Annotated in this window: 52 protein-coding genes and 2 pseudogenes; 31 read left to right on the forward strand and 23 right to left on the reverse strand. The window is 71.6% G+C overall.

From position 1 onward, the window contains the following. Positions 1 to 132: 132 nt before the first annotated feature. On the reverse strand, positions 133 to 894 hold the full coding sequence (locus ACIBVP_RS40215) for an FkbM family methyltransferase (protein ID WP_396111796.1): 762 nt from the start codon (positions 892 to 894) through the stop codon (positions 133 to 135). Positions 895 to 1078: 184 nt separating this feature from the next. On the opposite strand from ACIBVP_RS40215, the gene ACIBVP_RS40220 reads away from it, so the two are divergent. Further along, positions 1079 to 1354 carry a hypothetical protein gene (locus ACIBVP_RS40220; protein ID WP_396111797.1) on the forward strand — a complete coding sequence of 92 codons (276 nt, stop codon included), beginning with the start codon at positions 1079 to 1081 and terminating at the stop codon, positions 1352 to 1354. A gap of 10 nt (positions 1355 to 1364) precedes the next feature. Further along, positions 1365 to 2342 carry an aldo/keto reductase gene (locus ACIBVP_RS40225; protein ID WP_396111798.1) on the forward strand — a complete coding sequence of 326 codons (978 nt, stop codon included), beginning with the start codon at positions 1365 to 1367 and terminating at the stop codon, positions 2340 to 2342. A 91-nt stretch (positions 2343 to 2433) separates the two neighbouring features. Here the strand turns inward: ACIBVP_RS40225 and ACIBVP_RS40230 are convergent, their stop codons facing one another. Next, entirely contained in the window at positions 2434 to 3225 is a 792-nt protein-coding gene (locus ACIBVP_RS40230; RefSeq protein WP_396111908.1) for an NAD(P)H-binding protein, read from the reverse strand. A 50-nt stretch (positions 3226 to 3275) separates the two neighbouring features. Here ACIBVP_RS40230 and ACIBVP_RS40235 point away from each other — a divergent pair, with 50 nt between their 5' ends. Next, on the forward strand, positions 3276 to 3818 hold the full coding sequence (locus ACIBVP_RS40235; RefSeq protein ID WP_396111799.1) for a TetR/AcrR family transcriptional regulator: 543 nt from the start codon (positions 3276 to 3278) through the stop codon (positions 3816 to 3818). On the opposite strand, the gene ACIBVP_RS40240 is transcribed toward ACIBVP_RS40235, so the two are convergent. The 3 genes from ACIBVP_RS40240 to ACIBVP_RS40250 form a co-directional block, all read right to left on the reverse strand. Beyond that, positions 3802 to 5538, reverse strand: a complete 1737-nt coding sequence (locus tag ACIBVP_RS40240; RefSeq protein WP_396111800.1) for a chitinase — start codon at positions 5536 to 5538, stop codon at positions 3802 to 3804. The genes ACIBVP_RS40235 and ACIBVP_RS40240 overlap by 17 nt on opposite strands. Continuing rightward, a complete protein-coding gene (locus ACIBVP_RS40245; protein ID WP_396111801.1) occupies positions 5535 to 7109 on the reverse strand; it encodes a chitinase in 1575 nt (524 codons plus the stop codon). The genes ACIBVP_RS40240 and ACIBVP_RS40245 overlap by 4 nt, the downstream gene beginning before the upstream one ends. Before the next feature lie 603 nt (positions 7110 to 7712). After that, the gene (locus ACIBVP_RS40250; RefSeq protein ID WP_396111802.1) at positions 7713 to 8324 is read right to left on the reverse strand and encodes a DUF4291 domain-containing protein; all 612 of its coding nucleotides are present in this window, start codon (positions 8322 to 8324) and stop codon (positions 7713 to 7715) included. Positions 8325 to 8344: 20 nt separating this feature from the next. On the opposite strand from ACIBVP_RS40250, the gene ACIBVP_RS40255 reads away from it, so the two are divergent. Beyond that, positions 8345 to 9751, forward strand: coding sequence for a pyridoxal phosphate-dependent decarboxylase family protein (locus ACIBVP_RS40255; protein ID WP_396111803.1), 1407 nt, complete (start codon positions 8345 to 8347; stop codon positions 9749 to 9751). A 3-nt stretch (positions 9752 to 9754) separates the two neighbouring features. Here the strand turns inward: ACIBVP_RS40255 and ACIBVP_RS40260 are convergent, their stop codons facing one another. Further along, a complete protein-coding gene (locus ACIBVP_RS40260) occupies positions 9755 to 10441 on the reverse strand; it encodes an SDR family NAD(P)-dependent oxidoreductase (RefSeq protein WP_396111804.1) in 687 nt (228 codons plus the stop codon). A 115-nt stretch (positions 10442 to 10556) separates the two neighbouring features. Between ACIBVP_RS40260 and ACIBVP_RS40265 the strand changes: the two genes are divergently transcribed. Then, the gene (locus tag ACIBVP_RS40265; protein ID WP_396111805.1) at positions 10557 to 11378 is read left to right on the forward strand and encodes a helix-turn-helix transcriptional regulator; all 822 of its coding nucleotides are present in this window, start codon (positions 10557 to 10559) and stop codon (positions 11376 to 11378) included. Between the two features lie 23 nt (positions 11379 to 11401). On the opposite strand, the gene ACIBVP_RS40270 is transcribed toward ACIBVP_RS40265, so the two are convergent. Beyond that, positions 11402 to 11782 (reverse strand): helix-turn-helix domain-containing protein, encoded by a 381-nt coding sequence (locus ACIBVP_RS40270; RefSeq protein WP_396111806.1) that lies wholly within the window; start codon positions 11780 to 11782, stop codon positions 11402 to 11404. Positions 11783 to 11888: 106 nt separating this feature from the next. On the opposite strand from ACIBVP_RS40270, the gene ACIBVP_RS40275 reads away from it, so the two are divergent. From ACIBVP_RS40275 to ACIBVP_RS40290, 4 genes and pseudogenes are all read left to right on the forward strand, one after another. After that, on the forward strand, positions 11889 to 13211 hold the full coding sequence (locus tag ACIBVP_RS40275) for an MFS transporter (protein ID WP_396111807.1): 1323 nt from the start codon (positions 11889 to 11891) through the stop codon (positions 13209 to 13211). After that, complete coding sequence (locus ACIBVP_RS40280) at positions 13208 to 13966, forward strand: LamB/YcsF family protein (protein WP_396111808.1); 759 nt, start codon at positions 13208 to 13210, stop codon at positions 13964 to 13966. Before ACIBVP_RS40275 ends, ACIBVP_RS40280 begins: the two co-directional genes overlap by 4 nt. Continuing rightward, positions 13963 to 14559: pseudogene (gene pxpB / locus ACIBVP_RS40285) on the forward strand (5-oxoprolinase subunit PxpB); the annotation flags it as partial. The gene ACIBVP_RS40280 and the pseudogene pxpB, both read left to right, overlap by 4 nt. A 114-nt stretch (positions 14560 to 14673) precedes the next feature. Continuing rightward, a pseudogene (locus ACIBVP_RS40290) lies at positions 14674 to 15504 on the forward strand (biotin-dependent carboxyltransferase family protein); the annotation flags it as partial. Here ACIBVP_RS40290 and ACIBVP_RS40295 read toward each other — a convergent pair. Next, the gene (locus ACIBVP_RS40295; protein ID WP_396111809.1) at positions 15449 to 16120 is read right to left on the reverse strand and encodes a GntR family transcriptional regulator; all 672 of its coding nucleotides are present in this window, start codon (positions 16118 to 16120) and stop codon (positions 15449 to 15451) included. The pseudogene ACIBVP_RS40290 and the gene ACIBVP_RS40295 sit on opposite strands and share 56 nt — an antisense overlap. 217 nt (positions 16121 to 16337) lie before the next feature. Here ACIBVP_RS40295 and ACIBVP_RS40300 point away from each other — a divergent pair, with 217 nt between their 5' ends. Beyond that, positions 16338 to 19733, forward strand: coding sequence for a phosphodiester glycosidase family protein (locus tag ACIBVP_RS40300; protein ID WP_396111810.1), 3396 nt, complete (start codon positions 16338 to 16340; stop codon positions 19731 to 19733). A gap of 73 nt (positions 19734 to 19806) precedes the next feature. Here ACIBVP_RS40300 and ACIBVP_RS40305 read toward each other — a convergent pair whose 3' ends face one another. After that, entirely contained in the window at positions 19807 to 20208 is a 402-nt protein-coding gene (locus ACIBVP_RS40305) for an EF-hand domain-containing protein (protein WP_396111811.1), read from the reverse strand. A 251-nt stretch (positions 20209 to 20459) separates the two neighbouring features. Here ACIBVP_RS40305 and ACIBVP_RS40310 point away from each other — a divergent pair, with 251 nt between their 5' ends. The 4 genes from ACIBVP_RS40310 (at position 20460) to ACIBVP_RS40325 (ending at position 24072) form a co-directional block, all read left to right on the forward strand. Then, positions 20460 to 21032, forward strand: coding sequence for a snapalysin family zinc-dependent metalloprotease (locus ACIBVP_RS40310; RefSeq protein ID WP_396111812.1), 573 nt, complete (start codon positions 20460 to 20462; stop codon positions 21030 to 21032). 80 nt (positions 21033 to 21112) lie between these two features. After that, positions 21113 to 21556, forward strand: coding sequence for a hypothetical protein (locus ACIBVP_RS40315; protein ID WP_396111813.1), 444 nt, complete (start codon positions 21113 to 21115; stop codon positions 21554 to 21556). Positions 21557 to 21775: 219 nt separating this feature from the next. Then, the gene (locus ACIBVP_RS40320; RefSeq protein WP_396111815.1) at positions 21776 to 22867 is read left to right on the forward strand and encodes a TOMM precursor leader peptide-binding protein; all 1092 of its coding nucleotides are present in this window, start codon (positions 21776 to 21778) and stop codon (positions 22865 to 22867) included. Further along, positions 22864 to 24072: a hypothetical protein gene (locus ACIBVP_RS40325; RefSeq protein ID WP_396111816.1), complete on the forward strand. Its 1209-nt coding sequence runs from the start codon at positions 22864 to 22866 to the stop codon at positions 24070 to 24072. Before ACIBVP_RS40320 ends, ACIBVP_RS40325 begins: the two co-directional genes overlap by 4 nt. Here ACIBVP_RS40325 and ACIBVP_RS40330 read toward each other — a convergent pair. Further along, the gene (locus ACIBVP_RS40330) at positions 24005 to 24622 is read right to left on the reverse strand and encodes a TetR/AcrR family transcriptional regulator C-terminal ligand-binding domain-containing protein (protein WP_396111817.1); all 618 of its coding nucleotides are present in this window, start codon (positions 24620 to 24622) and stop codon (positions 24005 to 24007) included. The genes ACIBVP_RS40325 and ACIBVP_RS40330 overlap by 68 nt on opposite strands. Before the next feature lie 67 nt (positions 24623 to 24689). Here ACIBVP_RS40330 and ACIBVP_RS40335 point away from each other — a divergent pair, with 67 nt between their 5' ends. Further along, on the forward strand, positions 24690 to 25727 hold the full coding sequence (locus ACIBVP_RS40335) for an aldo/keto reductase (RefSeq protein ID WP_396111818.1): 1038 nt from the start codon (positions 24690 to 24692) through the stop codon (positions 25725 to 25727). A gap of 4 nt (positions 25728 to 25731) precedes the next feature. Here the strand turns inward: ACIBVP_RS40335 and ACIBVP_RS40340 are convergent, their stop codons facing one another. Continuing rightward, entirely contained in the window at positions 25732 to 26109 is a 378-nt protein-coding gene (locus ACIBVP_RS40340) for a VOC family protein (protein WP_396111819.1), read from the reverse strand. 89 nt (positions 26110 to 26198) lie between these two features. On the opposite strand from ACIBVP_RS40340, the gene ACIBVP_RS40345 reads away from it, so the two are divergent. The 8 genes from ACIBVP_RS40345 (at position 26199) to ACIBVP_RS40380 (ending at position 37111) form a co-directional block, all read left to right on the forward strand. Beyond that, positions 26199 to 27521 carry an SWIM zinc finger family protein gene (locus ACIBVP_RS40345; RefSeq protein WP_396111820.1) on the forward strand — a complete coding sequence of 441 codons (1323 nt, stop codon included), beginning with the start codon at positions 26199 to 26201 and terminating at the stop codon, positions 27519 to 27521. Next, entirely contained in the window at positions 27518 to 28918 is a 1401-nt protein-coding gene (locus tag ACIBVP_RS40350) for a DUF5691 domain-containing protein (RefSeq protein ID WP_396111821.1), read from the forward strand. The genes ACIBVP_RS40345 and ACIBVP_RS40350 overlap by 4 nt, the downstream gene beginning before the upstream one ends. Then, complete coding sequence (locus ACIBVP_RS40355) at positions 28915 to 29994, forward strand: AAA family ATPase (protein ID WP_396111822.1); 1080 nt, start codon at positions 28915 to 28917, stop codon at positions 29992 to 29994. Before ACIBVP_RS40350 ends, ACIBVP_RS40355 begins: the two co-directional genes overlap by 4 nt. Beyond that, entirely contained in the window at positions 29994 to 32195 is a 2202-nt protein-coding gene (locus ACIBVP_RS40360) for a DUF5682 family protein (protein WP_396111823.1), read from the forward strand. Before ACIBVP_RS40355 ends, ACIBVP_RS40360 begins: the two co-directional genes overlap by 1 nt. Before the next feature lie 73 nt (positions 32196 to 32268). Next, the gene (locus tag ACIBVP_RS40365) at positions 32269 to 33423 is read left to right on the forward strand and encodes a VWA domain-containing protein (protein ID WP_396111824.1); all 1155 of its coding nucleotides are present in this window, start codon (positions 32269 to 32271) and stop codon (positions 33421 to 33423) included. Positions 33424 to 33462: 39 nt separating this feature from the next. Beyond that, entirely contained in the window at positions 33463 to 33858 is a 396-nt protein-coding gene (locus ACIBVP_RS40370; protein ID WP_396111825.1) for a VOC family protein, read from the forward strand. 146 nt (positions 33859 to 34004) lie between these two features. Then, positions 34005 to 34961 carry an alpha/beta fold hydrolase gene (locus tag ACIBVP_RS40375; protein WP_396111826.1) on the forward strand — a complete coding sequence of 319 codons (957 nt, stop codon included), beginning with the start codon at positions 34005 to 34007 and terminating at the stop codon, positions 34959 to 34961. Between the two features lie 17 nt (positions 34962 to 34978). Continuing rightward, entirely contained in the window at positions 34979 to 37111 is a 2133-nt protein-coding gene (locus ACIBVP_RS40380) for a hypothetical protein (protein WP_396111827.1), read from the forward strand. Here ACIBVP_RS40380 and ACIBVP_RS40385 read toward each other — a convergent pair. The 4 genes from ACIBVP_RS40385 to ACIBVP_RS40400 all read right to left on the reverse strand — a co-directional run bounded on the left by ACIBVP_RS40385 (position 37099) and on the right by ACIBVP_RS40400 (position 40802). Next, positions 37099 to 38175: an MFS transporter gene (locus ACIBVP_RS40385; protein ID WP_396111828.1), complete on the reverse strand. Its 1077-nt coding sequence runs from the start codon at positions 38173 to 38175 to the stop codon at positions 37099 to 37101. The two genes, ACIBVP_RS40380 and ACIBVP_RS40385, sit on opposite strands and share 13 nt — an antisense overlap. A gap of 50 nt (positions 38176 to 38225) precedes the next feature. After that, on the reverse strand, positions 38226 to 39305 hold the full coding sequence (locus ACIBVP_RS40390) for a glutamate--cysteine ligase (protein ID WP_396111829.1): 1080 nt from the start codon (positions 39303 to 39305) through the stop codon (positions 38226 to 38228). A 123-nt stretch (positions 39306 to 39428) separates the two neighbouring features. After that, positions 39429 to 39983, reverse strand: a complete 555-nt coding sequence (locus ACIBVP_RS40395) for an LPXTG cell wall anchor domain-containing protein (RefSeq protein WP_396111830.1) — start codon at positions 39981 to 39983, stop codon at positions 39429 to 39431. 384 nt (positions 39984 to 40367) lie between these two features. After that, complete coding sequence (locus ACIBVP_RS40400) at positions 40368 to 40802, reverse strand: MarR family winged helix-turn-helix transcriptional regulator (RefSeq protein WP_396111831.1); 435 nt, start codon at positions 40800 to 40802, stop codon at positions 40368 to 40370. 49 nt (positions 40803 to 40851) lie between these two features. On the opposite strand from ACIBVP_RS40400, the gene ACIBVP_RS40405 reads away from it, so the two are divergent. Then, positions 40852 to 41175, forward strand: coding sequence for a hypothetical protein (locus ACIBVP_RS40405; protein ID WP_396111832.1), 324 nt, complete (start codon positions 40852 to 40854; stop codon positions 41173 to 41175). A gap of 110 nt (positions 41176 to 41285) precedes the next feature. Next, a complete protein-coding gene (locus tag ACIBVP_RS40410; RefSeq protein WP_396111834.1) occupies positions 41286 to 42224 on the forward strand; it encodes an esterase/lipase family protein in 939 nt (312 codons plus the stop codon). On the opposite strand, the gene ACIBVP_RS40415 is transcribed toward ACIBVP_RS40410, so the two are convergent. Further along, entirely contained in the window at positions 42221 to 43183 is a 963-nt protein-coding gene (locus tag ACIBVP_RS40415; protein ID WP_396111909.1) for a D-2-hydroxyacid dehydrogenase family protein, read from the reverse strand. The genes ACIBVP_RS40410 and ACIBVP_RS40415 overlap by 4 nt on opposite strands. Positions 43184 to 43266: 83 nt before the next feature. Here ACIBVP_RS40415 and ACIBVP_RS40420 point away from each other — a divergent pair, with 83 nt between their 5' ends. Continuing rightward, positions 43267 to 43851, forward strand: a complete 585-nt coding sequence (locus tag ACIBVP_RS40420; RefSeq protein ID WP_396111835.1) for a cysteine hydrolase family protein — start codon at positions 43267 to 43269, stop codon at positions 43849 to 43851. Next, a complete protein-coding gene (locus ACIBVP_RS40425) occupies positions 43848 to 44744 on the forward strand; it encodes a GlxA family transcriptional regulator (RefSeq protein ID WP_396111837.1) in 897 nt (298 codons plus the stop codon). Before ACIBVP_RS40420 ends, ACIBVP_RS40425 begins: the two co-directional genes overlap by 4 nt. Before the next feature lie 119 nt (positions 44745 to 44863). On the opposite strand, the gene ACIBVP_RS40430 is transcribed toward ACIBVP_RS40425, so the two are convergent. Then, positions 44864 to 45853: an aldo/keto reductase gene (locus tag ACIBVP_RS40430; RefSeq protein WP_396111838.1), complete on the reverse strand. Its 990-nt coding sequence runs from the start codon at positions 45851 to 45853 to the stop codon at positions 44864 to 44866. A 71-nt stretch (positions 45854 to 45924) separates the two neighbouring features. On the opposite strand from ACIBVP_RS40430, the gene ACIBVP_RS40435 reads away from it, so the two are divergent. From ACIBVP_RS40435 to ACIBVP_RS40445, 3 genes are all read left to right on the forward strand, one after another. Beyond that, entirely contained in the window at positions 45925 to 46458 is a 534-nt protein-coding gene (locus ACIBVP_RS40435) for a GNAT family N-acetyltransferase (RefSeq protein ID WP_396111839.1), read from the forward strand. A 75-nt stretch (positions 46459 to 46533) separates the two neighbouring features. Beyond that, on the forward strand, positions 46534 to 47469 hold the full coding sequence (locus ACIBVP_RS40440; protein WP_396111840.1) for a DUF6745 domain-containing protein: 936 nt from the start codon (positions 46534 to 46536) through the stop codon (positions 47467 to 47469). Between the two features lie 12 nt (positions 47470 to 47481). Then, on the forward strand, positions 47482 to 47910 hold the full coding sequence (locus ACIBVP_RS40445; protein ID WP_396111841.1) for a hypothetical protein: 429 nt from the start codon (positions 47482 to 47484) through the stop codon (positions 47908 to 47910). 52 nt (positions 47911 to 47962) lie between these two features. On the opposite strand, the gene ACIBVP_RS40450 is transcribed toward ACIBVP_RS40445, so the two are convergent. From ACIBVP_RS40450 to ACIBVP_RS40460, 3 genes are all read right to left on the reverse strand, one after another. Then, the gene (locus ACIBVP_RS40450; protein WP_396111843.1) at positions 47963 to 49123 is read right to left on the reverse strand and encodes an erythromycin esterase family protein; all 1161 of its coding nucleotides are present in this window, start codon (positions 49121 to 49123) and stop codon (positions 47963 to 47965) included. A gap of 79 nt (positions 49124 to 49202) precedes the next feature. Then, entirely contained in the window at positions 49203 to 49766 is a 564-nt protein-coding gene (locus ACIBVP_RS40455; RefSeq protein WP_396111844.1) for a hypothetical protein, read from the reverse strand. 45 nt (positions 49767 to 49811) lie between these two features. Beyond that, positions 49812 to 50453 carry a TetR/AcrR family transcriptional regulator gene (locus ACIBVP_RS40460; RefSeq protein WP_396111845.1) on the reverse strand — a complete coding sequence of 214 codons (642 nt, stop codon included), beginning with the start codon at positions 50451 to 50453 and terminating at the stop codon, positions 49812 to 49814. A gap of 17 nt (positions 50454 to 50470) precedes the next feature. Between ACIBVP_RS40460 and ACIBVP_RS40465 the strand changes: the two genes are divergently transcribed. Next, on the forward strand, positions 50471 to 51208 hold the full coding sequence (locus tag ACIBVP_RS40465) for an SDR family NAD(P)-dependent oxidoreductase (protein ID WP_396111846.1): 738 nt from the start codon (positions 50471 to 50473) through the stop codon (positions 51206 to 51208). Between the two features lie 6 nt (positions 51209 to 51214). Here ACIBVP_RS40465 and ACIBVP_RS40470 read toward each other — a convergent pair whose 3' ends face one another. The 3 genes from ACIBVP_RS40470 to ACIBVP_RS40480 form a co-directional block, all read right to left on the reverse strand. Then, positions 51215 to 52393 (reverse strand): MFS transporter, encoded by a 1179-nt coding sequence (locus ACIBVP_RS40470; RefSeq protein WP_396111847.1) that lies wholly within the window; start codon positions 52391 to 52393, stop codon positions 51215 to 51217. 94 nt (positions 52394 to 52487) lie between these two features. Beyond that, complete coding sequence (locus ACIBVP_RS40475) at positions 52488 to 54956, reverse strand: FtsX-like permease family protein (RefSeq protein ID WP_396111848.1); 2469 nt, start codon at positions 54954 to 54956, stop codon at positions 52488 to 52490. Beyond that, positions 54956 to 55693, reverse strand: a complete 738-nt coding sequence (locus ACIBVP_RS40480; protein ID WP_396111911.1) for an ABC transporter ATP-binding protein — start codon at positions 55691 to 55693, stop codon at positions 54956 to 54958. The genes ACIBVP_RS40475 and ACIBVP_RS40480 overlap by 1 nt, the downstream gene beginning before the upstream one ends. Positions 55694 to 55713 lie beyond the last annotated feature (20 nt).

Consider the following 55713-nt stretch of genomic DNA (forward strand, 5'->3'; position numbering starts at 1 on the left):
GGCGTATCCGGGGGGGGCGTTTTTTGGGGGGGGGGCTGCCCGCCCCCGGGGCGCCCCGGGGTTCGCCCCCCCCGGGGGGGGGGGGGGGCCGGGGGGGGGGGGGGCGCCCCCCCCCCCCCCCGCGGACGGCGGTCATCTCCTGAGCATATGGCCGACGCGCTTGCGGGCGGCGCGGGTCACGTTGTTCGCCAGCAGGAGCCCTGGCCCGGCCACGCGGCTGACCGCGGTCGTCACCGCGAACTCGTAGGTCGGGGTGCCGTTGAAGACCTTGCCGGTCGGCGTGTACCCGAACGGGCGCAGCACGCCCGCGATGCCGCGCAGCAGCTCGCGGTCGAACGCCTCGACGTAGACCGTCGGCCGGTCGGTGGCGAGGATCCGTTTCGCGCCGAGGAGCACGCGCTCCTCCATGCCCTCGACATCGATCTTGATGACGGCGACCGGGTCGGTGACCAGGTCGTCCAACGTGGTGACCGGGAACGTCTCGTCCCTGGCCGCCTGCTCGCCGACCGGGTCGAACCCGATCTGGTGCTCGGCGGAGAGGTGGTTGGTCGCCGTGCCCGGCTCGTCGGCGAGACCGACACGGTGCACGGTCACCCGTTCGCCGAGGTCGTTGGCCGCGACGATGTTCTCGATCTGGTCGGCGAACCGGGGCAGCGGCTCCACCGCGTGCACGTGGGTTGCCGGGCAGAACATCGCGAACCACGTCGTGTGCGTGCCGAGATGCGCACCGGCGTCAACGTAGACGCCACGGTTGTCACGACGGCGGATGTGTCTCAGGAACGGTTCTTCGTACCAGCCGTCGTGCTCGAAGGGCCGGTAGGTGTACGGGGTTTCTGTTGCGTCGACGACCTCGGGGACCTTTATCTCCTGGCCGTACCTTCGGACAGTGAGCATCGACGGACCGTAACACAACGATGCTTGATGCGTAACGGCTGGATAACTATCGGAGTGGGAACTCGACACCGCGCCCGGATTCCGGTCGTGGACCGAAGATCCTCCGCTCCGACCCGTCGATGCTGTGTCCACTGTGTACACGCGGGTAAGCTGGGGAACATCAGTTCTCCGTGTCGAGGGACTCGTGATCGACCTGGAGACGGCCGAGAGCCGCGCACTCGACGCGGCCGAGGACCTGTTCTACCGCCGCGGCGTGCACGCGGTCGCCGAGGAGGCACGCACGCACAAAGAGGGTTTCCGCCGGATCCTGCGTGAGCTGTCGGCGGCCGCGGGCCACGGCGACGACGTCGCGGAGCAGTCGCTGCTGCTGGCGGAGGGCGCGATCGTGACCGCGGCGATCACCGGCAACGCCGACACGGCACACCAGGCACGCGCCGCCGCGGCGAAGCTGCTCAACTAGTGTTCCGATCATGGAGTACAGGCGACTCGGCCGGTCCGGACTTGACGTGTCCACAGTGGTCCTCGGGTGCATGAGCTTCGGTGCCCCCCACCGCGGCACCCACGAGTGGACCCTCGATCTCGACGCGTCCCGGCCGTTCTTCCGCGCCGCGATCGAGGCGGGCATCACGACCTTCGACACGGCCAACGTCTATTCCGCCGGTTCCAGCGAGGAGATCACCGGCACGCTGCTGACCGAGTTCGCGAAGCGCGACGAGGTCGTCATCGCGACGAAGGTCAACGGCCGCATGGGTCCCGGCCCGAAGGGTGCGGGCCTGTCGCGCGGCGCGATCCTCACGCAGATCGACGAGAGCCTGCGACGCCTCGGCACCGACTACGTGGACCTGTACCAGATCCACCGCTTCGACCCGAACGTCCCGGTCGAGGAGACCATGGAGGCGCTCGACGACGTGGTGCGGTCGGGCAAGGCGCGCTACATCGGCGCGTCGTCGATGTGGACGTGGCAGTTCGCGCAGCTGCAGCACGCGGCGGATCGGGGCGGCTGGACCAGGTTCGTGTCCATGCAGGACCAGTACAACCTGGTGATGCGCGAGGAGGAGCGCGAGATGCTCCCGTACTGCGCGGACCAGGGCGTCGGCGTGCTGCCGTGGAGCCCGCTCGCCCGCGGCCGCCTGACCCGCGACTGGGACGCGACGACGACCCGTTCGGAGAACGACAACTTCGGCGGCACGTTGTACCGCCAGGCGGACGAGGCGGACCGGCGCGTGGCGGCGGCCGTCGCGAAGGTCGCGGAGGAACGCGGGGTGTCGCGCGCGCAGGTGGCGCTCGCGTGGCTGCTGCACCAGCCCGCGGTCACGGCGCCGATCGTCGGCGTGACGAAGCCGCACCACCTGGAGGACGCGGTGGCGGCGGTGGACCTGCGGCTGTCGGACGAGGAACTGGCCCGGCTGGAGGCGGACTACGTACCGCACCGCCCGGAGGGGTTCTGATGCACGTGGACTCGGTGATCGTGAACGTCTCGGGTGTCGGCGTCACGGCCGGTGCGGTCTCGGTACGGGGTCGTGCCGGCGCGGTGAGCCGTCAGCGGAAGCTGTCCACGTTGTCCGTCGCCCACCGCGCGAACGTCCTCGGCGCCCGGCCCGTCACCTCGGCCACCGTCGGGAACACCTGCGACTCGTCCAGCTTGCCGTCGGAGAAGAAGCTGAAGAACGCGTCCACGTACTCCTGCGGCATCTGCGCGCTCATCTCCGCCCGCGCCTCGTCGTCCGGCTGAGCCTCGTAGCGGACCGCACGACCCAGCGCGTCGCCCAGCAACCGGACACGGTCCGCGGGCCGCAGTGGCTCCGGGCCGGTCACCCGGTACTCGCGACCTTCGTGGCCCGGCTCGGTCAGCGCCACCGCGGCGACCGCGGCGATGTCCGCCGGGTCGACGGCCGCCACCGCCACGTCCGGCCACGGCGCGCGCACCACGCCCGCCCGCACCTGACCAGCCCACTGCAGCGCGTTCGACATGAACGTCCTCGGCCGCAGTATCGTCCACGCCAGGCCCGACTCCCGTAGCGCGTCCTCCGTGTCGATCATGTAGCGCGCCACCGCGTTCGAGCGGTCGCCGGTCTCCGCGGAGCCGCCGGACATCAGCACCACGTGCCGCACACCCGCGTCCCGCGCCTCGGTGAAGATCTCCGGCGGGTAGCCGCTGAGCATGAACACCGCCGACACCCCCGCCAGCGCCGGGCGCAGCGACGGCGGGTCGTTCAGGTCGCCCCGGAACTCTCCCGACCGGCTCAGCCCCCGCACCGGCGCACCCCTCGTGGCCAGTTCGCGGACCAGCGCCCCGCCCACATTGCCCGTCGCGCCCGCCACCAGGATCATGTCCACCCCTCAAGTTTGTTAGGGATCGTTCCCTAACGTAGGCTAGCACGATGCGACGATCGGCAGCCGAGACCCGGGAGCACGTTCTTTCGGTCGCCCACGAGCTGTTCTACTGGCACAGCATCAAGGGGACCGGCGTCGACACCGTCGCCGCCGAGGCGGGTGTCGCGCCCACCACCCTCTACCGGCTCTTCGCCTCCAAGGACGACCTCGTCGCCGCCTACGTCGAACGCGCGAGCGGGCACTACAAGCAGTGGTTCACCGACGCCACCGCCGACGGCACCCCCGACGACCGCGTCCGGTCGCTCTTCGACGCGCTCATCGAGCAGGTCCAACCCGAGCAGTGCCGCGGCTGCCCCTTCCTCATGGCGATCGCCGAGCTGCCCGACGCCTCCGCCAGGGCGCACGCCATCGCCGTCGAGACCAAGGCGTGGGTGCGCGCGCGAATGCACGAGCTGGCCGGCGACGTGCTCGCCGACCAGCTCGTGCTGATCATGGAAGGGGTCTACGCGTCGGTGCAGGCCCTCGGTGTCGACGGGCCCGCGCGCCAGGCACGCGCACTCGTCGAGAACCTCCTCACGGCAGCCCGTTGAGGAACGGCTCGTGGCTGTTCTGGAACTCCCACCCGTAGTAGCGGTCCCAGTTGATCGACCACGTCATCAGCCCGCGAATGGCCGGTGACGCGCCGCCGCGCAACGTGTAGCCACCACAACTCTGGTTGCGTGCCAGGCAGTTCAGCGCCGTGTGCACCGCGGCGGGTGCGGTGTACCCGTTGCCCGCGCTGACGGCGGCAGGGAGACCGAACGCGATCTGGTCCTCCCGGAGGCCCGGGAACGTGTGTCCCGTACGCGCGACCGGGAACCCGGCCTTGATCATGTCGGTCATCGCGATGTGGAAGTCCGCGCCACCCATGTTGTGGTACTGGTTGTCCAGCCCCATGACCGGGCCCGAGTTGTAGTCCTGCACGTGCAACACGGTGAGCGCGTCCCGCATCGCGTGGATCACCGGCAGGTACGAGCCCGTCCGGTTGTCACCGCCGCCCGCACCGCCGTAGAACTGGTAACCCACCTGCACGAAGAACGTCTCCGGTGCCATCGTCAGCACGAAATCGCTGCCGTAGCGGGCTTTCAGCGACTTCAGCGCGGCGATCAGGTTCACGATCACCGGCGTCGTCGGGTTCCGGAAGTCCGTGTCGCCGGCGTTGAGGTACAGCGAGTGGCCCTCGAAGTCGACGTCCAGACCGTCCAGTCCGTACCGGTCGATGATCGCCGACACCGACCGGACGAACGTGTCGCGCGCGGCGGTCGTCGTCAGCTGCACCTGGCCGTTCTGGCCGCCGATCGACAGGAGCACCTTCTTGCCCTGCGCCTGCTTGGCCCGGATCGCGGCGGTGAACTCCGCCTCCGTCTCGACGTTCGGGCACTCCGCCACCGGGCACAGCGCGAACCGGATGTCGCCGCTCGTCACCGACGTCGGCTCGCCGAACGCCAGGTTGATGACGTCCCACGCGGCGGGCACGTCCGCCATCCGCACGTACCCCGAGCCGTTGGCGAAGCTCGCGTGCAGGTAGCCGATCAGCGCGTGGCGCGGCAGGTCCGCCTGCTGGCAGCCGGTCGTCGTCGCCGACACCGGAGCGCTGCGGGCCGACTCCCCGACCGCGTTGTACGCGGCGACGGTGTAGGTGTGCGTCTCGCAGGCGGCGAGGCCGGAGATGGTCGCCGACGTGCCGGATGTCGTGGCACGCAAGGAGGTTCCCTCGTAGACGCGGTAGCCGGTCGCGCCGCTCACCGCGGGCCAGGACAGGGTGATCGACGACGCGGTCGCCGTGGCCGTGGGGTTCCCCGGCGTGGCTGGCGTGCCCGGGTCGCTGCCGCCCGGACCGTCGAGCACCACGTCGTCCGCGTAGTAGGTGCCCGCGCCGTACCAGCCGTGCAGGTACAGCTCGGCGGACGTCTGGTTCGCGCCGCTGGTGAACGTCAGCGACAGCTGCTGGTACGCCGTCGGCGCGGCCCAGGTGGACGGTCCGCCCGTCACGCCGAGGTAGACCGGGTTGCCGCGCACCCACGCCGACACCGAGTAGGTGGTGCTCGGCTTGACCGTCACCGTCTGTGTGCAGCGGCCGTAGTCCGTCGCGGAGAGCGCGTAGCTCCCCGAGTGGACCGGTGTGGTCACCACCGAGCCACCCGAGCACGACCAGCCCGACAGCGAGCCGGACTCGAAACCGGCGTTGGTCAACAGGTTCGCCGCACTCGCGGGCTGCGCGCCGACGACGATCAACAGGAGGGCGGCGGCCGCCGCCGTCAACCGCCTCATGGCAGCGTGTCCAGGTGCGGGGCGACGGTGCGCGCGAAGTTGTTGCCGTTGGCCACGTCCCAGTTGATCGACCACGTCATCGCGCCGCGGATCTCCGGGTACGTGCGCGGTGGCCGGAACGAGCCGCAGTTCGTGCCGCGGGCCAGGCAGTCGAGCGCGTTGGTCACCACCGACGGCGCGACGACGCCGCCACCGGCCGCGCCCGGCCCGGCGGGCAGGCCGACCGCCACCTGGTCGGGCCGCAACCCGTTCTCCAGCTGGATGCAGGCGAGCGCGGTGATGAAGTTGACGGTGCCCTGCGAGTAGGCCTGCGACTGGTCACAGCCCAGCATCGAGCCCGAGTTGTAGAACTGCGTGTGGACGACCGTGAGAATGTCCTTGATGGACAGTGCGAGCGCGAAGTACGAGCCGCCCGTGGACTGCATGTCGATCGTCTGCGGCGCCATCGTGATGATCAGGCTCGACCCGACCGCACTGCGCAGACTTCGCAGCGCCTGCGCCATGTACGTCGGGTTCAGCCCGTTCTCCAGGTCGATGTCGACGCCGTCGAAGCCGTACTCGGTCATGATCGACCGGACGCTGTTGGCGAAGTTCGTGGCCGACGCGGAGTCGCCGACGCTCACCCGGCCCGCCTCACCGCCGACCGACAGGATGACCTTCTTGCCGCGGGACTTCAGCGTCGCCACGTCGGCCTTGAACTGGTCGTTCGTGTAGCCGCCGAGGGCCGTCGACAGCCCGGGGTCGACGCCGAACGTGACCGCGCCCGGTGTACTCGTGGCCTCCGCGAAGGCGACCGCGACCAGGTCGTACTCGTTCGGCACGGCGGAGAGGCGCAGCTCGGTGGCCGGGTTGACGAAGTTGTGCCAGTAGCCGGTGAGGAAGTGGCGTGGCAGGTCAGCCGACTGACAACCGGTCGTGGTGCCGGTGACCGGCGCGCTGCGGGCGGACTCGCCGACGGAGTTGTACGCGGCGACCGTGTAGGTGCGCGAGGTGCAGGCGGGGATGCCGCTGAACGTGGCGGACGTGCCGGTGACCGTGGTACGCAGGGCTGTGCCGTCGTAGACGCGGTAGCCCGTGGCGCCGGAGACCGCGCTCCAGCCGAGCGTGATGGCCGAGGCGGTGGCGCCGGTGACCCGCACGTTGCCCGGCACCGCGGGCACGCCGGGTTGCGGGTCGGTACCACCGGTACAGCTCGCACCGTTGACGCGACAGTTCTGCGGCGTGCCGGACCCACTGGCGAGGAACCCGAACGTCACCGACGCGCCGGGCGCGAGCGTGCCGTTGTACTCGCGGTTGGTGAACGTGTGGTGGTTGCCGCTCGAGGTGAGCAGCGCGTCCCAGTAGCTGCCGAGGGTGGTTCCGGCGGGAAGGTCGAACTCCACACGCCAGCCCGAGATCGAGGCCGTACCGGCATTGGTGATCGTGTACTTGCCCTCCCAACCGGAACCCCAGTCGGAGGTCTTGGTGAAGGTCGCGGTCTCCCCGGCGGCGAGCGCGGGAGACGCGGCGGTGATGGTCCCGGCGAGCCCGAGCACAAGGGCGGCGAGAACCGTGGACAGGCGGCGTCGCATGACAACCTCCGAACACGCGGCGAGCAGGGGGTAACCGCGAAGTACTATTTGTCTAGACCAATACCCCCAAAGTTGTCCAGACCTATCACCCCAAGTAACCACCCCGCGAGTCGCGCGCAGGAACACATCGAGTTGGCAGTCTCGTGCAGATCGCAACCGGACACGACCTGCACGAACCACACAACTCAGGGTGCACAAGCGCGCGACTCGCGAGGTTTCTACACCGCGAGTCGCGCGCGCGGACATACTGAGTTGGCGGGTTCGTGCCGACCTTGAACGCAGCGCGGGCAGCCCGACGTGCACGAAACGCCCAACTCAGGGTGTACGAGGGCGCGACTCGCGAGTTCTCACACCTCGCGAGTCGCGCGCCAGAACACCGCGAGTCGCGCGTAGGAACACATCGAGTTGGCAGTTTTGTGCAGATCTTGGTCGGGCGCGGTGTGCACGAAACGCACAACTCGGGGTGTGTGAGCGCGCGACTCGCGAGGTTTTGACATCGCGAGTCGCGCGCTCGGACGCACTGAGTTGTGCCGTTCTTGCCTGGGGTGGGGTGGCGGGATGTGCACGAAACGTCTGACTCGGGGTGTACGAGGGCGCGACTCGCTATGTGTGGGGGCGCGACTCGCGGGGGTTGGTGGCGTTGATGTGGGTGGCGATGGGGGCTGGGAGGGGGTACTTCGCTTCTTGTGGGAGTTGGGTGCGGGCGGTGGTTTCGTTGCCGGCGCGGAGGTGGGTGTGGATTTCCTGGGCCAGTGGGGTGACGTCGGTCAGTGAGACCAGCCATTCGTCCACGTACTGGTGCACCGCGCTGCCGGACAGGCCTACCTGTATTGAGCGGTACGGCAGTGCGCCCAGGTGGAGTGAGCGCTCGGGGTCCCACTGCACGCGGACGGGGCTCGCCTTCAGCTGCCGGGACCACTCCTCGCGCGAGGTGTGGCGGTCGGGGTCGTGGTGGGAGAGGCACGCCTGCGCGAGGGCCTGTTCGAAGCCCGCGCGGGTGATCTCCACGGCCAGGACGGTCTCCTGGCCCGGCTTGGTCGCCCAGCCGCAGCGGTACATCATCCACAGGAACGACGGCTTGATCCACGTCATCCGCTCGCGCTTGAACGGCGGCACGAACCGTCCGGCGGCCAGCGACGGCCGCGCGATCTCGGGTGGGTACGCCTGGTAGACGGTGATCGTGTCCGGCGTGTACGAAGCTCTGATCTGACGCATTTGCGCCCACAATGACACACATGGACCCCGTGCACGACCGAGATATGGCCGCCGACGTGCTGGCCGACGTCGCCGAGGCGGCGCCCGGCTACCTGTCCGCCCTCGACACCCGCCCGGTCCGCGACGCCACGAGCCACGCGCTGCTCGACGGGCTCGACGGGCCGCTGCCCGAGGACGGCCACGGCTCCGCCGACGCGGTCGCCGAGCTGCTGCGCATCGGCACGGCCGCGGCCACCCACTCGTCGGGCCCGCGGTTCTTCCACTTCGTCGTCGGCGGCTCGACCCCGGCGGCGATGGCGGGCGACTGGGTGACCTCGCTGCTGGACCAGCTCAGTGGCATGTGGACCGCGTCCGCGTTCGCCACCACCGCGGAGGCCGTCGCGCTGCGCTGGCTGAAGGACCTCTTCGGGCTGCCACCGCAGTGGGGCGGCGTGCTGACGCCGAGCGCCACGTTCGCCAACCTCACCGGACTGGCCTGCGCCCGCCAGTGGTGGGGCGAGCGGCACGGAATCGACGTGGCCGCTGACGGCATCGCCGGACTGCCGCGGATGCCCGTCATCGCGAGCGGCTACGTGCACCCGAGCGTCCGGAAAGCGTTGCAGATACTGGGTTTCGGCCGTGACACCGGCCAAATCCTCGCCCGCGACGAGGCGGGCCGGGCGGACCTGGACGGCATGCGCCGTGCCCTGGAGGAAACCGGCCCGGCCGTGCTCGTGGCCTGTGCGGGCGAGGTCAACGCGGGCGACTTCGACCCGGTCGACGCCATGGCCGACCTCGCGGCGGAGCACGGCGCATGGCTGCACGTCGACGGCGCGTTCGGCCTGTTCGCCGCGCTCTCCCCGCGCACGGCGCACCTCGTCGACGGCGTGACCCGCGCCGACTCGGTGGCCGCGGACGGGCACAAGTGGCTGAACGTCCCGTACGAGAGCGGTTTCGCGTTCGTGCGGGAGCCGCGGTGGCTCGGCACGACCTTCGGTTCGTGGCACGCGCCGTACCTGGCCCCGGCGGACGAGACGGCGGTGGACTACAACTGCCTGGGCCCGGAGTCGTCGCGCCGCGCCCGTGCGCTGCCGATCTGGGCGTCGTTGCGCGCGTACGGACGGAACGGCCACCGCGCGATGGTGGAGCGCCACCTCGACCTGGCGGAGCGGCTGGAGTTCCTCGTCGACCAGTCCCCCGACCTCGAACTGCTCGCACCCGCACAGCTGTGCGTGGTCTGTTTCCGTTACACCGCACCGGATCGCGACCTCGACGCACTCAACGCCGCGCTGGGCAGGGCGATCCTCGACGACGGCCGCGTGTACGTCGGCACGACCGTCTACAAGGGAATGACCGCGCTGCGCCCGGCGATCGTCAACTGGCGCACGACGGAGGAGGACATCGACCTGCTCGTCACCGTGGTCCGCGAACTCGGCGCCCGGCTCTGACCCTCACCAGGGCAGCGTCCCGTTCTCGTCCTGGAGGGTGCCGGTCGGGCCGTCCGCGTCGAGCGTCGCCAGGCGCACGACGACCCGGGCGCTCTCTTCCGGCGACCTCCCGATGCCGAAGGACGCGGTCATGTCGGTGGCCGTGGTGCCGGGTTCGAGTGCGTTGAACCTGATGTCCGGGTGCGCCTTGGCGTACTGCACGGTCAGCATGGTGGCCGCCGCCTTGGACGCGGCGTAGAGCGCGATCGGCAGGTGGTACTCCGGCCGGTCGGGGTTGTTCACCGCCCAGAACGACCCGGCGCTGCTCGACACGGTGACCACGGTGGGGTTCGCGGACCTGCGCAGCAGGGGCAGGGCCGCCTCCGTGACGCGCACGATGCCCACCGCGTTGGTGTCGAAGACCCGCAGCGCTGTGGGACCGTCTGGCACTCCGGTCTCGAGGACGCCCGCGTTGTGCACCAGGACGTCGAGCGTGCCCTCGGCCGCGTCGATCGTCGCCAGCGCGCTGCGCACCGACGCGTCGTCGGTCACGTCGAGCCGCACGAACCGGGCGCCGAGCGCCGCCGCGGCCTTCTCGCCGCGCTCGACGTCCCGCGCGCCGACATAGACGACGTGCCCCAGCGCCAGGAGTTGTCTGGCGGTCTCGAAACCGATGCCTTTGTTGGCGCCGGTGACCAGTGCGACGGTCATGGGTCTCCCCTCGAAATATGTTGCTCGCGTGGACTGTTGGCGACGGTATGCGCGGTGACTCGCCTCAGACAGAGCCCTCTCCAGCCCGGGGTGTGACAGGACCCCCGCTGGCGTCATGAACGCCCTCGGCGCGTTCCTGCGTGCGCGGCGCGAGCTGGTGACGCCCGCGCAGGCGGGCATCCTCGACGTCGGCGTGCGGCGGGTGCCCGGGTTGCGGCGCGAGGAGGTCGCCATGCTCGCGGGCATCAGCGCCGACTACTACCTGCGGCTGGAGCGGGGCCGCGACCGCAACCCGTCCACGCAGGTCCTCGCGTCGATCGCACGCGTGCTCCACCTCGACGACGACCACGTCGCGCACCTGCGGACGCTCGTCGCGGAGGCACCCCGGCAGCGCCGTCCCCGCGCGGAGACACCACCGCCCGGCGCGCTCAAGCTCCTGGACTCGCTCGTCCAGCCCGCCTTCATCGAAGGGCGGTACTTCGACATCGTCGCGTCGAACAGTCTTGCGAGAGCGCTCTCCCCCGGCCTCGCCGCCGGCGGCAACCAGCTGAGGGACATGTTCCTGGACCCGGCCGAGCAGGCCCTGCACCCGGACTGGCAGGACATGACGGAATGCCTGGTCGCGAACCTGCGGCAGGCCGCGGGCGGCGACGTCGACGACCCGCGCTTCGTCGAGCTGACGAGCGAGCTGTCGCAGGCGAGTCCCCGTTTCCGCGAACTCTGGGCCCGCCACGAGGTGCGTGGGCAGCGCGGCGGACCGGTGCGGCTCAACCACCCGCAGGTCGGGGCACTGACCCTCAACCGGGAACGGCTGGGCATCAGCGGCGCCGACGATCTGATGCTCGTCGTGTACCACCCGGAGGCCGGGTCCAGCGACGCGGACAAACTGGCGCTCCTGGCTTCCGCCGACCTGCCCACTGCCGATTCTGACCACTAAGTCGAGTGGCGGACGCGCGAAGGCTAAGCGCGGATCCGGCGGGACACCGCCACTGCGAGGTCGGACACCAGGCGGCGCAGGCGGTCCGCGGTGGCCTCGCACGCCACCGGTCCGCGGGTGCGCAGCGTCAGCCCCGCGAGCTGACGACCGTCGCCGGCCACGATCGGGGCGCTGAACTGGTCGCCGCCGAAGCGTTGCCAGCGGGCGTTCAGGTGGTAGCGGTCCTCGTCGTGGCACACGATGTGCAGGTCCGACAGCGTGGTGAGCAGCCGGTGCACGGTCGTCTTGGGCTGGCCGCTGATCTCGACGAGCCGCGCGAGCCGTAGGCCGTCGGGGGCGCCGGACAGCAGTTCGAGCAGGTGGAAGGCGTTGCGGACCGCCTGGTTGGACGTCGCAGTAGTCATGTGCCGCACCCCGTTCCGTTCCAGGTTGAAAACGTAGTATTGCAGGATCGTGGGACAATTTTCTACCCTCGGTGTGACCTGGATCCCTGCCGAACGGATGTGGACCATGACCGCACACCCGGGTGTCGACAAGCGGGCACTACGCCGGGCCTACACCGCGAGCCTGTCCGGAACCGCGCTGGAGTACTACGACTTCGCCGCCTACTCGGTCGCCGCCGCGACCCTGTTCGGCGACCTGTTCTTCCCCTCCGGCGACGACCTCGCCGGCACCATGGCCGCGTTCTCCACCTACGCCATCGGCTACCTCGCCCGCCCGCTCGGCGGCATCGTCTTCGGCCGGCTCGGCGACGTCATCGGCCGCAAGAAGGTCCTCGTCCACACGCTGCTCCTGGCCGGCGTCGCCACGTTCCTCATCGGTCTGCTGCCCACGTACGCGTCGATCGGCGGCGCCGCCGCGATCCTGCTCGTCGTGCTCCGGTTCGCGCAGGGTGTCGCGGTCGGCGGCGAGTGGGGCGGCGCGGTCCTGCTGTCCAGCGAGTACGGCGACCCGAAACGGCGTGGCCTCTGGGCGTCGGCCGCGCAGATCGGTCCACCCGCGGGCACCCTGCTCGCCAACGGCGTGATCGCGCTGCTCGGGTGGGTGCTCTCCGAGGCCGCGTACGAGTCGTGGGGCTGGCGCGTCGCGTTCCTGCTGTCCGCGGTGCTCGTCGCGTTCGGCCTATGGATCCGGCTTCGGCTGGAGGAGACGCCGGTGTTCAAGGTGATCGCCGAGCGGGAGGAACGGCCGAAGGCCCCGGTGTCGGAGGTCGTGAAGAACGAGCGGCGTGCGCTGGTCGCCGGGATCCTGGTGCGGGTGGCCCCGGACGTCACGTACTCGCTGTTCACCGTGTTCGTGCTGACCTACATGGTCAACGAGCTGGGCATGTCGAAGGCGCAGGGCTCCGCCGCGGTCATGATCGGCTCAGCTGTCCAGCTGGGACTGATGCCCGCGTTCGGCGCACTGTCCGACCGCATGAACCGGCGGAAGCTGTACCTGTACGGCACGATCGCGGCGGGTGTCTGGCCGTTCGTGTTCTTCCCGATGGTCGAGGGCGGCTCGTTCCTGCTGCTCGCGTTCGGCATCGTGGTCGCGCTGGTCATCCACGCCGCGCTGTACGGACCGCAGGCCGCGCTGATCACCGAGCAGTTCTCGCCGCGCCTGCGGTACACGGGCAGCTCGCTCGCCTACACCCTCGCGGGGGTCATCGGCGGCGCACCGGCCCCGCTGATCCTCGCCGCCCTGCTGAACTGGCTGGGCTCGTGGTGGATCCTGGGGGTGTACCTCCTGCTCGCGGCCGCGCTGACCGTGGTTGGCTTGTGGCTGTCCCGCGACCCGGCCGACGACGAGGACGTCGCGGCGCCCGTGCCCGAGGAGAAAGTGCTGTCGTGACCGTCATCGACCTGAACGTCGACATCGCCGAGGGTTTCGGCGCGTGGCGGATCGCCGACGACGACGCGCTGCTGGCCGTGGTGTCCAGCGCGAACGTCGCGTGCGGTTTCCACGCCGGGGACCCCGGCACGATCCGGCGCGCGTGCGTCACCGCGGTGGCGCACAGCGTGTCGATCGGCGCCCAGGTCGGTTACCGGGACCTGGCGGGGTTCGGCAGGCGGTTCATGGACGTGCCGCCCGCCGAGCTGGTCGACGACCTGCTGTACCAGATGGCCGCGCTGCAGGGCATGGCCGCGGTCGCGGGTGGACGGTTGGCGTACGTGAAGCCGCACGGCGCGCTGTACAACGCGATCGCCACACACGAGGAGCAGGCGGCGGCCGTGGTCGAGGCGGTGACGACGTTCGACGCGTCGCTCGCCGTGCTCGGCATGCCGGGCTCGCGGTGGCTCGCGCTCGCGGCGGAGGCCGGGCTCGAAACGGTCGCGGAGGCGTTCGCGGACCGCGCGTACACCCCGGACGGCCGGCTGGTGTCCCGGCGCGAACCCGGTGCGGTGCTGCACGATCCGGCGGTGGTGGCCGAGCGGGCGGTGCGGTTCGCGACCGAGGCCACGGTGGTGGCGATCGACGGTTCCGTGCTGGCGATGCCCGCGCGGTCGATCTGTGTCCACAGTGACACGCCGGGCGCGGTCGAGCTGGTGACCGCCGTGCGTGCCGCGATGTCCGAGACCGGGGTGCGGGTGGAGAGCTTTCGGTGAACCTACGCCGGTGCGGTGAGTCGGCGCTGCTGATCGAGACGGACGAGGTGCTCGGCTGGTACACCGCGCTCACCGACCGGCCCCTGCCGGGGGTGGTGGACCTGGTACCGGCGGCGCGGACGCTGCTGGTGCGCTACGAGTCCGATGTGGACTTCGAGCTGATGGTGTCGCGGCTGTCGGACGTCACCCCCGCGTCGGCGGCGGTGGCGGCGGGCGAACCGGTGACGATCCCGGTGCGCTACGACGGCGAGGACCTGGCCGACGTGGCGGCCACGACCGGGCTGTCCGAGGACGAGGTCGTCACCATCCACAGTGGAGCCGACTACACGGTGGCGTTCACGGGTTTCGCACCCGGGTTCGGCTACCTGACCGGTCTCGACGACCGGTTGCGCCTGCCGAGGCGGGAGTCGCCGCGCACACGCGTGCCCGCGGGGGCGGTGGCGGTCGCGGGTGAGTACACGGGGGTGTACCCGCGGCCGTCACCGGGCGGCTGGCACCTGCTCGGCCACACGACCGCACCGCTGTGGGCCCCGTCGCGGACGCCGCCCGCGTTGCTGCGCCCGGGGACGCGGGTGCGGTTCGAGGCGGTGTCGTCCCTGCCGCCACCTGCCGATGATCCACCACCCGCTTCCGTTGCGGCTGACGGGATCGAGGTGCTCCACTGTGGACCGTTGGGCACCGTGCAGGACACGGGCCGGACCGGGTACGCCTCGCTGGGCGTCGGCACGTCGGGCGCGGCGGACGCGGCGTCGGCGGCGCTGGCGAACCGGCTCGTGGGCAACGTCCCGGAGGCGGCGGTGCTGGAGCTGTCGTTCGGCGCGACGTTGGCGTTCCGGCGGCCCGCGCGGGTGACGGTAACGGGCGCGCTGTGCGAGGTGTCGTGCGACGGCCGCGGCGAGGGCATGAACGCGCCGTTCTACGTCCATGCCGGTCAGCGGCTCGTCGTCGGCCCGGCGGCGGTGGGACTGCGGACGTACGTGGCGGTGCGGGGCGGCTTCGCGGTCGAACCGACGCTGGGGTCGCGGTCGACGGACGTGCTGTCCGGCCTGGGCCCGCCACCGCTGGACACGGGAACGGTGCTCCCGGTCGGTGACGCGTACGGCGGGCCGCCGCCCGCGGTGGACGTGGCCCCGGTCCCGGCGCCGTCGGCCGACGAGCTGGTGGTCCGGCTCGTGCCGGGCCCGCGTGACGACTGGTTCACGTCCGACGCGCTGACCACGCTGTGCACGGCGCCGTACACGGTGACGGCGGACAGCAACCGGGTCGGCGTGCGCCTGGACGGCCCGGCGCTGGCGCGGTCGCGGGACGGTGAGCTGCCGAGCGAGGGCATGGTGACCGGGTCGGTCCAGGTTCCCTCGGGTGGCAAACCGATCGTGTTCCTGGCCGATCACCCGGTGACGGGCGGTTACCCCGTGATCGGGGTCGTGCTCGCGGCGGACCTGCCGGTGCTGGCGCAGGCGCGCCCGGGTCAGGTGGTGCGGTTCAGGCGCTGCGGTACGCCTCGACGATCTGGTGCTCGGAGTCCTCGAGGTACTTGAGGAGCAGCCGTTCCGCACGGGCCCCGTCCCCGGCCTCGATGGCCGCGAGGATCTCCTTGTTGCGTTCGAGGTACGGCTCGTGGAAGCGGCGCGGGTCGGACATGGCGTGGAAGACGAGCCGGAGCTCGGCGAGGGTGTTGCGCATCAGCTCGTCGACGCGGGGACTGTCGGCGAGCGCGGCGACGGCCTGGTGGAACAGCATGTTGGCGGTGCCGAGAGCGCGCCAGTCCTGTTCCTTCATGGCGGCGTCCCCCGCCCGCACGGCCGCGACCATGTCGTCCACCTGCGGTGGCCGCCCCCGCAGCCCCCGCACGGCGGTGCACTCGACCAGCTTCCGGACCCGGTACACGTCGGTCACGTCGGCGACGGACAGCTTGCGGACGAAGACCCCGCGGTTCAGCTCGTGAGCGAGGAGCCGTTCGTGGGTGAGCAGGCGGAACGCCTCCCGCAGCGAGTTGCGGGACACCTTGAAGGACTTGACGATCGCATCCTCGACGAGCCGCTCGCCGGGCTGGTAGACGCCCTTGATGATCCGCTCACGCAGAGCGGCGGCGAGCAGCTCCACGGTGCTGGGCCGATCGATCAACCGACGATCGGTGTCCAGCTCGACATCCACGACACGCTCCCGAAGTCCCTGACCAGCACTGTCCGCGAGTGTATCCGATCGCCCTACAATCCCCCGGCCCCGACCGCGAACCGGGGCGCACCAACGCCGCGCCGAGCACGCTGCGTACCCGGTCGACCCCACGCGCCCCAGCCCCGGCCATCCGGAATTTTCTTTCCGGTCACCTTCAGGTCTGGTAAATCTTCGACCTCGGCGGCACACTCGGTCCGTGTCGAGAAGACTCCTCTCCCTTGCCGCCGCCGCGGTTTCGGTGGTGGCGCTCGCGGTACCCGCCACCGCCGACTCCGCCACCAGCGACGCCGCCGCCCATCCCGGCGACGACTTCCTCACCTCCGCGCGCCAGGCGCGCGCCGTCCCCGCCGAACGGATCGAGACCGCCTCCCGGACCCGCCCCGTCGCCCCCGGGGTCACCCTCCGTTCGTTCGACCGCTACGGCCCCGACGCCTACACCGGCACCCCGACCTGGCTGCAGGGCGACAGCCTCACCGTCGACCTCACCAAGGGCACAGGCGTCGACTACCTCTTCCCCGGGCAGGTCGCCAAGGGCGCGCCGCTCTCCACCATCGCCAACGAGTCCGGCGCGGTCGCCGCCGTCAACGGGGACTTCTTCGACATCAACAACTCCAACGCGGCGCTGGGTGTCGGCATCAAGGACGGCGAGCTGATCCAGTCGCCGGACTCGTCGCCCACCTGGCGGCGGTCGTCGGCGATCTTCACCGAGGACGGCATCGGCGACATCGGTGAGGTCTTCTTCCAGGGCACCATCACCACGCCCGACGGGAACCTGAACCTCGACGGCGTCAACAAGCCGACCCTGCAGGCGAACGGCATCGAGGCCTTCACCCCGATCTGGGGCACCTACTGCCGCTGCCGCGCCACCCAGGGCGCCACCGCGGTCGCCGAGGTCGAGGTCAGGGACAACACCGTCGTCGCCGTCCGGGACGCCGCGGGCGAGGGCGCGATCCCCGCCGACGCGATGATCCTCGTCGGCCGTGACGCCGGGGCCGCCGCGCTGAAGGCGCTGGAGCCCGGCGACCGGGTCACCATCGACTACCAGGCCCGCACCGCCGACGACCAGAAGATCCACGCCGCCATCAACGGCCGTCAGCTGCTCGTCGTCGACGGGGTCGCGCAGAAGGCCAGCCAGGGCAACAACACCCCGGCCGCGCCGCGCACCGCGCTCGGCTTCTCCAAGGACGGCAGGAAGATGTTCCTCCTGTCCGCCGACGGCCGCCAGGCCGCCTTCTCCGAGGGGCTGGGGCTCGACGAGCTGGCGAACATGATGGTCGAGTTGGGCGCGTGGAGCGCGGTCAACCTCGACGGCGGCGGCTCCACCACGATCGTCGCCCGTGAGCCCGGCAGCGACACCGCCCAGCTGGAGAACCGGCCGTCCGACGGCGCGGAACGCAACGTGCCCAACGGGCTCGGCCTGTTCGCTCCGAAGGGTTCCGGCCGCCTCACGGCGTTCTGGGTCGAGACCGCGCTCGACCCGACCCGCGCGTCCGGCGCCAGCACCGTCGCACCGAGCCACCCCGAGCGGGTCCTGTCCGGCCTCACCCGCACGCTGACCGCCGCGGGCTACGACGAGACCTACGGCCCCGCCGAGGGCGACCCGCGCTGGCGCACCGACAACGGTTCCGTCCGGGACGGCGTGTTCACCAGTCGCAAGCCGGGACCGGCACGAGTGGTCGCCCAGGACCGGGCCGCACGCGGCGAGACGACGCTCACGGTCATCGGGCCCGTCGCGCGCACCGCGCCGACCGAGGAGCAGATCGCGCTGTCGGACCCGGCCGAGACGGCCACGTTCGGCGTCCTCGGCTACGACGCCGACGGCACCAGCGCGCCCGTCGAGCCGAGGGACGTCACCCTCGACTACGACCGGAACCTGCTCGACATCGCGCCGAACGCGGACGGCCAGTACACCGTCAAGGCCAAGCAGCCCACCGGTTCCGGCCTCGTCACGATCGACGTGCGGGGCAAGAAGTCGGTCCTGCCGGTCACCGTCGGCCTCACCGAGGTGTCCGTCGCCGACTTCACCGACACCGCGGGCTGGCGGTTCTTCGGCGAGCGCGCCACCGGCGCCGTCGCACCCGCGCCCGGCCACGACGGCCAGGGCCTGCGCCTCACCTACGACTTCACCCAGAGCACCAGCACCCGCACCGGCGGCGCCGTGGCACCGTCCGGTCTGGTGATCCCCGGGCAGCCCAAGGCGCTGCGGCTGTGGGTGAACTCGACCGGCAAGGGCGAGTGGGCGAGCATGCAGGTGTGGGACGGCAACGGCACGCTGCTGCCCGCGTTCCGCGCGGGGTACCTCACCTTCAACGGCTGGCGGCAGATCGAGTTCCAGGTGCCCGCCGGCACGACGTACCCGTTGACGCTGCGGCGGTTCTACGCGGCCGAGACCAGCGCGGCCCGCGGCTACCAGGGTGACCTGGTGATCGACGGGCTGACCGCGCTCGTGCCGCCGACGCTGGACGTGCCGCCGCAGCCGGTCGTCGAGGACCCGCTGATCCACGAGACCGCGGGCGGTGACTGGCGGTTCGCCGTGATGTCCGACGCGCAGTTCGTGGCCCGCGACCCGGACAGCGACATCGTCCGCAACGCGCGCCGCACGCTGCGGGAGATCAGGGCCGCGCAGCCGGACTTCCTGATCATCAACGGTGACCTGGTCGACGAGGCGTCGGCGGCGGACTTCGCGCTGGCCAAGAGGATCCTCGACGAGGAACTCGGTGGCACGCTCCCCTACCGGTACGTGCCTGGCAACCACGAACGCGGCGGCGGCAGCCTCGACAACTTCCGCGCGGTGTTCGGCGACACGCAGCAGGTGTTCGACCACAAGGGCACGCGGTTCATCACCATGGACACGTCCGGCATCAACCTGCGCGTGTCCGACTGGACGCAGCTCGGCCGCCTGCGCACCGAGCTGGACAAGGCCGCGAAGGACCGCGGCGTGAAGTCGGTGGTGCTCGTCCAGCACGTGCCGCCGCGCGACCCGACCCCGGCCCGCGCGAGCGAGCTGTCCGACCGCAAGGAGGCCGCGACCATCGAGGCGTGGCTGTCGGGGTTCCAGGACCGGACCGGCAAGGGCACCGCGTTCATCGGCGCCCACGTCGGCACGTTCCACGCGAGCCGCGTCGACGGCGTGCCGTACTTCATCAACGGCAACTCCGGCAAGAACCCGTCGACGCTGCCGTCGGAAGGCGGGTTCACGGGCTGGTCGATGTGGGGTGTGGACGACCGGGGCGAGCCCGGTGAGTGGCTCGCCGCCGAGGTCCGCCCGCACGTCGACACGCTGTCGGTGGCGGCGCCGGGCACACTGCCGGTCGGCACGTCGGCGGTGGTGACCGCGAGCGTCGCGCAGGCGAACCGGACGGTCCCGGTCGCCTACCCCGTGTCCGCGCGGTGGTCCGCGTCGCCGAACGTCCACATCGGACGGGAGCGGGACGCGAAGCCGTACCACACGGCGAACTTCGACCCGGCGACCGGTGAGCTGACCGCGTTGCGACGGTCGACGATCACGATCGCGGTGACCGTCAACGGCGTCACGACGCGGCACACGCTGGAGCTGGCCACGGAGACCGCGGCGGCAGCGGGCGACCGCTGACGTCCGAACGCACCGGAGGACCCCTTCGGCACGCCGCGCGCGTGCCGAAGGGGTCCTTCGGTGTGCGGACGGGTCAGACCGACTGCAGGGGCAGCTCGAAGCGGCCGAACACCCACGTGCCGGGCGCGGTCGGGTTGTCGCCCGCCCAGAACTCCGTCCACAGCACGACGAACTCGCCGACCGTCAGGTACCCGTCGCCGTCGCCGTCGAGCAGTGCGAACACCTCGTCCGTGTCGGTCGGCCGCCCGGTCCACGTCTCGATCAGCTGCCGGTACTCGGCGGCGGAGATCCGCCCGTCGCCGTTCGCGTCGATCGCCTCGAACATCGCGGTCGCGGTGGCGGCGACCGGTGCGATGTCGGCGGCCAGGTCGTCGACGACGCCCAGCACCTCGTCGATGGTTATGCGGCCGTCGGTGTCCACGTCCATCGCCCCGAACACCACCGCGGTCTTGCGCCGCTGCAATTCACTGGCCATGGGAAAACCATGACCCTCCCGGGACACCGCGGACAATTCACCGAGCGAGTGACGACAGCACACTTTCCGTCTGCGTTTCGCGGCATTCGGGTGTTCGATCCCACCAGCCGGGGTGAACCGTGTCAACAGGTGAACTTCCTGGCAATTTCCCAGGTCGCGATCCCTACGAAAGTCGGTACAGCGATCATGAATGCGCTTTCTAGCGTTCTTGGCAGACCCCTGCTGAGAACGCTCACTGGCGAGGTGCTTTCATGATCAGGAAGACCTTCCTTTCCGTTGCCGTCGGTGCCGCGCTCGTCGTCGCGCCGCTGACCGCGACCCAGGCCACCGCCGCCCCCGTCACCGCACAGGACGTGAAGCCCGCCGCGGCGACCGTCTACTACGACGTGTCGGGCGCCCCGACGTACGCGTCACAGATCCGCGCGGGCGCGGCCAACTGGAACGCGTCCGTGTCCAACGTGAAGCTGGTCGAGAACTCCTCGGCCGCGACGCTGGACTTCTACGAGGGCAACGACCCGTCCGGCTCGTACGCGTACACCGACGGCCACGGCAACGGCTACATCTTCCTCGACTACACGCAGATGGGGCAGTACTACCAGGTCCGTGTGACCGCGCACGAGACCGGCCACGTGCTCGGCCTGCCCGACCACTACTCGGGGCCCTGCTCGGAGCTGATGTCCGGCGGCGGCCCCGGCACCTCGTGCACGAACGCCTACCCGAACGGCACCGAGGCCGCCCAGGTGGAGCGGCTGTGGGCGAACGGCAAGCGGGCCCGCGGTGAGATGCGCAAGATCGAGGAGAAGGTTCCGGCCGGCGCGTTCTGACCCAGCAGGCGCGTCGAACGGCTCCCCGGGGGCGGTGACCAGGTCACCGCCCCCGGTTCACGGAGGAGGACACTGGAGGCGTGACGACCTGGCGTGACACCACCTCCGAGCACGTGCAGTCCGACCTGGACCGCCTGCTCAACACGGTCCTGCCGTTCGCGGACGAGATGCTGCGGCGGCACGGCGAGTTCTACCCGTACGGCGCGGCCATCACCCGCGAGGGCGAGGAGCAGGTGTTCGCGGCCGACCCGGGCGAGGCCGAGAACCCGAACCCGTCCGAGGTGCTGACGAGCCTGGTCCAGGGCATGTCCGAGGAAGTGAACGACCTGCGCGCCGCGGCCCTGGTCAGCGACGTGACCAGCGGCAAGACCGACGCGATCATGGTCCACCTCGAGCACGCCGACAGCATGGCGATCACCGTGGTGCTCCCCTACCGCCTGGCGGAGCAGGACGACGAGGTCGAGTACGACGACATGGCCGCCACCCCGGCGGAGGCCCTCATCTGGCGCCGCTCGCTCTGTTAGCGATCTGTTAGCGGCCCACTGTTTGCTCCCTCCTGAGCCCCACAACGGGGACTCTCGACAGAGGGAGGAACCATGGCCAAGGTCAAGGTCAAGATCCGCAAGCTGGAGAAGATCGAGACGACCGGTGAGCGGGACAGCTTCGGCTGATCGGGGCTGACCGCGCCGGTCGTCCTGGCCGGCGCGGTTCCCCCGTCGTCACCACCAGCCGAGGGATCACCCATGCGCCGACCACGTGTGAAGAACGTCCACGCCCCCATCAGCCTGCCCGGCGGCCGGATCACGATCGGGTTGAAGCAGTACGGGGTGGCCGCGGAGATCGAGGACGACGACGCGGGCACCGTCGCGCGGCTGCTCACCCTGATGGACGGCACCCGCGAGGTCGACGACATCGTCGCGGACCTGGCCACGACGCACCCGGACATCGACCCGGACAGCGTGCGGGAGGCGGTCGACGACCTCGTCGACGCGGGGTACGTGGAGGACGCGGCCGCGCCGCTGCCCGCGAACCTCACCGAACGGGAAGCCGTCCGCTACACCTCGCCCCGGCACTTCTTCGCCTGGATCGACGACGTGCCGAGGGAGTCGCCGTACACGGTGCAGTCCCGGCTGAAGGCCGCCTCGGTCACGGTGCTCGGTCTCGGCGGCACCGGCAGCGCGGTCGCGTCCGGCCTGGTGGCGAGCGGGGTCGGGCGGGTGCACTGCGTCGACTTCGACGTCGTCGAGGAGCCGAACCTGGCCCGGCAGCTGCTGTACACCGAGCAGGACGTCGGCGCGCCGAAGGTGAAGCGGGCCGTCGACCGGCTGCGCGCGATGAACTCGCTGGTCGACGTCACCGGCGAGGATCTGCGGGTGGGCTCGGCCGACGACGTCGCCGCGCTGATGGACGGCCGGGACGCGTTCGTGCTGTGCGCGGACGAGCCACGGCCCGACATCACGTTGTGGGTCGACAAGGCGGCGCACCGCACAGGCACGCCGTGGTTCATGGCGCTCTACACCGGCCCGATGTCCGTCGTCGGCGGGTTCGTGCCGGGCGAGACCGGGTGCTGGGCGTGCCTGCGCCGTCAGCACGACGAGCAGGAGCACGTCCGGGACGGCCGCAAGCTGTTCCCCGAGACCAGGCAGAACGCGGTGGTCGCCGGCACGGCGAGCGTGAGCGGACACCTGTGCGCGCTGGAGGTCACCTACCACCTGGGCGGCCTGCCCACCCAGGTCAGGGGCCGGGTGCTGCACTGGAACTTCGCCCGCTGGGACCACCAGTACTTCATCGACGTGCCGCGCTACCCCGGCTGTCCGCGCTGCGGCACACCGTGATCGAGCGGGACACCGTCCTGCGGCTGCACGACCTGGCGTTCCGGGACGGCGACGACTCCGACGACGTGGTCCTGGGCCGGGCCGTGCTCGGCGAGTTCGTGGAGCTGCCGAGGGTTGGTGCGGACGCGGTCCGGTTGCTGGGCGACGGCCTGCCGGTCGCCGAGGTGGAGACGCGGATCGCGCGCGAGCAGGACGTCGAGCTGGACGTGGCGGAACTCGCGGAAGCGCTGGTGGACCTGGGGTTCGTGGCGGCCGTCGACGGCGAGGCGCTGCCGGACCCGGCCGACGAGCGGCCCGGCTCGCACCTGCCGTGGCTGCGGGCCGAGCACGTGCGGTGGCTGTTCGGCCGCACGGCCACCGTCGTGTGGTTCGCGGTGGTCGCCGCGGCGCTGGTCACGCTGTGGCGCGACCCGGGGCTGGTCCCGACTGCGAGCGACTTCTACTGGACGCCCTACGTCGGGCTCGCCGTGCTCGTCGGCACCGCCATGTTCTCGGCGAACCTGAGCATTCACGAGCTGATGCACCTGGCGGCGGCGCGGTCGTACGGGGCGCCGGCGCGCATCGGGTTCTCCACCCGGCTGCACTACCTGGTCGTCCAGACGGACGTGACCGCGGTGTGGGCGGTGGCACGGAAACACCGCTACCGGGTCTACCTGGCGGGACTGCGGTGGGACGGGTTCATGGTCTGCCTGTGCACGCTGCTGAGGGCGTACGCCGGGCTTCCCGCCCTCGCGAACGGGCTGCTCGGCGCGCTGGCGCTGGCGGTGCTGATGAGCATGATCGTCCAGCTCCAGGTGTACATCCGGAACGACCTCTACTACGTGCTCATGGAGTGGCTGCGCGCCAGGAACCTGTACCAGGACGGGCTCGCGTACGTGCGGTACCTGTGGCGCAGGCGCCGCGGCCCCGACCCGCTCGCCGACCTGCCGGCCCGGGAACGTCGCTGTGTCCGGCTCTACGCCGTGGCGATGGCGGTCGGCTGCACTGTCGCGTTGTCGTCGTTCGCGTTGTTCGGCCTGCCGATCCTGGTCCAGGGCATCGCGGGCGCGTTCGCCGGACTGGACGACGGGCCGGTCCGCGCACTGGACAGCGCGCTGGTGATCCTCGTCGAGGGTGGCCTGCAGGTGGTCTTCCTGGTCACGTTCTTCCGGGTGCACCGGCACTGGTTCCGGTGGCGGCGAACACCCCGGCCCGCGCGGCCGTGACCGCGGCCTCCGCCGCCCGGTCGGCGACGGTCTCGTCGAGGTCGCCCGTGCCGGTCAGGAGCCGGTAGTACAGCGGCGCCGACACGGCACGGACGACGTCCTCGGCGTCCGTGCCGTCGGGCACCTCGCCCCTGGCGATCGCCTGCGTGACGCACGGCGCCCACTCCGCGATGCGGGTCGCGTAGAACTCGCCCAGCGCGGTGGCCGTGGCGTCGTCGCAGGTCGCGGCGGCGATGACGGCCTTGAACAGCGGGCCCTGACGCGGGTCGGTCAGCGTGGTCAGCACGAGCCGGGCGTTGGCGCGCAGGTCGCCGAGCAGCGTGCCGGTCTCCGTGCGCGGCACCGACTCGACCGCCATCTGGCCGAGCAGGTCGGTCACCACGGCCGTGACCGTGCCCCAGCGCCGGTAGACGGTCGTCTTGCCGACGTCCGCGCGCCGCGCCAGGTCGGCGAGGTCGAGGTGCGCGAACCCCTGTTCGGCCAGCACGTCCCCGGCCGCCCGCAGCACCGCCGCACGTACCCGCGCAGTCCGCCCACCTGGTCGTTCCATGCCCTAATGGTACCGCAGTTCCGTTAGTGCTACCTTAAAGGAACTACGGTTCCCTTAAGGAGTGATCATGGAGTACAGGCGGCTGGGTGCGTCCGGCCTGAAGGTCCCCGCGCTGTCATTCGGCGCCGGCACGTTCGGCGGCCGAGGCGAGCTGTTCGGCAACTGGGGCACCACGGACGTCGCGGACGCGCGGCGGCTGGTGGACATCTGCCTCGACGCGGGCGTCACGCTGTTCGACACGGCCGACGTCTACTCCGACGGCGCGTCGGAGGAGGTGCTGGGCGCGGCGCTGAAAGGCAGGCGCGACCGGGCGTTGATCTCGACGAAGACGAGCCTGCCGATGCCGGGCGACGACGGTGGCTCGTCCCGTTCGCGGCTGCTGACGGCGGCCGACGCGGCACTGCGCAGGCTGGGCACCGACCACATCGACCTGTTCCAGCTGCACGCCTTCGACGCGGGCACCCCGGTCGAGGAGGTGCTGTCCACCCTGGACGACCTGGTGCGCGCCGGGAAGGTGCGGTACGTGGGGGTGTCGAACTTCTCCGGCTGGCAGCTGATGAAGTCGCTCGCCGCGGCCGACCGGCACGGGCTGCCCCGCTATGTCGCGCACCAGGTGTACTACTCGCTGGTGGGCCGTGACTACGAGTGGGAGCTGCTGCCGCTCGCGCTGGACCAGGGTGTCGGCGCGGTCGTGTGGAGCCCGCTGGGCTGGGGCAGGCTGACGGGCCGCGTCCGCCGTGGCACGCCACTACCGGCAGGGAGCCGCCTGCACCGCACCGCCGCGTTCGGTCCGCCGGTCGACGACGAGTACCTGTACCGGGTGGTGGACGCACTGGAGGAGGTGGCGGCGGAGACCGGTCGTGCCGTGCCGCAGGTCGCGCTGAACTGGTTGCTGCGCAGGCCTTCCGTGTCGACCGTGCTGGTCGGGGCACGAGACGAGACGCAGCTGCGGCAGAACCTTGGCGCGGTCGGCTGGGAGCTGACGCGCGAGCAGGTGGCCCGGCTGGACGAGGCGAGCGCGACGACGGCGCCGTACCCGTACTTCCCGTACCAGCGCCAGGAAGGCTTCGCCCGCCTCAACCCGAGTGTGGTCGCCCAGCCCTGACGGCTCAGGAACCGGCTCGGTCCGACTCGCTGCGGAGGACGCAGAACTCGTTGCCTTCGGGATCGGCGAGCACCGCCCACCCGGTGCCGTCGGGATTCCGGTGATCGGCGACGAAGGTGGCACCGAGCCCCAGCAGCCGCTCCACCTCCTGGTCACGCGTGGTCTCCGGCCGCAGACACAGGTGGAGCCGGTTCTTGACGGTCTTGGGCTCCGGCACCTGGTTGAAGTACAGGACCGGGCCCTCCGCGAGCATCACCACCGTCTCCCGGTCGCCCGGCTTGGCGTCCGGGTCCACCGGCCTGCCGGTCACCTCGCTCCAGAACCGCGCCAGCTCGTAGGCGTCCGCGCAGTCGATCGCCACGTTCTGCAAGATCGAAACCATGGGCGCGAGCCTCCCCGACTTCCACGCGGGACGCCACCGGGTCGCGGCCACACGCCGGCTGTCGGTGCACCCGACTACCCTGGCGTGCGGTGACGGAGAGGACGGCCGACTTGGGATCGCGGTGGACGGTTGAGCGGGTGCTCGCGCTCGCGCCCGACACCGGCTCCGCCAAGGCGGCCCGCGGCCTCGCCAACCCGCGCACGTGGTCCGACCTGGGCAGCAACTCCTCGCTCGTGTGGGGCAAGTGCCAGGGCAGCGCCCGCAGCCCCTACCAGGTCACCGTCGACCTGAACGAGCCGGCGTTCCGCTGCACGTGCCCGTCCCGCAAGTTCCCCTGCAAGCACGGGCTCGCGCTCCTGCTGTTGTGGGCGGCGAACGACGGCGTGGTGGCCGACCTCGAGACGGCGGAACCCTTCGCCGCCGACTGGGCCGCCGAACGTGCCGCCCGGGCCACCAGGAGCGCCACGACCAAGGCCCCCGACCCGGAGGCGCAGGCCAAGCGCCAAGCCGACCGCGAGTCGTTGATGTCCGCGGGCGTCGACGACTTCGAACGCTGGCTGCACGACATCGTCCGGCAGGGCCTCGCGAGCGTCCGGCGGCAGCCGCCGGGCTTCTGGGACACCGCGGGCGCCCGGCTCGTCGACGCGCAGGTCCCCGGCCTCGGTGAGCGGGTCCGTGCCATGGGCAGCGCCGTCCACGCCCGCCACGACTGGGCGCCGCACCTGCTCGGCGAGCTGGGCCGCTGGTACCTGGCGGTCCGCGCGTGGCGGCGCCGCGGCGACCTCGACCCCGCCGCCATGGGCGACCTGCGTGCGTTCCTCGGCTGGTCCCGCCGCACCGAGGAGGTCCGCGGCGGTGAGCGGCTCACCGACCGGTGGTGGGTCGTCGGGCTGAGCCAGGAGGAGGACGAGCGGCTGCTGTCGCAGCGCACCTGGCTGTACGGCGAACGGACCGGGGACGTGGTGGTGCTGCTCGACTTCGCGGTGGCAGGTGCCGCGCTGAACGTCGCGCACGTACTGGGGTCCGTTGTGGACGGTGAGGTGGCGCTGTACCCGGGCGCGCCGCCGCGTCGCGCGCTGTTCGCCGGGGACGAGCACAAGGTCACGCAGGGCACCGGGTTGCCTGCCGCGACCGACGTCCGGAGCGCGCTCGACCGTGCCGCGGCCTGGCTGGCGGGCAACCCGTGGCTGAGCCGCATCCCCATGGCCCTGGCCGGGATGACCGTCGTGCCCGGTGACACCCCGCTGCTCGTAGACCGGAACGGCGCGGCGCTCACGCTGACCCCCGACACCGACGTCTGGCAGCTCCTCGCCCTCTCCGGCGGCCACCCGGTCCCGGTGTTCGGCGAGTGGATCGACGAGCGCTTCCGCCCGCTGAGCGCGGAGATCGACCAGCGGTTGGTGAGCCTGTGAGTACGTGGGAAGAACTGCTCAGCACCGCGCTCGTCGGCACTGCACGGCGTGGGTTCGACCGGCTCGACATCCCCGGCGCCGAGAACATCCAGGCCGACGGCGCGGAAGCGCAACTCCTCGCCGCCGCCGCGCTCGCGTCGGGCTACCGGCGCGCGGGCTTCACCCCGCCGGTCTGGCGTGGCACCCCCGCCACGCCCGCCGAGCCGGACGACCGACCCGAGTGCACCGCGGCGGCGACGCAACTCCTGGAACTGTTGCTCAGCCGCACGATCCGGATCGAGGGCGGCACCGACCTCCTCGTCGTCCACTGGCTCGCCGCCGCCCGCACCGCCGGGCAGCGGCCGCCCTACCCGATGGTCGTCGACCTGCTGCGGTTCGGCGCCGCCAACGCCGCACACCGGCCGCTCGTCCGCGCGGTGCTCGGGCCGAGGGGTGCCTGGCTCGCCCGGCACAACACGTCGTGGCGCTGGGCGGCGTCGGTCCCGCCGGAGGACGTGGTCGACCGGTTCGCCACCGCCGCCCGCGCCGACCGGCTCGCGCTGCTGGCCGACCTGCGCGCCACCGAACCGGACTTCGCGCGCACCCTCGTCGAGGACACCTGGGACGACGAGCAGGCCGCCACCCGCGCCGGGCTGCTCGACACCCTCCACATCGGACTCTCCGGCGCCGACGAACCGTTGCTGGAGCGGGCACTCGACGACCGCGCCGCGTCCGTGCGTGCCGCGGCGGCCGCCCTTCTCGACCGGCTGCCAGGCTCCGCCCGCGCCGCCCGCATGGCCGAGCGCGCCACCCGGCTGATCCGCGCGGGCCGCGTCGAACTGCCCGACGAACCCGACACGGCCGCCCGCCGCGACGGCGTCACCGACCACCGCGAACCCGGCTACGGCCGCGCCGCGTCCTGGCTCATCCAGATCCTCGCCGCCACCCCGCTGTCCACATGGGACCCCGACCTGATCCCGGACGTGGACCAGGAAGTCCTCACCGGCTGGACGAAAGCCGCGCTGCGCCAACGGAACCAGGAGTGGCTGGCCGCGCTCGCCCGCCACCAGCCGAGCCCCGAGCTGATCGGCACGCTCGTCCCCGAGGTCGCCACCGACATCCTCGCGGGCCAGAAGAAGCTCGACGCCCGGTTCGGTGGACTTCTCGCGGCCGCGCGCGGGCCGTGGCCCGCCGAGTTCTCGACGAACCTGATCAACCGGCTGCGTGCGCAGAAGGCCGAGAACGTCCTGCAGCTCGCCGCCGCCGCACTCGCCGAGCACCTGAACCCCGCCGCGCTCGCCGCCGTCGAGGCCTGGCTGCTCACGCTCGACGCCGAACGCAAACCCGCCCGCCGCGTGCTGCGCGGCCTGGCCCACGCGATGACCATCCGAGCCACGATCGACCAGGAGTTTCGATGACCGAGGTGCTCCGGGCACACGCCGAACAGCAGCACGCCGACGAGTTGGCCGCGTTGGCGAAGTCCGACGACCGGCCCCGCCCGCCGAACTGGAAGCTGTCGCCGTGGGCCGTCGCCACGTACGTCCTGGGCGGCGAGTCACCAGACGGCACCCCGATCTCACCGAAGTACCTGGGCTCCCGGCGACTGATCGAGGTCGCGATCGCCACCCTCGCCACCGACCGCGCACTGCTGCTGCTCGGCGTGCCCGGCACGGCGAAGACGTGGCTGTCCGAGCACCTCGCCGCCGCCATCTCCGGCGACTCGACCCAGCTCGTGCAGGGCACGTCCGGCACGGCGGAGGAGTCCATCCGGTACGGCTGGAACTACGCGCGTCTGCTCGCGGAGGGCCCGTCACCACAGGCGCTCGTGGCGAGCCCGGTGCTGCGTGCCATGGAAACCGGTGGCATCGCACGGATCGAGGAGCTGACCCGCATCCCGTCGGACGTGCAGGACGCGTTGATCACGGTCCTGTCCGAGAAGACACTGCCGATCCCGGAGCTGGACAGCGAGGTGCAGGCCCGCGCGGGCTTCAACATCATCGCCACCGCCAACGACCGGGACCGCGGCGTCAACGACCTGTCCGCCGCGCTCAAGCGCCGTTTCAACGTGGTGATCCTGCCGCTGCCCGACGACGCCGAGGCCGAGGTGGAGATCGTGCGGCTGCGGGTCGCGCAGCTCGGCGAGTCGCTGAAGCTGCCCGCGGACCTGGAGAACATCGACGAGATCCGCCGCGTGGTGCAGGTGTTCCGGGAGCTGCGCGACGGGGTCACCGACGACGGCCGCACGAAGGTCAAGTCGCCGTCCGGCACGCTGTCGACGGCGGAGGCGATCTCCGTGATCACGAACGGGATCGCGCTCGCCGCGCACTTCGGCGACGGCGTGGTCCGTGCCGGCGACGTGGCCGCCGGGCTGCACGGCGCGGTCGTGAAGGACCCGGTGCAGGACCGGATCATCTGGCAGGAGTACCTCGAGGCGGTGGTGCGGGAGCGCAAGCCGTGGAACGACCTCTACCGGGCATGCCGCGAGCTGGTGTGATGCCGAGCGGCAACGACGAGCGGGTCCACGTACTGGGGATCCGGCACCACGGACCGGGTTCGGCCCGTGCCGTGGCGACCGTGCTCGCCGAACTGGACCCGGAGATCGTGCTGATCGAGGGCCCGCCCGAGCTGGACGCGGTCGCACCGCTCGCCGCCGCGGCGGGCATGAAGCCACCGGTCGCCGGGCTGGTGTACGCGGTGGACGCGCCGGCGACCGCGTCGTTCTACCCGATGGCGGTGTTCTCCCCGGAGTGGGTGGCGCTGCGGTGGGCACTGGAGCACGACCGCGAGGTCCGCTTCCTCGACCTGCCCGCGAACGCGGCGCTGGTCCTGGAGGACGAGGAGGACCCGGACGCGGAACCGCCGATGGACCCGATCAAGACGCTCGCCACCGCGGCCGGTTTCGACGACGCCGAACGGTGGTGGGAGGACGCGGTCGAGCTGCGGTACCACGGGCTCGACGTCTTCCACGCGGTCCTCGACGCCATGCGCACGCTGCGCGAAGGGCACGTCCCCGACGTGCGCACCCGTCGTCGCGAAGCCGCCATGCGCCGGGTGCTGCGGGTGGCGCTGCGCAGTGAGGCGGAACGGATCGCGGTCGTGTGCGGGGCGTGGCACGCGCCGGTCCTGGTGCCCTCCGCGTTCCCGACACAGGCCGCCGACAGCCAGCTCCTCAAAGGACTGCGCACCACCAAGGTCGCCGCGACGTGGGTGCCGTGGACGTCGACACGGCTCGCCCGGATGAGCGGCTACGGCGCGGGCATCGAGTCGCCGGGCTGGTACCACCACCTGTTCACCGCACCGGACGAGGTCGTCACCCGCTGGCTGGTGCGGGTCGCGCACCTGCTGCGCCGCGAACAGCACGACGTGTCGTCGGCGGCCGTCATCGAGGCCGTGCGCCTCGCGCACACCCTGTCCGCGCTCCGCAACCGCCCCCACCCGGGGCTGCCGGAGGTGCTGGAGGCGTGCCAGGCGGTGCTGTGCGGCGGCTCGGACGTCCCCATGCGGCTGGTGGCACGCAAGCTCCTCGTCGGCGACATCCTCGGCCGCGTCCCCCGCGAGACCCCGATGGTGCCGCTCGCGATGGACCTCGCCGCGACCCGCAAACGCTTGCGCCTCAAGCAGAGCGCGGCGGAACAACAGCTCGACCTGGACCTGCGCACCGAGATGAACCTGGCCCGCAGCAAGCTGCTGCACCGGCTGCAACTGCTCGACGTGCGGTGGGGTGAGCAGCTGGACACGTCCCGCGGCAAGGGCACGTTCCGCGAGTCGTGGGTGCTGGAGTGGACGCCCGAGCTGGAGGTCGCGCTGATCGAGGCGAGCGGCTACGGCACGACCATCGAGTCCGCGGCCACGGCCGTGGTGGCGGCCAGGACCGCGACCGCCGACATCGCCGAGCTGTCGGTGCTCGTCGAGACCACGATGACCGCCGACCTGCCCGACGCGTTGGGCGGCGTGCTCGCCGCACTCGACGAACGCGCCGCGCGGCAACACGACACGACCCGGCTGATGGCGGCGGTCGAGCCGATGGCGCGGGTACGCCGGTACGGCAACGTGCGCCGCGCCGACACCGAGGTGGTGCAGCGGGTGCTGAACGGCATCGTCACGCGCATCGCGGTCGGCCTGCCCGCCGCGTGCACGGCGCTGGACGACGAGGCCGCGGCCGGGGTGCGGGAGCTGCTCGACGGCGTGCAGCGCGGCATCGGTCTGCTGGACCAGCGGGAACTGCGGGACGTCTGGTACAGCGCGCTGCGGTCGGTCGCGAACCGGCAGAGCGTGCCGGGCCTGATCGCGGGCCGGGCGGTGCGGCTGCTGCTGGACGCGGGCCTGATCGACGTGGCGGACGCGGGTGCCCGGTTGTCGCGGCAGCTGTCACCGGCGTCGGACGCGACGCAGGCGGCGGGCTGGCTGGAGGGTTTCCTGTCCGGCGAGGCGGCGCTGCTGGTGCACGAGCCGGAGCTGCTGGAGATCGTCGACGAGTGGGCGACCGGCGTGGACGGGGAGCTGTTCGACCACCTGCTCCCGTTGCTGCGCAGGACGTTCGCCGAGTTCACCGCGACGGAACGCCGCGACATCGGCCTGCGGGTGCGCCGCATCGACCGCGGCGAGGGCGCGTCGGGCGTACGCGCCGACGACGGTTCACTGGACCACGACCGCGCCGCGCTGGTTGTCCCGAGGATCCTGGAGCTGCTGCGGTGAGCGGAGCTTGCGGAGCGAACCATCAGACGCAGGGCGACCGCGAGCGGCCGCTCGGAGCCCGCGAGGAGCGGTCGTGAGTGAAAGGTTGCGTCGCTGGCGGATGATCCTCGGCGGCGACGACGCGGACGGCACCGGTACGTCGTTGTCCGGTGTGGACGCCAAACGGGACGCGACGCTGGAAGCGTTGTACGACAAGCAGGATGACCGCCGGGGCGGCCTGGGCACGTCGTCGCCGAGGGTGGCGCGGTGGCTGGGCGACATCCGCGGCTACTTCCCCAGCTCGGTCGTGCAGGTCATGCAGCGCGACGCCATGGACCGCCTTGGCCTGCGGGAACTGCTGCTGGAACCGGAGCTCCTCGAGTCGGTGCAGCCGGACGTACACCTGGTCGGCACGCTGTTGTCGCTCAACAGAGCCATCCCGGAACGGTCGAGGGACACGGCGAGGGCGGTGGTCCGCAAGGTCGTCGACGACCTGGAGAAGCGGCTGGCGCAACCGACGAGGCAGGCGGTGAGCGGCGCGTTGCACCGGGCGAACCGCACGCACCGGCCGAGGCAGTCGGACATCGACTGGAACCGCACGATCCTGGCGAACCTCAAGCACTACCAGCCCGAGCAACGAACCGTGGTGCCGGAGCGGCTGGTCGGTTACGGCCGCAGACTGCCGAACGTGAGCAAGCAGATCGTGTTGTGCCTGGACCAGAGCGGCTCGATGGCCAGTTCCGTCGTGTACGCGAGCGTGTTCGGCGCGGTGCTGGCGTCGATCCGCTCGCTGCGGACGCAGATCATCGCGTTCGACACGGCGGTGGCGGACCTGACCGAGCAGCTGTCCGACCCGGTCGAGCTGCTGTTCGGCGTGCAACTCGGTGGTGGCACGGACATCAACGCGGCGCTGGCGTACTGCCAGAGCCGCGTCGAGTCCCCCCGTGACACGGTGCTGGTGCTGATCAGCGACCTGTACGAGGGCGGCAACGAGGAGGAGATGCTGCAGCGGGCGCAGGCACTGGCCGCGGACGGCGTCCAGATGGTGTGCCTGCTGGCACTGAGCGACGACGGCGCCCCCGCGTACGACCACGACAACGCGGCGGCACTCGCCGCGATGGGCATCCCGGCGTTCGCGTGCACCCCCGACAAGTTCCCGGACCTGATGGCGGCGGCGATCCAGCACCAGGACATCGCGACATGGGCGGCGTCGAACGACATCCCGGTGGCCGCGACGGCCGACGAGTGACGTCCGATTCGTTCAAGACGGTGCCGTTACCGTGAGGCCATGACACCGAAACTGGACATGATCGGCCTGGTGGTCGAGGACATGGCGGCGTCGCTGACGTTCTACCGCCGCCTGGGCCTGGACATACCGGCGGGCAGCGAGAACGAACCACACGTCGAGGCCACACTCCCGAACGGCCTGCGCTTCGGCTGGGACACGGTGGCCACGGTCCGCTCGTTCATGCCGGAGTGGACCAAGCCGCAGGGCGGCAACGCGGTGGGCATGGCCTTCCTGTGCGACAGCCCGGCGGAGGTCGACAAGGTGCACGCGGACCTGATCGCGGCTGGCTACCGAAGCCACAAGGACCCGTGGGACGCGTTCTGGGGCCAACGGTATGCCTGCGTCCTGGACCCGGACGACAACACGGTGGACCTGTTCGCCCCCCTCACGCCCTGAGACCTGCCCGTCCGGCGAGGACACCACCCACCACAAGGCACTGTCCAGCTTGGACCGGACAAGTTCCCGGACAGATCATTCACAAGATCACCGACGCGACCTACAGTCGGCCACGGGACCACCGCCAGCCGTGAAGGAGCGCCGACGTGCCCTCGAACTTCGACATGCCGTTCGACGAGTTGCTCACCTACCAGGGCAGCTCCCCCCGACCGGACGACTTCGACGAGTTCTGGGCACGGGCCCTGGCCGAACTGGCCGACACCCCCGCGAACGTGGAGATCACCCCGGCCGAGTTCCAGACCCCGTACGCCCGCTGCTCGCACCTGTGGTTCACCGGCACGGGCGGCGCACGCGTCCACGCCAAGCTCCTCCAGCCGCGCACCCCGGCGGGCCCCGCGGTGCTCCAGTTCCACGGCTACTACGGCGACTCCGGCGACTGGTTCGAGAAGCTCCCGTACGTCGCGCTGGGTCACACGGTCGCGGCCCTTGACGTGCGCGGCCAGGGCGGTCTGTCGAGCCAGGAGACCCCCGTCGCCGGCTGGTCCATGGCGACCTACCTGATGCGGGGCGTCGACGACCGACCCGACAACCTGCTGTTCCGGCACCTGTTCCTCGACACCGTGCGGCTGGCGCGGATCGTGTCCGAGCTGGACGGTGTCGACCCGGAACGCCTCGGTGCGATGGGCGGCAGCCAGGGCGGCGGGCTCACGCTCGCGTGCGCGGCGCTCGAGCCGCGGATCAAGCTGGCGGCGCCGGTGCACCCGTTCCTGTCCGACTACCGCCGGGCCTGGGAGCTGGACCTGGAGGTGGCGCCGTACGACGAGATCGGCGAGTACTTCCGCAGGCGCGACCCCACGCACCGCAACGCCGACGAGGTCTTCCGGCGGATGGGGTACGTGGACGTGCGGAACCTGGCGCCTCGCGTCCGCGCGAAGACCGTCATGACCATGTCCCTGTCCGACCGCACGTGCCCGCCGTCGACCCAGTTCGCGGTCTACAACAAGCTCGAATGCGAGAAGTCCTACCGCCTGTACCCGGACTTCGGGCACCACCGTCTTCCCGGCACGGACGACGCGATCTACGCTCTTCTGTCGACGCTCTGACACAGAGGAGCCGCCGGATGAAACGACCCGTGACCGTGGCCGCGCTCGCGGTCCTCGCCATGTCCGCCGTGCAGGCGAGCGCCGAACCGGGTGTCGACCACGCCCACGTGCCCGGCGGGCAACGGTTCCTCACCGCGCAGACGGGTGCGCCCGCCCTGTACGACGTGAGCGTGACCTCGGCGGACGGCAGACGGACGCCCCGTCACGTGCTGTCCGCCGTCGACGGGACACGGCAGTCGGGCGACGGCGGTGCGACGTGGTCGTCGCTCGGCGCGGGCGCGGACGCGGTGTTCCGGCAGGCGAACGCGGCGGGTGACGTGGTCGCGGTCGGCGGCGACGGCACGGCGTGCGGCGACACCTGTGTCAGCTTCCCGCGCAGGACCCTGACCGCGACCGGCTGGGCCGACGCGGGCACCGCGACCGTCACGTTCTCCCAGCCGGTCACGTCGGCGCGGTTCGGCCGGGGCGTGGTGCTGCTCGGCGACGGGAAGACGGTGCTGGCACCGGTTCTCGGACCGTATCCGGCGCTGGTGCGGAGCACCGACGGCGGCGTGACGTGGACCGAGCTGGCCCCGCTGGCCACCGGCTCGGGCTGGTCGGCGGCGAGCCTGTCGCCGACGGCCGACGGCGGGCTGATCGCCGCGCTGGGCAGGGACGAGAACCTGCGCGGCGAGGTGCCCGCGAACGTCGCCCTGTACACGGTGACGGCGCCGACGCAGACCGGCACGGGGTGGGCCGCGCCGGTGCGCGTGGCCGCGGACACCGGCAACGCGCCGTCGGTGACGCAGCTCGGCAACGGCGCGCTCGTGCTGGCCTCCGGCAGGCCGGACAACGTGCTGCGCTTCTCCTTCGACGGCAGGGGCACGAGGTGGACGTCGCCCACGACCGTCTACCAGAACCACCCGACGAGCGGTGCGTCCGTGGACGGCTGGTACACGGCCGAAGACGGCACGGCACGACCGTTGCGGCACCTCGGTTCCAGTGGGACGGTCGGCGTCGCGCCGCTCGCCGGCAACCGGGTGCTGGTGACCGGCGACAACTGCGCGCCGGGCTGGGGCTGCCCCGCCGACACCGCCGTCCGCGGCTACCAGGTCGACGGTGTGCCCGCGCTGTGGAAGTCGTCGGTGGAGGTCGACACCGCCCAGTGGGGCAAGGCCGACCTGACGACCATGTTCCAGCGCGGCGAGCTGGCGGTGCTGAACTCCCCGTTGTCCTGCTACGGCGCCACGGACAGCTGCCGGCAGTCGCTCGCCGCGTACGCGTTCGACGGTGACCCGCGAGCGGATTCGAGCCTGGTGACCGGGAACCGGTCGGTGACGCTGCGGCTGCCGCGCGCCGTGCCGATCACGGGCCTGGGCCTGCACGTCTGGCTGCAGGGCGCCACCGACGCGCGGATCGAGACGTCGGTCGACGGGACCACGTGGGCCACCCCGGCACGCGGCGCCCGCGACGGCGTCGTGCGCCCGTTCACCGCACCGGTCACCGCGCGGTACGTCCGGATCAGCGACCCGAACCCGGTCACGGACGCCACCGCCGCGTTCCTGCACGAGATCGAGCTGTACACGGCGGCGGTGAGCTTCGAGCACGACTACCCCGGTCAACCGCCGCGCGGCAACGGCTGGCTCACCACCAGCACGCTCGCGACCGTGGTGAACCAGACGTCGGTGCCGTCGGCGGACCGGATCTCCTCGCGTTTCCTGCGCATCAAGGACGACACGACGACGCAGATCGGGCGGGCGAGGTGGGTACACGCCGACGCCTCCGCGGTGACCGCCGAGTTCCGCTTCCGCGCCTACGGGACGACGAACAAGGGCCTGCTGTTCTCGTTGAAGGGCAAGAACGGCACCACGGCGGCCACCCCGTACGGCTTCTGGCTGAGCGCCGAGGGCAAGCTGCACTGGGCGAACTACAGCCAGAACCCGCCGTGGGGCACGCCGCTGAACTCGACGGCCGTCAACGTGAACACGTGGCACACCGTCCGGCTCGAAGCCACGATGAGCCAGGTGCGGATCCTCCTGGACGGCACACTCGTCGCCACCAAGCCGAAATCGCAGGCCGCGACCACCATCAGCGGCATCGAGATCGGTTCGAGCGGCACCGCGACCACCGGCGACGACTGGCTGGTCGACGACGTCGCCTACACGTCCTGACGCTGCCGGGCCCGCACCCGCATCGCGGCGGCCAGCCCGAGGCACCCGGCCAGCGGCGCCAGGACGAACAGCGGCAGCGCGAGCGGTGACGTGGCCTGCAGCCCGTACCCGATCGCGGTGGGCACGGTCGCGTTGCCGAGCATCGCCACGGTCAGCACGGCCGCGTTGACCCGCCGCGGGTTCGGCAGCGTGCGGGCGATCCACGCGAGCGTGGCCGGGAAGATCGGGCCCGCGAACGCGCCGAGCAGCAGGAACCCGACCGGTGCGCTGATCCCGAACGCGATCACCGACAGGGCGGCACCGCAGGCCAGCAGCGCGGCGGTGATGATTCGCGGCGGTGCCCAGTCCCTGGTGACGGCGGGCGCGAGCAGGCGGCCGCCCGCGAGCCCGAGCCAGAACAGCGACGTCAGCGCGGCGGCGGTGTCCGCGCCGTAGCCGTGTGCGCGCAGGTGCGTCGCCTCCCAGCTGGACAGCCCGGTCTCGATGCCCGCGTAGCAGAACAGGAACGCGCAGAACAGGAACAGCAGCGCGTTCGGGCGCAGGCGTTCCCTGTCGATCACCGGCTCGGCGGCGGGCACGGTCAGCGGCAGCGAGACGAGCACGCCGACCGCGAGCACGGCGAACAGCAGCCCGCCGTGCGTCAGGCCGATCAGCGCGGGACCCGCCGCCGCGCCGAGACCGTAGATGCCGTTGACGAGGTTGACGTGCGTGATGCCCTTGGCCGCCATCACCGTGTTGACCAGGAGCACGAGCCCGCCGAACCCGAGCCCCGCGACGGACACCGCCAGCAGCGGCACCGGCCACCCGGCGGGCAGCGCGAGCGCCCCGAGCCCGGCGACGACCAGCACGGCGGACACGACGTAGAGCGGTCCCCGCGCCCACCGCTCGTTCAGCGCGCCACCCACGGCGGTGCTGACCAGCGAGCCGCTGAAGAAACCGGTGACGAGCAGTCCCGCGGTGGCGGGCGCGAGGTCCTCGCGGTCGCGCAGCAACGGGATCAGCGGTCCGAGGGTGGCCTGGAACAACCCGAGCAGGCCGAACAGGACCGCACACCGAACGACCACCCGGGCTCCCCTCACGTATGCGCCGTGAGCGACGATACGTGGCCAGGTGATCAGGCGGACCCTGGTGTGACCACCAATGCGTCGACGACGTCGACCAGCTCGTCCCTGCGCGCGAACGCCGCACGCTGCCGCCGCGCGCCCGTGCCGTGTTCACGCAGCCGCGCGACGCCGGCCTTGACGAACTCGAGGTCGCCGCCCAGCACCGGCCGCAGGTACTCGACCAGGTCGTCAACATGCGCCTGGGTGGGACCCAGCTCGCCGGTGACGGGGTGCAGCGTGGCGCCGGTCAACCCTTCCCGCGAGGCACGCCAGAGGTTCGCGCGCAGCACCGCCTGCGGCAGCTGCGGCGGCGGGCCCGCCGCGTCGAGCGCGCGGGCGACCAGACCGCGGACCAGGGTGGCGAGCAGCGTCGCGTCCTCGGGCACCGCCGCGACGTCGGCGACCCGGAACTCGATCGTCGGCTGGTGCTCGGAGAGCCGGACGTCCCAGTAGATCGTCGCCCGGTCCATCAGCGCGCCCGCGCGGAGCATGGCGTCCACGGTGGACTCGTACTCGTCGAGCCCGGCGAACGCGGGCGGCGGGCCCGCCGACGGCCACCGCGACCACTCCTGGTAGCGCCAACTCGCGTAGCCGCTGTCGCCCCCGTTGAACGGCGAGTTGACGGTGAGCGCGAGCAGCACCGGCAGCCACGGCCGCACCCGGTTGCTGACCGCGACACCGGTCTCCCGGTCGGAGATGCCGACGTGGACGTGGCAGCCGCACGTGGCCAGCGACCGGGCCGTCGCACCGAACCACTGCGCCATCCGCAGGTAGCGCGGCTTCGGCGTGATCTCCTGCTCCCCGGTCTCCGGCAGCACGGGACACCCGCTTGGCAGGAGCCGCAGCCCCCGTTTCGCCGCCGTGTCCGCCAGCTCGCCACGCAGGCTCGTCAGCTGCCCGAGCACCTCGTCCGGGGAGCGGCACACACTGGAGACGGCCTCGACCTGGCAGCGTTTCAGCTCCGGTTCCAGCTCGCCTTCCGTTTCCTCGGCCGCGTCCACGACCTCCGGGCCGAATCGCGAAAGCCTGCCGTCCGCGCGGACCAGCAGAAACTCCTCCTCGACCCCCATGGTGAGCTGTTCGGCTGTCACGGCCGGTACATACCCGACCGTCCGGTCCGGCAAACGCGGAGGGCGGGCCCGCCGAAGCGGACCCGCCCTCTACACGCGGCTCAGAAATCTCAGTGGCTCATGTGTGGCTCAAAAAAGTGTTGCTCAGGCCTTGTTACGACGACGCACGAAGAACATCGCACCGACGCCCCCGACGATCAGCACCCCGGCGATCCCCAGCGGGAGCGCGACGCTGGCACCGGTCTCGGCCAGCACCTCTTCCTGCTCGGTGGTCGTGGTGGTCGGCGGAGTGGTCGGCGCGGGCGGGGCCTCGGAGCTGGTCGGCACCGGGGCCTCGGTGGTGGTCTCCACCGGCGGGGTGGTCGTCTCCGACGACGGCGGGGTCGTCTGCTCGACGCACGCGGCGATCTTGTACTCCTGGGTGAAGGACCAGCCCTCGGTCCCGTTGGGGTCGTCACCCGCCTTCACGTCGATCGTGAAGACGTGCTCGACGTCGCCAGGAACCTCGAACACGTCCTTGTACTCGGGACCGAAGTCCTTGTCGTCGTGGAGGACGGTGTCACCATCGGTGATCGTGACGCTGTTCGTCTTCTCGGGGTTGTAGGCGGTCAGGTCGACCGTCAGAGTCGTGGTGTCACCCTCACACTTGGCGCTGGACTTGTTCGTGTGCGCGGCGGCCGTGCCGACAAAACCGATCATGCCGGCCGTGACCGTAGTGAGAACGACACCGAGCGCGACGCCGTACCGGCGGCGCGGGGTGGAGTTGAGTGCCAATGATGCCTCCGGCTGCTACGTAAGGCGAACAGGAAGCCGGTAACTCCGAAACTACCGAGAGTCGCCGACCATAAATAGGTGCGTAGGTTATCCACCCGTCCGAGTGACGTTTAACCGGGTCCCCCAGCAGAAAGCGCTACCGAGCCAATACTCCATTCGCCCGATCTCGCACTCAGCCATCCGCGACCAGCCGCGGCTCACTCCATGTCACCTCGGGCCGGATTGTCCATTTCGCACAATGAAGATCGCGACTACTTCTTTCCGATCTTGAAAACTCCGAAAACCCGCGCACCGAACACGACCGCCGACTCACCCGCGTAACGCGGCGGCAAGCTTCCGGACCACCTCCCGGGCGGCCAGCAGTTCGTCGGCGGTTATCCCCGCCCGCGCGACGGCACCGGCGCGATCGTCCTGCGACCGCGCGAACAGCTCGTCGACCACCGCGCGCCCCCGCACGGTCAACCGCATCAACGGCGACCGGGCATGGTCCGGGTTGTCCACCGCCTCCAGCAGCCCGGCGTCGACCAGGTCCCCCACCACCCGCTGCACGCTCTGCGGCGCCAACCCCAGCCGTCGCGCGGCGGACGGCACCGTCCGAGGACCGTCGGACAGGACACTCAACACGTGCCACCGCGCCGCGGTCTGCCCCAGCGACCGGGCCAGCTCCTCGCTGGTGCGCCGGGACAACCCGGCCAGCTCGTAGACGTCCGCGATCAACAGCCGGTAGGCCTCCACCTCGTGCATAATGACAGCATACTGTTAAACCAACAGCCCACTGTCATGAGGAGTGCCCGTGATCATCCGAGCGTGGAACGGCTGGACGACGCCCGACAACGCCAGGGCCTACGAGGACCTGCTGAACGGCACGATCGCCCCGGCGATCATGGCCCGCGACCTCCCCGGCCTGCACGACCTGGCGGTCCTCCGCCGCATCGACCAGGAAGCGCCGGACGGCGGTCACTTCCTGACGTTGATGACCTTCGACAACTGGCGCGCGGTCGAGGAGTTCGCGGGCCGGGACGCCACCGCCTCGGTGGTCCCACCTGCGGCCCGGGCGCTGCTGCGCCGCCACGACGCGCACTCGCAACACTTCGAACTCCTGCACCGCCACGAGTGAAGGCGTGCGCCATCATCGGTGGACAGTTCCCGTCACTCGAAACTGTGCCGCGATGACAACCTTCGCGTGTTCCCCTTCCCGAGGCCGGTGGGAGCACTCATCATCGCTCCATGACGCACCGACGCGTACTGTCCACAGTGGCCTTGACCATGGCGGTCACCGCCACGACGTTCACCGGCGGCACCCCGGCCGCCGCCGACCCGGGTCCCGAACTGCACAGCTTCGTCGCGGCGTTCGGCTACTCGATCTCCCACCCCGACCTCGACCCGCCCGGCGCCAACGACTGGTCCTGCCGCCCGAGCACGAGGCACCCGCGACCGGTCGTGCTCGTCCACGGCACCTGGGAGAACCGGTACAACAACTTCGCGCAGCTGTCCCCCGCCCTCAAGCGCGACGGCTACTGCGTGTTCGCCCTGAACTACGGCGACACCGACGACAACCTGCTGAGCCAGCCCGAGTTCATCAAGGGCAACGGCGACATCCGCACCTCCGCCAGGGAGCTGGCCACCTTCGTCGACCGCGTGCTCGCGACCACCGGGACAGCCAAGGTCGACATCGTCGGCCACTCCCAGGGCGGCATGATGCCGCGCCAGTACCTGAGGTTCGAGGGCGGCGCGGGCAAGGTCGCGACCCTCGTCTCACTGGGCGCCACCCACCACGGCACGACGCTGTCGGGCATCGGCACGTTCGCGCGGACGCTGGGGCTGCTGGGGTTCACGCCGCCGATCCTGGGCAGGGCGGCCGAGCAGCAGGTGGCCGGCTCCGACTTCCTGACGGCGATGAACGCGGGCGGTGACACGGTGCCGGGCGTGTCCTACGTGGTCATCGCGACCCGCTACGACGAGGTGACGACGCCGTACCGGTCGACGTTCCTCACCGCGGGCCCCGGCGCGACCGTCAAGAACATCACGCTGCAGGACGGCTGCCCGATCGACCTGTCCGACCACCTGTCGATGACGTACTCGTGGCGGGCGGTGGGTTTCGTGCGCAAGGCGCTCGACCCGGCCGCGCCACCCGCCCCCTGTCTGCCCAACGCGCCGGTCGTCTAGGACAGTTCGCGGATCGGGGTGCCCGCGAGGAACGCCTCGATGTCCTCGACCGTGTCCCGGAAGTACTCCGCGTAGTTCTCGCGGGTGACGTAGCCGAGGTGCGGGGTGGCGAGCAGGTTCGGCAGGCCGCGGAACGGATCGTCGGCGGGCACCGGTTCGGTGGTGAACACGTCCAGTGCCGCGCCGCCGATCCGGTTGTCGCGCAACGCGGTCAGCAGCGCGCCCTGGTCCACGATGGCCGCGCGGGACGTGTTCACGAAGAACGCGCCCGGCTTCATGTGCGCGAGCGCGTCGGCGTCGACCAGCCCGCGGGTGCGGTCGCTGAGCACCACGTGCACCGACACGACGTCGCTCGCGGCCATCAGCTCCGGCAGCGACCCGGCGAGCGCCGCACCCGCCGCCGACGCGCGTTCTCCGGTGAGGTTCTGGCTCCACGCCAGCACGTTCATGCCGAACGCGTGCGCCACCGCCGCCATGCGCGTGCCGATCTGACCGAGCCCGACCAGGCCGAGCGTGGCGCCGGCGAGGTTCGCGCCCACGGTGCTCTGCCACGGCCCGCCCGCGTGGAACGCGGCGTTCTCGACGGCGACGTTGCGCACCAGCCCGAGGATCAGCGCCCACGTCAGCTCCACGGTCGACGCCTTGCCGCTGCCCGTGCCGCACACGGTCACCCCGGCGCGCGCGGCCGCGGCGAGGTCCACCGACGCGTTGCGCATGCCGGACGTGACCAGCAGCCGCAGCTTCGGCAGCCGCTCGATGAGCGACGCGGGGAACGGGGTGCGCTCCCGCATGATCACGACGATGTCGAAGTCCGCGAGCGCGGCGGCCACCGCGTCCTCGCCGCCGAGGTGCTCGCGGAAGACCGTCACGTCGACGCGGCCCGCGAGCCGGTCCCAGTCGGCCGTCGACAGCACGACACCCTGGTAGTCGTCCAGCACCGCACAACGAAGGGTCACCAGGCGAGTATCGCTGACCAGATCGTTCCGCACCCTGGCGGGATGGTGCCTTCCCGTCGCGCGGCCGGGCGACGAGCCTGTGACACATGAGCAGAGCACTGATCGTGATCGACGTCCAGGAGTCCTTCCGGCAGCGGGCGGCGGCGTGGCGGACCACGAACAACCCGGACATCGCCGACGACGTGAACACCCTCGTCCGCGCGGCCCGCGCCGACGGCGACCTGGTCGTGTGGGTGCTGCACAGCGAGCCGGGCACGGGCGGGGTGTTCGACCCGGCCTCCGGCCACGTCCGCCTGATGCCGGAGCTGGACTACCGCGACGGCGAGCCGCTGCTGGTCAAGACGTCGATCAACGCGTTCACCACGACGAACCTCGCGCAGCTGCTGACCCAGCGCGGTGTGCGTGAGCTGCGGGTGTGCGGCATCCGGGCCGAGCAGTGCGTGGAGACGACGACGCGCGTCGGCTACGACCTGGGCTACGAGATGACGTACGTGGTGGACGCGGTCGCGTCGTTCGCGACCGCGCCGCCGGACGCCCCGGACGACCTGGCGGACCCGCGCACGAAGCAGGCGGCGGAGATCGTCGAGCACACGGCGTTCATCCTCGCGGCCCGGGGCTTCGCGACGGTGACGACGGTGGCCGAGCTGGCGGGTACGCTGACCGGATCGTGAACAGAACAGTCGTGTTCGTCCTCGCGCCGGGCGTGCACCTGCTGGACCTGGCGGGCCCGGCGCAGGTGTTCCACAACGACCTCCTCGACTACGAGCTGCACTGGGTCGCCGAGGAGGCCGAGGTGGCGAGCGCGCAGGGCCTGCCGTTCCGCGCGTCGACGGAGTGGCCAGCGCTGTCGGCGGACGACCTGGTGGTCGTGCCGGGCTGGCGGTCGCCGACACTCGCGTCGACGTTCGCGCTGAGCCGTCCAACCCTCGACCGCCTGGCCGCCCACCACGCGGCGGGCGGCATGGTCGTGAGCGTGTGCGCGGGCGCGGATGCGCTGGGCCGCGCGGGCCTCCTCGACGGCAGGCGCTGCACGACCCATCACGACCTGCAGGACGAACTGTCGGCCCGCCACCCGAGGGCGACGGTCGTGCGCGACGTGTTGTACGTGGTCGACGACCGGGTGGCGACGTCGGCGGGCATCGCGAGCGGCATCGACCTGGCACTGCACCTGGTGGCGACCCGCCACGGCCCGGCGACCGCGGCGCGCGTCGCCCGCTCGATGGTGGTGTACGCCCGCCGCAACGGCGACGAGCGGCAGACGAGCGCGATGCTGCGCCACCGCTCGCACGTGGACGACACGGTCCACCGGGTGCAGGACCTGATCGACACCCGCTTCACGCGACAGCTGCCGCTGACCGACCTGGCCGACGCGGCGGGCGTCAGCCCCCGCACGGTGACCCGCCTGTTCGGCCGCGCGACGGGCCTCACCCCGCTCCGCTACCAGCACCTGCTCCGCCTCGAACGAGCGGAACACCTCATCAGCCACGGCGCGACCGTCGAGTCGGCGGCACGCGCGGTCGGCTTCGTCGACGCCCGCATGCTCCGCCGCCTCCGCGCCCGCTGACTTGAGCCACACGAAATCCGCGAGTTGTCCACAGCGCAGTGCCGCGAAAGCCGCGTACGACGTTGAACGTCCCGAAAGCGTCTTCCAGGGCATCGCACCGCATGATGAGCGGCGCCTGCTCAGCGCTCGCTGTCCAGGTGCGCCATCTGCGGCTCGGCGTACCGCGCACCGGACGCGGCGCCCGCGGGCACCGCCGCCTCGATGGCCGACAGGTCCTCATCGGACAGTGTCAGGTCCAGCGCCCCCAACGACTCCGCCAGCCGCTCCCGGGTCCGCGCGCCCACCAACGGCACGACGTCCTCGCCACGGGAGGCGACCCACGCGATCGCCACCTGCGCCACCGTCACCCCGCGCGCGTCCGCCACCTTCCGCAGCGCCTCCACCAGCACCAGGTTCTGTTCGACGTGCCCGCTCTGGAACCGCGGGCTGAACCCGCGGAAGTCCCCTGGCGCCAACGACCGCGACGCGCTCCAGTGCCCGCTCAGCAACCCGCGCGACAGCACCCCGTACGCCGTGATCGCGATCCCCAGCTCACGCGCCGCGGGCAGGATCTCGGCCTCGATCCCCCGCGACAGCAGCGAGTACTCGATCTGCAGGTCGGTGACCGGGTGCACGGCCGACGCGCGGCGCAGCGTGTCCGCGCCGACCTCCGACAGGCCGATGTGCCGGATGTGCCCTGCCGCGACCAGCTCCGCGAGGGCACCCGTCGTGTCCTCGATCGGCACGGCCGGGTCCAACCGGGCGGGCCGGTACACGTCGATGTGGTCGGTGCCGAGCCTGCGCAGGCTGTACGCGACGAAGTTCTTGATCGCGGCGGGCCGGGTGTCGTTGCCGGACCAGCCACCGTCCGGGTCGCGCAGGGCGCCGAACTTCACGCTGATCACCACGCGGTCGCGGTCGATGCCGCGCAGGGCGTCCCGGAGCAGGAGCTCGTTGTGGCCCATGCCGTAGAAGTCGCCCGTGTCGAGAAGTGTGATTCCCGCCTCTACGGCGGCGTGGATCGTCGCCACCGACTCCTTGTCGTCGGCGGGGCCGTAGAGGTCGGACATGCCCATCAGGCCCAGGCCGATGCGGGAGACGGCCGGGCCGGTGGTGCCGAGGGTGGTCATAGCACTCCTTCCATCGCTAACACTTTCACGTTAGCACCGCTACCGCCGGCGTGCTGAGTAGTCTCGGACCCATGAGCGAAGAGCTGACCACCGAGCGGCTCGTGGTGCGGGAGTGGCGGCTCGACGACGCCGCCGCGGCGCTCGCGATCTACGGCACGGAGAAGGTCATCCGCTGGCTGACGCCGGCGATGGGGGAGGTCGCCGACGAGGCGGCCATGCGTTCGGTGCTGCAGGCCTGGATCGAGGCGCAGCAGAACATGCCGTCCCCGCGCGGCCGGTGGGCGATCGAGCGCCGCGCGGACGGCGAGGTCGTCGGCGGCCTCGGCATCCGGCTGCTGCCACCGTACAAAGAGGACCTCGAGCTGAGCTGGCAGCTCCGCCCGGACGCCTGGGGCCACGGCTACGCCTCGGAAGCCGGCCGCGGGCTCGTCTCCTGGGCGTTCACCCAGGAGATCGACGAGCTGTTCGCGGTCGCCCGGCCCGCCAACACGCGCGCCATCGGCACCGCGAAGCGCATCGGCATGACGTGGGTCGGCGAGACGGACAAGTACTACAACCTGCGCCTGCAGGTCTTCCGGATCCGGCCGAGCGATCTCGCCGAATGAGCGGGCGCACCGGTTGACAGGCTGTGCGACCATGGTCCACATGTCTCACGGAAAGGGCGTGTACGCCCACAGCGCATGAGCGCCGACGCGTGGCTCGACCACGCGCTGTGCACCGATCCCGCTGACCGTCCCGCCGCCGAAGCGGCCATCACCCGGCTCTACGCCGAACTGAACGCCCCACCACCGGCCTTCGTCTGGGTCGGTTCCCCCGCGGCCGCCGCGAAAGTGGTGCCGCCGTCACCACCGTTGTTCTCCGACGGGCCGCAACCGTTCGAGTCGCGCATGGCCACGCTGGTCTCCGACCTGCGCGCACGGCTGCCACGCGGTGCCGGGTACACCGGCATCGGCCGCGTGACCGCCATGATCCACGCCGCCGTCGGCCAGCCGCTCGGCCTGCACTGGCGCGGCCAGCACGACATCCCTTGGGTGGCAAGGGTTTTCGAGCCCAGCCCGTGGGTGACGCTCGCCCGCTCGTGCGGCTGGTGGTGGCCACGCGCGGAGGTGTGCGTGGTCGCCGAACGGCCGACCGTGTTGTGCACCGAACCCGGCGACGACGGCGAGGAGCGGCTGCATGCCGCCGACGGCCCCGCGGTCCGCTACCCCGACGGGTTCACCGTCCACGCCTGGCACGGCACCCGCGTGCCGTCGTGGATGATCGACGACCCCTCGGTGGACCGTGTCGCCGCCGAGACCAACGTCGAGGTGCGCCGCTGCGCGATCGAGCGGATCGGGTGGCCCGCGTTCGTGGAGCAGGCCGCGCTGCGGCTCGTCGGCAGTGCGCACGACCCCGGCAACCCCGGCGCGGAACTGCGGCTCTACGACCTGCCGTACGAACGCTGGGGCCGCCCGACCCGGCTCCTGCTCGCCGTCAACGGCTCGGTCGAGCGGGACGGGACCCGCCGCAGGTACGGACTGCGCGTGCCCGCGTGGTTCGACGACCCGGTCGACGCCGCCGGGTGGACCTACGGGCTCACCGGCGCCCAGTACAGCCGACTCCTCCGCCGAACCTGACAGGTGATGACCATGAACCTCGCAGAACTGCTCGCAGAGAACGACCTCGACGTCCTCGACCACCTTGACCGGCAGATCACGGTCCCCGTCCTCGACGGCCCGCAGGCACAGGGCGACCTCATCGTGGTGCCACTCGACATGGTGCCCACGGTCACCGACGCGTCATGGGCGACGTGGCCGTACGTCCCGTGGCGCGGGGTGGAGCTGGTGCGCGGAGTGGCGGGCAACAACCCGCACACCCTCGTCGCCGACGACCGCACCTGCCGGTGGACGGGCGCGGTCCGCGACCCGCTGCGCCTGGGGATCGCGATGTTCGAGAACACCGCGCCCGCGTACCTGATCCACCCCGAGCACGGCGGCAGCGGGGTGGCACCCGGCCGGTGGCTCGTCCGACGCCAGCAGGAGTCGGGCAGGCACCGCCGGATGCTGGTCGCGGACTGACCGGGCTGTGGACAACTCGCGATCACCCGGCCAGAACCGTCGGTGCGGCCCGTTACGCTGGTGATCGGGGGGCCGTGGCCCGCACCGGGTCGCCCTCCACCACGTGCAGGACCGCGTCGGCGGACTCCATGATCTCTCGGTCGAGCGGGAAGTAGCCCTGGAGCGGGGTCGTGTCCGTGCGCACGCGCGCGGGCGCGACCCCCGCGGGCGCCACCAGGCCCCACCCGTCGACGCGCTGCCGCAGAGCCGCCTCGTACGTGTCCGCCTCGGGCTCCCCCAGCCCGATGGCGGCGCTGCGGCCCAGGCTGCCCGCGACGAACGTGTACCGCTCGCCGAGCAGCGACGCCACGATCGCACCCGCGCTGAACCACACGATGTCCATGGGGCCGAAGGACATGTGGCTCCGGTTCCGCTGCAGGTGGCGGTTCTGTGAGAACACCAGCGTCGGACCGCGCCCATCCTCGAACTGCCTGATGTCGAGGAGGTTCCGCGCCATGATGACGTCCCGGACCGCGGACAGGCGGGATATCCGGGTGGCCTCGTCGACGCGTTCCGCCGCCTGCCTGTGGTACCGCAGCAGGCCGATGCCCGCGGTGAGGTGGGTCCTGGCCCGGTCCCACGCGGCACGGGACGTCGTCGCCATCAGTTCCGGCGCACGGGCGTGGAGCACGGTGAGCATGTCGTCGGCGAGCACGCGCAGGCGGTCGGCGTCGGCCGTCGCTCCGACGGACATGGCCGGGTCCATGACCGCTTCCGTGCGGCTCCACCGCTCGTCGTCGCCCGCGAGGGTCGCGAGGTCGGTGTCGAGGCCCAGGTAGTCGCGGGCGCGTTCGAGGTAGCGCCGGGGGCTCGGGGCGCTCGTCATCTCGGTGGGGGCGTCGAAGCCGTGGCACGCGAGCCGCTCGGCGGGCGGGCGGCTCTTGTTGTACTCACGCATCCACGCCACCAGCTGCCGGTTGGTGTCGAGGGCGCCGAAGGTGTGCGAAAAGCCGTCGCGCATCACGTTCTCGAGGGTGCCGATGCCCTCGCGGACGAAGTCGTCCACGGCGAGCGCGGCCACCCGGTCGGTCTCGAGGGCGATCGACCGGAAGCCGTGCTCGGCCAGGTCGGCGAACAGCTCGTTGCGGATCCGGCCGAACGCCGGTTCGAGGTGGGTCGGCTCGCCGTACGCGAGCAGGTCGGTCGACGCGGTCACGACGTCACGAAGGTCCATGAGCTTCAACCGTATCGTTGAAGTTCGTCGTTGAGACTTGCTCGCGGTGGCGGCCGTTCTGCCAGGACGGAGTCTCAACTCACGGGTGACGGCTGGTGGCGCGGGTCAACGGCCGGAACCACGCGTTCCAGCCGGGTAGCAGCTTCCTCGCCGCCGTGAACATCCGCCTGTTGCCCGCGGTGTCGAGGGCCTCGAACCACACCATCGACCTGGCCGCGGCACCGACGTCGGCGTCCCGTCCGGCGGCCAGGTACCGGGCGATGTGCGTGCGGTACTCGGCGGTGCCCGCACGCAGGTCGGCGGGCCGCGGTTCGCGGAACCAGTCCCGGTTCCCGGAGATCGCGAAGAAGTAGGTGAGGCGCAAGGTGGGGTCGTAGCCGCCGTACAGGGCGACGCTGCCGACGGTCGCGCGGTACCGGGCGGCGACCGCGTCCGTCACGCGCGGGTTGACGCGGGCCATGTCGGCGAGCGCGATCGCCGCGACGATCGACAGCTCGCCGAGCAGGTCGTTCTTCAGCGACTCCATCAGCTCGGCGACCGCGGTCGGGTGCCGCGGATAGCGGGCCAGCGCCGTGATCCCGCGCAGCCGCACGGTTTCGTCCTCGTCCACCAGGGCACGCGCGAGCCGCGCCACCTCGTCCATGCGGTCAGCACACCAGGCGCGTGCCGGGACCGGTCCTGCGTGCGGTCAGCCCGCCGCCGCGCGGTGCAGCCACTCGCGCAGCAACGTGCGCTCCCCCGCCGTGAAGCCGCCCGGTTCGGCGTCCAGCGCCGCGAGGAAACCCACGGCCATGGCGGACAGGCCGCCCGTGGGCTGTGCGTGTGCCGCGTCGGTGACGACCGCGCCGACCAGCGTGTCCCGCAGCTGGTCCGACCACGCCGTGTCCTGGTCGTCCGCGAGCAGGCTCAGCGTGGCACCGACGTTCGCCGCGACGAGCTGCCGCGCCGCGACCTCCGGGGCGGTCCGGAGCCTGCCGTGCCGGGCGATCTCGTTGAGAAGCCCGGTGAGCAGGTTCTCGGCGACCGGCATGAGCGTGCTCGTCAGCGCGTAGTGGTTCGGGTTCGCGAGGCCGAACCGGACGTGGTGGTCCCAGCTCTCGCGCAGCGCGGCCACCGGGTCGCCGTCCGGTGCCACCGCCGCCATGTGTTCGGTGAACCGGGTCTCGACCACGGCGGCGAGCAGGCCCTGCTTGTTGCCGAAGTAGTGGTACAGCGTCGGCGCCTGCACGCCTGCGCGCTCGCAGATGGCGCGCGTCGACACCTCGGGTGACTCCGTCAGCAGTTCACCTGCCGCCACCAGCAGCCGGTCCCGCGTCGGTGAGTCCGTCATGGGGCCAAGATAGCCGCATGGCACGCATTCTGATCACGGGTTCCTCGGGCGGTCTCGGGTTGATGGCCGGGCAGTCGCTGATCGAGACGGGCCACGACGTGGTGCTGCACGCCCGGACCACGGATCGTGACCCCGGCATCGCCGACGTCGTGGTCGGGGACGTCGGCAGCATGGCCGGGATCGCGTCGGTCGCCGAGCAGGCAGCGCGGTTCGGCCCGTTCGACGCGGTCGTCCACAACGTCGCGCTCGGCTACCAGGAGCGTCGGCGGGTCGTCACGGTGGACGGGTTCGCGCAGGTCTTCGCGGTGAACGTGCTCGCCCCGTACCTGCTGACCGCGCTCATGCCACGGCCGGAACGGCTCGTGTACCTCAGTTCCGGCATGCACCTCGGTGTCGCCCCCGACCTCGACGACCTGAACTGGGAACGCCGCCGCTGGAACGGTTCGCAGGCGTACGCCGAGTCGAAGTTCTGGGACGTCGTGCTGGCGTTCGGCCTCGCCAGGCGGTGGCCGGACGTGCCGGTCAACGCGGTCGACCCCGGGTGGGTGGCGACGCGGATGGGCGGCCGGGGCGCACCGGACGACCTGACGCAGGGGCACGTCACGCAGGTCCGGCTGGCACTGGGCGAGATCCCCGGCACCGGCGGCTACCTCTACCACGAGGAGCCGTCCCGCACGAACCCCGCCGTGCACGACACCGACCTGCAGGACGCGTTCCTCGCGCGGTGCGCGGAGCTGACGGGCCGGGAGCTGTGAGTGCTGCTACCCCTTCGTCGCGTACCGGCGGCGGCCGAGGGTGGCCGTGAGCACGAGCGGGACGCTGACGGCGAGGGTGATCGCGAACATGGTCGTGAACCGGCCCGCGTCGACCATCGAGCCGAACACCGCGGCGCCGATCGCGCTGCCGGTGAACAGCATGGTGGCGAACAGTGACACGGCCGTGGCGCGGTAGCCGGGGGACATGTCGGTCGCCCACGTCTGCAGGGTGGAGTGCATGAACGCCCACCCGCCGCCGAGCAGCACGGTCCCCGCGACCACGGCGGCGGGCGCGTGCGTGATCACCAGCAGCACGTAGGCGAGCACGGCCATCGTGCCGCCGGTCAGGATCAGCATGGCGGGCGCCATCTTCCGCGTCCGTCCCTTGACCACGCGGGCGAAGACCAGCACCGCCGCGCCGTACGCGGCCGTGAGCAGACCCGACACCGTGACCGACAGGCCGGACGCGTGCACCACGGCGGGCAGGAACGTCAGCGGGCCGAGCAGCACCAGGCCTTCGGCGAGCACGAGCGCCAGCACGAGCAGCGCGGTCCGGTTGGTGAGCACGCCCTTGAGCGACGCCCACACCGGTGGCGGCGGCGGAAGCGGTGGCTCGACCATGCGGCCCATGAACAGCACGAGGACACCGGCCACGACGGCGGTCACCGCGAACGCGATGCGCCAGCTGGCGAAGTCCGCGATGATCCCGGCGCCGACGGTGGCCATGGTCATGCCGACCGCGGACGCCGTCATGAGGTCGGTGAGCGGCGCCTGCCGCACCCGCACCGGCACGGTGTCGCCGACGTAGACGAGTGCCCCGGGGATCGCGGCGGCCATGCACGCGCCGGTGATGCCGCGCGCGACGACCAGCCACAGGATGTCGGGCACGGCGGCGGACGCGAGCCCGCCGACCATCGCGAGCAGCAGGGCGAGCCGCATGGTCCGCACCCGCCCCAGCCGGTCGGACACCATGGCCCAGCAGATCTGCGCGACCCCGTAGCAGAGGAGGTAGGCGGCCGCGGCGACGCTGACCGCCTCGACCGACTCGCGCATCTCGGCCGCGATCACCACGAGCATCGGCGCGATCATCAGCCGGTCGAACTGCGAGGTGAACGAGCCGACCTGCAGCAGCCGCAGCGATGGGCCGAGCGCGGTGGGGACGCCCTGCTCCACGTCGTTCGACATGCCCGCTCCTCGTCGTTTCCCTTCAGTCAAACTCCGGTGGCGGGCGGGGACCAGACGTGATCACCGTGTTACTGGTCACGTACGGGACGACTGGTCAGGCGATCGCCGTGATCGGCCGCGCACGCAGCGCGACCCTGGTCGGCACGCCGATCGCCAGCAGCCCCAGCAACCCGGTGACACCGACGATGCCGAGGAACACCAACGGTTCGATCGCCGGGACCGGCGACCCAGTGGTCCCGAGGCTCATCCCCACCAGCGGCGGCAGCGCGGCCAGCGACCCGACGACCACGGCGATCGCGACGACGACCAGCGACTCGATCACCGTCATCCGCCGCACCTGCCGCTTGCCGGTGCCGACCAGCCGCAGCAACGCGAACTCCCGCGACCGCGCCGCCGTCGCCATCACGAGCGTGTTCACCACGGCGATCGCGACGTAACCGAGGATCACCACCAACGCGATCAGGCTCACCCACGAGTTCGCGTCCCGTTCGGACTGTCCCGCGGCGGCGAGCGCCTCGCGGTCGGCCACGGTCACACCAGGGATCTCGGCGAGAGAGCGTTGTGCCGCGGCGTGATCCGCCGCGGCCACGAGGATCGACTGGTCGAGCCTGCTCGTGGTGTGCGCGACCAGCACGTCGTGCGGCAGCGTCAGGTCGCCGAAGCCGAGGCCGCGCTGGTAGGTCGCGACGACCTTCGGGTGCACGGCGGTGCCGTCGCCGAGGTACACCTCGACCTCGTCACCGATGCCGACGCCGACCGTCTCGGCGGCCATCGTCGACAGTGCGATCGTGTTGCCCCGCAACGCGTTCAGGTCACCGTCGCGGGGCGCGAGGTCGAGCGTGCGCGCCAGACCGGCCGGGTCGACGCCCTGTGCCGCGTACGGGGTGGTCTCCCACGTGCCCGCCATGCGGTGTTTCACGAACGCCTGGCTGCGCACCACCGGCGTCACCCCGGCGACGCCGTCCGCCGCACGCACCTCGTCGGTGACCGAGGGGGCGAGCCCGGACGGCGCGGTCACCACGAAGTCCGCCACCACGCCGTGGTCCGCCTGGTCGGCGGCCTCCGCGTCGATGGTGGTCTGCGCGAAGATCTGCACCGACGCCAACGTCACCGCAAGCACCAGCGGGGTCACCGCGACGGCGAGCCGCCGCGCGCTCGCGGTCACGTTCGCCACCGCCAGGTACCCGCCGACCGGCGCCGCCTTCCGCAGCGGGCCACCGACCAGCCGGATCGCAGCGGCCACGAGCTTCGGGCCCAGCAACGCGATCCCCACGACCATCAGCAACGCCGAGCCGGCGGCACCGGCGACCGCCGTCTCACCGGGCAGGAACAGCGGTGCGGCGGCCGCGCCCGTCCCCAACACGAGCGCCACCACCCCGGCGAGCGCCCGGGCCCGCCCCACCGGTTTCGCGTCGACGGCCGACTCACGCAGCGCCTCGACCGGCCGGATCGTCGCCACCGGCCGGGCCGCGACCCAGCCCGCGATCCGCGCGGTGGCGAGACACAGCACGAACGCGGCCGCACCCGGCACGGGGCTCCGCGCCAGACCGAAGTCGCCGGGCAGCATCCCGGCTTCCGCGAACGCCGACCGCAGCCCGTAGGCCAGCGCGTAGCCCGGCAGCGTGCCGAGCACCGCCGCGCTGCCCGCGACCAGCAGGATCTCGGCGCCGACCATGCGGTGCACCTGGCGGGGTGTCGCGGCGACGGCCCGCAGCAACGCGAACTCCCCGCGCCGCTGCCGCACGGACAGCGCGAGCGTGCTCGCCACCACGAGCATCGCGATCATGATGGCGGTGCCCGCGAACGACAACGACAGCACGACCAGCTGCGACCGCACCTGCCCGACGTCCAGGAACTCGACGTCCCCGCGTTCGTCGCCGGTGTAGGTCACCACGTCCGGCAGGGCGGTGGCGATCCGCGCCGCCAGGTCGTCGGCATCCACGCCCGGTTCGGTGAGCACGCCGACCGCGTCGACCTGTTCCGGCCTGCCGAACAGCGCGGCGGCCTGCACGTCGGTGAAGAACAACGCGGCCGCACGCGGGTGGGCCTGCTCGGTGATCCCGGTGACGGTGAACGTCCTCGGCACGGCCCCGACCGCGATCTCGATCCGGTCCCCCACCTTCGCCTGCGCGCCGAGGGCGGCGTCCAGCACCACGCCGTCCGTGCGCGGCTTCTCCCCGTCCCGCACGGAGAACGGCGCCAGCTCGGCGGAACTCCACCCGTGCGCGTCCGCGGGCACGCCGCCCACGGTGACGGGCACCGTGATGTCACCGATGGCCTTCGCCACCCCCGGTACCGCGGCGACCTTCTCGACCGTGTCGACCGGCAGCGGCACCCGTTCGCTGTAGGGCTGGTCGATGTCCTCCACGACCGGGATGGCCTGCGGTGCGCCGACGACGACCGGCGCGCCCGCGTACCGCTGCGGCGGCACCCCGGCCCGCAGGCCCGACTCGAACAGCACCCCGAGCGCGGTCAGCAGTGCCGCGGCGGCGAGCACCGCGACGAACATGCCGACGAACGGACCCTTGCGGTGCCGGATCGTCGCGCGTGCGTGGTCGAACATCACCACTCCCCCAGGTGCGTCATGCGTTCGGCGACCACCTCGGGCGACGGCCGGTGCAGCTCGTCGGCGAGGCGTCCGTCGGCGAGGAAGACGACCCGGTCCGCGTAGGAGGCCGCGACCGGGTCGTGGGTCACCATCAGCACGGTCTGCCCGAAGCGGGACACGACCGTGCGCAACAGGCCGAGCACCTGCTTGCCGGTGCGGGTGTCGAGCGCACCGGTCGGCTCGTCGGCGAACATCACGTCCGGCCGCGTGACCAGCGCACGGGCGATCGCGACCCGCTGCTGCTGGCCGCCGGACAGCTCGGACGGCAGGTGCGTGAGCCGGTCGGTGAGGCCGACGCTCGTCACGACCTCGCGCAGCCAGTCCGGCTCGACGGCGCGGCCCGCGAGCCGCGGCGGGAGCGTGATGTTCTGCTCGACGGTGAGCGCGGGCAGCAGGTTGTAGGCCTGGAACACGAACCCGACCCGTTCCCGGCGCAACGCGGTCAGCGCGGCCTCCTTGAGGCGGGACAGGTCGGTGTCGCCGAGCCACACGGTGCCCGAAGTCGGCCGGTCGAGCCCGGCGGCACAGTGCAGGAACGTGCTCTTGCCGGAGCCGGACGGGCCCATCACCGCGGTGAACGAGCCGCGGGCGAGGCTGGTGCTGACGTGGTCGAGCGCGGTGACGGCAGCGTCCCCCCGGCCGTACACTTTGGACACGTCGGCGAGCCGGACCGCGGTCGTCGCGGAGATCATGGTTTCGGACACGCGGCCAC

The sequence above is a fragment of the Actinophytocola sp. NPDC049390 genome, assembly GCF_044466355.1.
Taxonomy (GTDB): Bacteria; Actinomycetota; Actinomycetes; order Mycobacteriales; family Pseudonocardiaceae; genus Actinophytocola.

Excerpts from the sequence above, each read along its gene's own strand:
- ACIBVP_RS40275 (WP_396111807.1), top strand. The coding sequence starts at position 11,889 with ATGACCGCACACCCGGGTGTCGACAAGCGGGCACTACGCCGGGCCTAC.
- ACIBVP_RS40335 (WP_396111818.1), top strand. The coding sequence starts at position 24,690 with ATGGAGTACAGGCGGCTGGGTGCGTCCGGCCTGAAGGTCCCCGCGCTG.
- ACIBVP_RS40370 (WP_396111825.1), top strand. The coding sequence starts at position 33,463 with ATGACACCGAAACTGGACATGATCGGCCTGGTGGTCGAGGACATGGCG.
- ACIBVP_RS40340 (WP_396111819.1), bottom strand. The coding sequence starts at position 26,109 with ATGGTTTCGATCTTGCAGAACGTGGCGATCGACTGCGCGGACGCCTAC.
- ACIBVP_RS40245 (WP_396111801.1), bottom strand. The coding sequence starts at position 7,109 with ATGCGACGCCGCCTGTCCACGGTTCTCGCCGCCCTTGTGCTCGGGCTC.
- ACIBVP_RS40435 (WP_396111839.1), top strand. The coding sequence starts at position 45,925 with ATGAGCGAAGAGCTGACCACCGAGCGGCTCGTGGTGCGGGAGTGGCGG.
- ACIBVP_RS40455 (WP_396111844.1), bottom strand. The coding sequence starts at position 49,766 with ATGGACGAGGTGGCGCGGCTCGCGCGTGCCCTGGTGGACGAGGACGAA.
- ACIBVP_RS40250 (WP_396111802.1), bottom strand. The coding sequence starts at position 8,324 with ATGCGTCAGATCAGAGCTTCGTACACGCCGGACACGATCACCGTCTAC.
- ACIBVP_RS40465 (WP_396111846.1), top strand. The coding sequence starts at position 50,471 with ATGGCACGCATTCTGATCACGGGTTCCTCGGGCGGTCTCGGGTTGATG.
- ACIBVP_RS40225 (WP_396111798.1), top strand. The coding sequence starts at position 1,365 with ATGGAGTACAGGCGACTCGGCCGGTCCGGACTTGACGTGTCCACAGTG.
- ACIBVP_RS40440 (WP_396111840.1), top strand. The coding sequence starts at position 46,534 with ATGAGCGCCGACGCGTGGCTCGACCACGCGCTGTGCACCGATCCCGCT.
- ACIBVP_RS40235 (WP_396111799.1), top strand. The coding sequence starts at position 3,276 with ATGCGACGATCGGCAGCCGAGACCCGGGAGCACGTTCTTTCGGTCGCC.
- ACIBVP_RS40255 (WP_396111803.1), top strand. The coding sequence starts at position 8,345 with ATGGACCCCGTGCACGACCGAGATATGGCCGCCGACGTGCTGGCCGAC.
- ACIBVP_RS40460 (WP_396111845.1), bottom strand. The coding sequence starts at position 50,453 with ATGACGGACTCACCGACGCGGGACCGGCTGCTGGTGGCGGCAGGTGAA.
- ACIBVP_RS40215 (WP_396111796.1), bottom strand. The coding sequence starts at position 894 with ATGCTCACTGTCCGAAGGTACGGCCAGGAGATAAAGGTCCCCGAGGTC.
- ACIBVP_RS40430 (WP_396111838.1), bottom strand. The coding sequence starts at position 45,853 with ATGACCACCCTCGGCACCACCGGCCCGGCCGTCTCCCGCATCGGCCTG.
- ACIBVP_RS40450 (WP_396111843.1), bottom strand. The coding sequence starts at position 49,123 with ATGGACCTTCGTGACGTCGTGACCGCGTCGACCGACCTGCTCGCGTAC.
- ACIBVP_RS40445 (WP_396111841.1), top strand. The coding sequence starts at position 47,482 with ATGAACCTCGCAGAACTGCTCGCAGAGAACGACCTCGACGTCCTCGAC.
- ACIBVP_RS40360 (WP_396111823.1), top strand. The coding sequence starts at position 29,994 with ATGCCGAGCGGCAACGACGAGCGGGTCCACGTACTGGGGATCCGGCAC.
- ACIBVP_RS40230 (WP_396111908.1), bottom strand. The coding sequence starts at position 3,225 with ATGATCCTGGTGGCGGGCGCGACGGGCAATGTGGGCGGGGCGCTGGTC.
- ACIBVP_RS40265 (WP_396111805.1), top strand. The coding sequence starts at position 10,557 with ATGAACGCCCTCGGCGCGTTCCTGCGTGCGCGGCGCGAGCTGGTGACG.
- ACIBVP_RS40310 (WP_396111812.1), top strand. The coding sequence starts at position 20,460 with ATGATCAGGAAGACCTTCCTTTCCGTTGCCGTCGGTGCCGCGCTCGTC.
- ACIBVP_RS40410 (WP_396111834.1), top strand. The coding sequence starts at position 41,286 with ATGACGCACCGACGCGTACTGTCCACAGTGGCCTTGACCATGGCGGTC.
- ACIBVP_RS40260 (WP_396111804.1), bottom strand. The coding sequence starts at position 10,441 with ATGACCGTCGCACTGGTCACCGGCGCCAACAAAGGCATCGGTTTCGAG.
- ACIBVP_RS40355 (WP_396111822.1), top strand. The coding sequence starts at position 28,915 with ATGACCGAGGTGCTCCGGGCACACGCCGAACAGCAGCACGCCGACGAG.
- ACIBVP_RS40420 (WP_396111835.1), top strand. The coding sequence starts at position 43,267 with ATGAGCAGAGCACTGATCGTGATCGACGTCCAGGAGTCCTTCCGGCAG.
- ACIBVP_RS40320 (WP_396111815.1), top strand. The coding sequence starts at position 21,776 with ATGCGCCGACCACGTGTGAAGAACGTCCACGCCCCCATCAGCCTGCCC.
- ACIBVP_RS40400 (WP_396111831.1), bottom strand. The coding sequence starts at position 40,802 with ATGCACGAGGTGGAGGCCTACCGGCTGTTGATCGCGGACGTCTACGAG.
- ACIBVP_RS40395 (WP_396111830.1), bottom strand. The coding sequence starts at position 39,983 with ATGATCGGTTTTGTCGGCACGGCCGCCGCGCACACGAACAAGTCCAGC.
- ACIBVP_RS40270 (WP_396111806.1), bottom strand. The coding sequence starts at position 11,782 with ATGACTACTGCGACGTCCAACCAGGCGGTCCGCAACGCCTTCCACCTG.
- ACIBVP_RS40480 (WP_396111911.1), bottom strand. The coding sequence starts at position 55,693 with ATGATCTCCGCGACGACCGCGGTCCGGCTCGCCGACGTGTCCAAAGTG.
- ACIBVP_RS40305 (WP_396111811.1), bottom strand. The coding sequence starts at position 20,208 with ATGGCCAGTGAATTGCAGCGGCGCAAGACCGCGGTGGTGTTCGGGGCG.
- ACIBVP_RS40470 (WP_396111847.1), bottom strand. The coding sequence starts at position 52,393 with ATGTCGAACGACGTGGAGCAGGGCGTCCCCACCGCGCTCGGCCCATCG.
- ACIBVP_RS40475 (WP_396111848.1), bottom strand. The coding sequence starts at position 54,956 with ATGTTCGACCACGCACGCGCGACGATCCGGCACCGCAAGGGTCCGTTC.
- ACIBVP_RS40240 (WP_396111800.1), bottom strand. The coding sequence starts at position 5,538 with ATGAGGCGGTTGACGGCGGCGGCCGCCGCCCTCCTGTTGATCGTCGTC.
- ACIBVP_RS40380 (WP_396111827.1), top strand. The coding sequence starts at position 34,979 with ATGAAACGACCCGTGACCGTGGCCGCGCTCGCGGTCCTCGCCATGTCC.
- ACIBVP_RS40330 (WP_396111817.1), bottom strand. The coding sequence starts at position 24,622 with ATGGAACGACCAGGTGGGCGGACTGCGCGGGTACGTGCGGCGGTGCTG.